General features: G+C 36.6%; 61 protein-coding genes (1 of these 61 only partly in view). 36 read left to right on the forward strand and 25 right to left on the reverse strand.

Annotated elements, in window-relative coordinates:
• The first annotated feature begins 73 nt into the window (after positions 1 to 73).
• Positions 74 to 1,081: a YeiH family protein gene (locus ACLRVU_RS06260; RefSeq protein WP_412891177.1), complete on the forward strand. Its 1,008-nt coding sequence runs from the start codon at positions 74 to 76 to the stop codon at positions 1,079 to 1,081.
• Between the two features lie 8 nt (positions 1,082 to 1,089).
• Here ACLRVU_RS06260 and ACLRVU_RS06265 read toward each other — a convergent pair whose 3' ends face one another.
• The 3 genes from ACLRVU_RS06265 to ACLRVU_RS06275 are packed head-to-tail and all read right to left on the reverse strand — an operon-like array spanning position 1,090 to position 2,721.
• Positions 1,090 to 1,608, reverse strand: coding sequence for a hypothetical protein (locus ACLRVU_RS06265; protein ID WP_412891178.1), 519 nt, complete (start codon positions 1,606 to 1,608; stop codon positions 1,090 to 1,092).
• Complete coding sequence (locus ACLRVU_RS06270; RefSeq protein ID WP_412891179.1) at positions 1,601 to 1,945, reverse strand: hypothetical protein; 345 nt, start codon at positions 1,943 to 1,945, stop codon at positions 1,601 to 1,603. The genes ACLRVU_RS06265 and ACLRVU_RS06270 overlap by 8 nt, the downstream gene beginning before the upstream one ends.
• Complete coding sequence (locus ACLRVU_RS06275; protein WP_412891180.1) at positions 1,945 to 2,721, reverse strand: HAD family hydrolase; 777 nt, start codon at positions 2,719 to 2,721, stop codon at positions 1,945 to 1,947. Before ACLRVU_RS06275 ends, ACLRVU_RS06270 begins: the two co-directional genes overlap by 1 nt.
• 136 nt (positions 2,722 to 2,857) lie before the next feature.
• Here ACLRVU_RS06275 and ACLRVU_RS06280 point away from each other — a divergent pair, with 136 nt between their 5' ends.
• From ACLRVU_RS06280 to ACLRVU_RS06295, 4 genes are read left to right on the forward strand one after another with little or no spacing between them, the layout of a single operon-like run.
• On the forward strand, positions 2,858 to 3,682 hold the full coding sequence (locus ACLRVU_RS06280; RefSeq protein WP_412891181.1) for a tRNA lysidine(34) synthetase: 825 nt from the start codon (positions 2,858 to 2,860) through the stop codon (positions 3,680 to 3,682).
• 23 nt (positions 3,683 to 3,705) lie between these two features.
• Entirely contained in the window at positions 3,706 to 4,626 is a 921-nt protein-coding gene (locus ACLRVU_RS06285; RefSeq protein WP_412891182.1) for an NAD(P)-dependent oxidoreductase, read from the forward strand.
• On the forward strand, positions 4,623 to 5,396 hold the full coding sequence (locus ACLRVU_RS06290) for a threonine/serine exporter family protein (RefSeq protein ID WP_147550701.1): 774 nt from the start codon (positions 4,623 to 4,625) through the stop codon (positions 5,394 to 5,396). Before ACLRVU_RS06285 ends, ACLRVU_RS06290 begins: the two co-directional genes overlap by 4 nt.
• On the forward strand, positions 5,393 to 5,818 hold the full coding sequence (locus ACLRVU_RS06295) for a threonine/serine exporter family protein (protein WP_412891183.1): 426 nt from the start codon (positions 5,393 to 5,395) through the stop codon (positions 5,816 to 5,818). The genes ACLRVU_RS06290 and ACLRVU_RS06295 overlap by 4 nt, the downstream gene beginning before the upstream one ends.
• A gap of 57 nt (positions 5,819 to 5,875) precedes the next feature.
• Here the strand turns inward: ACLRVU_RS06295 and ACLRVU_RS06300 are convergent, their stop codons facing one another.
• On the reverse strand, positions 5,876 to 6,484 hold the full coding sequence (locus ACLRVU_RS06300; RefSeq protein ID WP_412891184.1) for a hypothetical protein: 609 nt from the start codon (positions 6,482 to 6,484) through the stop codon (positions 5,876 to 5,878).
• A 196-nt stretch (positions 6,485 to 6,680) separates the two neighbouring features.
• Between ACLRVU_RS06300 and ACLRVU_RS06305 the strand changes: the two genes are divergently transcribed.
• From ACLRVU_RS06305 to ACLRVU_RS06345, 9 genes are all read left to right on the forward strand, one after another.
• A complete protein-coding gene (locus ACLRVU_RS06305; RefSeq protein ID WP_412891185.1) occupies positions 6,681 to 8,093 on the forward strand; it encodes a glycoside hydrolase family 1 protein in 1,413 nt (470 codons plus the stop codon).
• A gap of 138 nt (positions 8,094 to 8,231) precedes the next feature.
• Positions 8,232 to 8,846, forward strand: a complete 615-nt coding sequence (locus tag ACLRVU_RS06310) for a non-canonical purine NTP pyrophosphatase (RefSeq protein ID WP_412891186.1) — start codon at positions 8,232 to 8,234, stop codon at positions 8,844 to 8,846.
• Positions 8,846 to 9,376 (forward strand): GNAT family N-acetyltransferase, encoded by a 531-nt coding sequence (locus ACLRVU_RS06315; RefSeq protein ID WP_412891187.1) that lies wholly within the window; start codon positions 8,846 to 8,848, stop codon positions 9,374 to 9,376. Before ACLRVU_RS06310 ends, ACLRVU_RS06315 begins: the two co-directional genes overlap by 1 nt.
• A 32-nt stretch (positions 9,377 to 9,408) precedes the next feature.
• The gene (locus ACLRVU_RS06320; RefSeq protein WP_412891188.1) at positions 9,409 to 10,407 is read left to right on the forward strand and encodes a serine hydrolase domain-containing protein; all 999 of its coding nucleotides are present in this window, start codon (positions 9,409 to 9,411) and stop codon (positions 10,405 to 10,407) included.
• Between the two features lie 199 nt (positions 10,408 to 10,606).
• Positions 10,607 to 12,079 carry a Mur ligase family protein gene (locus ACLRVU_RS06325; RefSeq protein WP_412891189.1) on the forward strand — a complete coding sequence of 491 codons (1,473 nt, stop codon included), beginning with the start codon at positions 10,607 to 10,609 and terminating at the stop codon, positions 12,077 to 12,079.
• A 486-nt stretch (positions 12,080 to 12,565) separates the two neighbouring features.
• Entirely contained in the window at positions 12,566 to 16,372 is a 3,807-nt protein-coding gene (locus ACLRVU_RS06330; protein WP_412891190.1) for an Ig-like domain-containing protein, read from the forward strand.
• 240 nt (positions 16,373 to 16,612) lie between these two features.
• Entirely contained in the window at positions 16,613 to 17,425 is an 813-nt protein-coding gene (locus tag ACLRVU_RS06335; RefSeq protein ID WP_412891191.1) for an alkaline phosphatase family protein, read from the forward strand.
• 93 nt (positions 17,426 to 17,518) lie between these two features.
• Positions 17,519 to 18,460: a cysteine synthase A gene (cysK, locus tag ACLRVU_RS06340; RefSeq protein ID WP_412891192.1), complete on the forward strand. Its 942-nt coding sequence runs from the start codon at positions 17,519 to 17,521 to the stop codon at positions 18,458 to 18,460.
• Positions 18,447 to 19,310, forward strand: a complete 864-nt coding sequence (locus tag ACLRVU_RS06345; RefSeq protein ID WP_412891193.1) for a DMT family transporter — start codon at positions 18,447 to 18,449, stop codon at positions 19,308 to 19,310. Before cysK ends, ACLRVU_RS06345 begins: the two co-directional genes overlap by 14 nt.
• Positions 19,311 to 19,329: 19 nt before the next feature.
• On the opposite strand, the gene ACLRVU_RS06350 is transcribed toward ACLRVU_RS06345, so the two are convergent.
• Genes ACLRVU_RS06350 through ACLRVU_RS06360 form a run of 3 tightly spaced genes read right to left on the reverse strand, consistent with a single transcriptional unit; the run spans position 19,330 to position 21,405 of the window.
• On the reverse strand, positions 19,330 to 19,959 hold the full coding sequence (locus ACLRVU_RS06350; RefSeq protein ID WP_412891194.1) for a GNAT family N-acetyltransferase: 630 nt from the start codon (positions 19,957 to 19,959) through the stop codon (positions 19,330 to 19,332).
• Positions 19,959 to 20,333 (reverse strand): GNAT family N-acetyltransferase, encoded by a 375-nt coding sequence (locus ACLRVU_RS06355; RefSeq protein ID WP_412891195.1) that lies wholly within the window; start codon positions 20,331 to 20,333, stop codon positions 19,959 to 19,961. The genes ACLRVU_RS06350 and ACLRVU_RS06355 overlap by 1 nt, the downstream gene beginning before the upstream one ends.
• Positions 20,334 to 20,361: 28 nt before the next feature.
• Positions 20,362 to 21,405 carry a hypothetical protein gene (locus tag ACLRVU_RS06360; RefSeq protein ID WP_412891196.1) on the reverse strand — a complete coding sequence of 348 codons (1,044 nt, stop codon included), beginning with the start codon at positions 21,403 to 21,405 and terminating at the stop codon, positions 20,362 to 20,364.
• A 123-nt stretch (positions 21,406 to 21,528) separates the two neighbouring features.
• On the opposite strand from ACLRVU_RS06360, the gene ACLRVU_RS06365 reads away from it, so the two are divergent.
• The 6 genes from ACLRVU_RS06365 (at position 21,529) to ACLRVU_RS06390 (ending at position 28,175) form a co-directional block, all read left to right on the forward strand.
• The gene (locus ACLRVU_RS06365) at positions 21,529 to 22,353 is read left to right on the forward strand and encodes an undecaprenyl-diphosphate phosphatase (protein ID WP_412891197.1); all 825 of its coding nucleotides are present in this window, start codon (positions 21,529 to 21,531) and stop codon (positions 22,351 to 22,353) included.
• Positions 22,354 to 22,391: 38 nt separating this feature from the next.
• On the forward strand, positions 22,392 to 22,841 hold the full coding sequence (locus tag ACLRVU_RS06370) for a zinc-ribbon domain-containing protein (RefSeq protein WP_412891198.1): 450 nt from the start codon (positions 22,392 to 22,394) through the stop codon (positions 22,839 to 22,841).
• Between the two features lie 83 nt (positions 22,842 to 22,924).
• Positions 22,925 to 23,995 (forward strand): GGDEF domain-containing protein, encoded by a 1,071-nt coding sequence (locus ACLRVU_RS06375; protein ID WP_412891199.1) that lies wholly within the window; start codon positions 22,925 to 22,927, stop codon positions 23,993 to 23,995.
• Positions 23,996 to 24,107: 112 nt separating this feature from the next.
• Positions 24,108 to 25,478: an MATE family efflux transporter gene (locus ACLRVU_RS06380; RefSeq protein ID WP_412891200.1), complete on the forward strand. Its 1,371-nt coding sequence runs from the start codon at positions 24,108 to 24,110 to the stop codon at positions 25,476 to 25,478.
• Between the two features lie 195 nt (positions 25,479 to 25,673).
• A complete protein-coding gene (locus ACLRVU_RS06385) occupies positions 25,674 to 26,183 on the forward strand; it encodes a GNAT family N-acetyltransferase (protein WP_412891201.1) in 510 nt (169 codons plus the stop codon).
• 219 nt (positions 26,184 to 26,402) lie between these two features.
• Positions 26,403 to 28,175 carry a peptide ABC transporter substrate-binding protein gene (locus ACLRVU_RS06390; protein WP_412891202.1) on the forward strand — a complete coding sequence of 591 codons (1,773 nt, stop codon included), beginning with the start codon at positions 26,403 to 26,405 and terminating at the stop codon, positions 28,173 to 28,175.
• Between the two features lie 137 nt (positions 28,176 to 28,312).
• Here ACLRVU_RS06390 and ACLRVU_RS06395 read toward each other — a convergent pair whose 3' ends face one another.
• The gene (locus tag ACLRVU_RS06395) at positions 28,313 to 29,104 is read right to left on the reverse strand and encodes a MurR/RpiR family transcriptional regulator (protein WP_412891203.1); all 792 of its coding nucleotides are present in this window, start codon (positions 29,102 to 29,104) and stop codon (positions 28,313 to 28,315) included.
• 77 nt (positions 29,105 to 29,181) lie between these two features.
• Here ACLRVU_RS06395 and ACLRVU_RS06400 point away from each other — a divergent pair, with 77 nt between their 5' ends.
• On the forward strand, positions 29,182 to 30,636 hold the full coding sequence (locus ACLRVU_RS06400; RefSeq protein WP_412891204.1) for a glycoside hydrolase family 1 protein: 1,455 nt from the start codon (positions 29,182 to 29,184) through the stop codon (positions 30,634 to 30,636).
• Positions 30,637 to 30,672: 36 nt separating this feature from the next.
• On the opposite strand, the gene ACLRVU_RS06405 is transcribed toward ACLRVU_RS06400, so the two are convergent.
• Positions 30,673 to 31,599, reverse strand: coding sequence for an alpha/beta hydrolase (locus ACLRVU_RS06405; RefSeq protein WP_412891205.1), 927 nt, complete (start codon positions 31,597 to 31,599; stop codon positions 30,673 to 30,675).
• A 180-nt stretch (positions 31,600 to 31,779) separates the two neighbouring features.
• On the opposite strand from ACLRVU_RS06405, the gene ACLRVU_RS06410 reads away from it, so the two are divergent.
• Complete coding sequence (locus ACLRVU_RS06410) at positions 31,780 to 32,919, forward strand: O-antigen ligase family protein (protein ID WP_412891206.1); 1,140 nt, start codon at positions 31,780 to 31,782, stop codon at positions 32,917 to 32,919.
• Between the two features lie 4 nt (positions 32,920 to 32,923).
• On the opposite strand, the gene bilS is transcribed toward ACLRVU_RS06410, so the two are convergent.
• Both bilS and ACLRVU_RS06420 read right to left on the reverse strand, forming a co-directional pair.
• Positions 32,924 to 33,442 (reverse strand): flavodoxin family protein BilS, encoded by a 519-nt coding sequence (gene bilS, locus ACLRVU_RS06415; RefSeq protein WP_412891207.1) that lies wholly within the window; start codon positions 33,440 to 33,442, stop codon positions 32,924 to 32,926.
• Between the two features lies 1 nt (position 33,443).
• On the reverse strand, positions 33,444 to 33,836 hold the full coding sequence (locus ACLRVU_RS06420; protein WP_412891208.1) for a cupin domain-containing protein: 393 nt from the start codon (positions 33,834 to 33,836) through the stop codon (positions 33,444 to 33,446).
• A gap of 500 nt (positions 33,837 to 34,336) precedes the next feature.
• On the opposite strand from ACLRVU_RS06420, the gene ACLRVU_RS06425 reads away from it, so the two are divergent.
• Positions 34,337 to 35,110: a MurR/RpiR family transcriptional regulator gene (locus tag ACLRVU_RS06425; protein ID WP_412891209.1), complete on the forward strand. Its 774-nt coding sequence runs from the start codon at positions 34,337 to 34,339 to the stop codon at positions 35,108 to 35,110.
• 64 nt (positions 35,111 to 35,174) lie between these two features.
• A complete protein-coding gene (locus ACLRVU_RS06430; protein WP_412891210.1) occupies positions 35,175 to 36,584 on the forward strand; it encodes a glycoside hydrolase family 1 protein in 1,410 nt (469 codons plus the stop codon).
• A gap of 19 nt (positions 36,585 to 36,603) precedes the next feature.
• Here ACLRVU_RS06430 and ACLRVU_RS06435 read toward each other — a convergent pair whose 3' ends face one another.
• Positions 36,604 to 38,346 carry a glycoside hydrolase family 35 protein gene (locus ACLRVU_RS06435; protein ID WP_412891211.1) on the reverse strand — a complete coding sequence of 581 codons (1,743 nt, stop codon included), beginning with the start codon at positions 38,344 to 38,346 and terminating at the stop codon, positions 36,604 to 36,606.
• Positions 38,347 to 38,487: 141 nt separating this feature from the next.
• On the opposite strand from ACLRVU_RS06435, the gene ACLRVU_RS06440 reads away from it, so the two are divergent.
• From ACLRVU_RS06440 to ACLRVU_RS06460, 5 genes are all read left to right on the forward strand, one after another.
• Positions 38,488 to 39,336, forward strand: coding sequence for an MBL fold metallo-hydrolase (locus ACLRVU_RS06440; RefSeq protein ID WP_412891212.1), 849 nt, complete (start codon positions 38,488 to 38,490; stop codon positions 39,334 to 39,336).
• Between the two features lie 108 nt (positions 39,337 to 39,444).
• Positions 39,445 to 40,689, forward strand: a complete 1,245-nt coding sequence (locus tag ACLRVU_RS06445) for an MFS transporter (RefSeq protein WP_412891213.1) — start codon at positions 39,445 to 39,447, stop codon at positions 40,687 to 40,689.
• A 43-nt stretch (positions 40,690 to 40,732) separates the two neighbouring features.
• Positions 40,733 to 41,257, forward strand: a complete 525-nt coding sequence (locus tag ACLRVU_RS06450) for a nitroreductase family protein (RefSeq protein ID WP_412891214.1) — start codon at positions 40,733 to 40,735, stop codon at positions 41,255 to 41,257.
• A 67-nt stretch (positions 41,258 to 41,324) separates the two neighbouring features.
• The gene (locus ACLRVU_RS06455; protein ID WP_412891215.1) at positions 41,325 to 42,680 is read left to right on the forward strand and encodes a M1 family metallopeptidase; all 1,356 of its coding nucleotides are present in this window, start codon (positions 41,325 to 41,327) and stop codon (positions 42,678 to 42,680) included.
• Positions 42,681 to 42,720: 40 nt separating this feature from the next.
• A complete protein-coding gene (locus ACLRVU_RS06460; protein WP_412891216.1) occupies positions 42,721 to 42,849 on the forward strand; it encodes a hypothetical protein in 129 nt (42 codons plus the stop codon).
• 6 nt (positions 42,850 to 42,855) lie between these two features.
• On the opposite strand, the gene ACLRVU_RS06465 is transcribed toward ACLRVU_RS06460, so the two are convergent.
• The 4 genes from ACLRVU_RS06465 to ACLRVU_RS06480 all read right to left on the reverse strand — a co-directional run bounded on the left by ACLRVU_RS06465 (position 42,856) and on the right by ACLRVU_RS06480 (position 44,569).
• Positions 42,856 to 43,320, reverse strand: a complete 465-nt coding sequence (locus tag ACLRVU_RS06465) for an N-acetyltransferase family protein (RefSeq protein ID WP_412891217.1) — start codon at positions 43,318 to 43,320, stop codon at positions 42,856 to 42,858.
• A 41-nt stretch (positions 43,321 to 43,361) separates the two neighbouring features.
• Positions 43,362 to 43,820, reverse strand: a complete 459-nt coding sequence (locus tag ACLRVU_RS06470) for a TspO/MBR family protein (protein WP_412891218.1) — start codon at positions 43,818 to 43,820, stop codon at positions 43,362 to 43,364.
• 69 nt (positions 43,821 to 43,889) lie between these two features.
• Complete coding sequence (locus ACLRVU_RS06475; RefSeq protein ID WP_412891219.1) at positions 43,890 to 44,357, reverse strand: dUTP diphosphatase; 468 nt, start codon at positions 44,355 to 44,357, stop codon at positions 43,890 to 43,892.
• Between the two features lie 74 nt (positions 44,358 to 44,431).
• On the reverse strand, positions 44,432 to 44,569 hold the full coding sequence (locus tag ACLRVU_RS06480) for a hypothetical protein (RefSeq protein ID WP_412096857.1): 138 nt from the start codon (positions 44,567 to 44,569) through the stop codon (positions 44,432 to 44,434).
• Positions 44,570 to 44,657: 88 nt separating this feature from the next.
• Between ACLRVU_RS06480 and ACLRVU_RS06485 the strand changes: the two genes are divergently transcribed.
• Positions 44,658 to 45,500 (forward strand): hypothetical protein, encoded by an 843-nt coding sequence (locus tag ACLRVU_RS06485; protein ID WP_412891220.1) that lies wholly within the window; start codon positions 44,658 to 44,660, stop codon positions 45,498 to 45,500.
• On the opposite strand, the gene ACLRVU_RS06490 is transcribed toward ACLRVU_RS06485, so the two are convergent.
• From ACLRVU_RS06490 to ACLRVU_RS06510, 5 genes are all read right to left on the reverse strand, one after another.
• The gene (locus tag ACLRVU_RS06490; RefSeq protein ID WP_412891221.1) at positions 45,490 to 45,942 is read right to left on the reverse strand and encodes an Rrf2 family transcriptional regulator; all 453 of its coding nucleotides are present in this window, start codon (positions 45,940 to 45,942) and stop codon (positions 45,490 to 45,492) included. The genes ACLRVU_RS06485 and ACLRVU_RS06490 overlap by 11 nt on opposite strands.
• Complete coding sequence (locus ACLRVU_RS06495; RefSeq protein ID WP_412891222.1) at positions 45,939 to 46,691, reverse strand: amino acid ABC transporter ATP-binding protein; 753 nt, start codon at positions 46,689 to 46,691, stop codon at positions 45,939 to 45,941. Before ACLRVU_RS06495 ends, ACLRVU_RS06490 begins: the two co-directional genes overlap by 4 nt.
• Positions 46,657 to 48,261 carry an ABC transporter substrate-binding protein/permease gene (locus ACLRVU_RS06500; protein ID WP_412891223.1) on the reverse strand — a complete coding sequence of 535 codons (1,605 nt, stop codon included), beginning with the start codon at positions 48,259 to 48,261 and terminating at the stop codon, positions 46,657 to 46,659. Before ACLRVU_RS06500 ends, ACLRVU_RS06495 begins: the two co-directional genes overlap by 35 nt.
• Before the next feature lie 88 nt (positions 48,262 to 48,349).
• The gene (locus ACLRVU_RS06505) at positions 48,350 to 49,012 is read right to left on the reverse strand and encodes a DUF5680 domain-containing protein (protein WP_412891224.1); all 663 of its coding nucleotides are present in this window, start codon (positions 49,010 to 49,012) and stop codon (positions 48,350 to 48,352) included.
• Positions 49,013 to 49,120: 108 nt separating this feature from the next.
• The gene (locus tag ACLRVU_RS06510) at positions 49,121 to 49,885 is read right to left on the reverse strand and encodes a ChbG/HpnK family deacetylase (protein WP_412891225.1); all 765 of its coding nucleotides are present in this window, start codon (positions 49,883 to 49,885) and stop codon (positions 49,121 to 49,123) included.
• Between the two features lie 253 nt (positions 49,886 to 50,138).
• Here ACLRVU_RS06510 and ACLRVU_RS06515 point away from each other — a divergent pair, with 253 nt between their 5' ends.
• From ACLRVU_RS06515 to ACLRVU_RS06540, 6 genes are all read left to right on the forward strand, one after another.
• Complete coding sequence (locus ACLRVU_RS06515) at positions 50,139 to 51,131, forward strand: MerR family transcriptional regulator (RefSeq protein ID WP_412891226.1); 993 nt, start codon at positions 50,139 to 50,141, stop codon at positions 51,129 to 51,131.
• A gap of 3 nt (positions 51,132 to 51,134) precedes the next feature.
• Positions 51,135 to 51,632 carry a hypothetical protein gene (locus ACLRVU_RS06520; protein WP_147550618.1) on the forward strand — a complete coding sequence of 166 codons (498 nt, stop codon included), beginning with the start codon at positions 51,135 to 51,137 and terminating at the stop codon, positions 51,630 to 51,632.
• A 189-nt stretch (positions 51,633 to 51,821) separates the two neighbouring features.
• Positions 51,822 to 52,208 carry a hypothetical protein gene (locus ACLRVU_RS06525; protein WP_412891227.1) on the forward strand — a complete coding sequence of 129 codons (387 nt, stop codon included), beginning with the start codon at positions 51,822 to 51,824 and terminating at the stop codon, positions 52,206 to 52,208.
• An 11-nt stretch (positions 52,209 to 52,219) separates the two neighbouring features.
• Positions 52,220 to 52,669 carry a DUF1284 domain-containing protein gene (locus ACLRVU_RS06530; protein WP_412891228.1) on the forward strand — a complete coding sequence of 150 codons (450 nt, stop codon included), beginning with the start codon at positions 52,220 to 52,222 and terminating at the stop codon, positions 52,667 to 52,669.
• A gap of 1 nt (position 52,670) precedes the next feature.
• Positions 52,671 to 53,582: a helix-turn-helix transcriptional regulator gene (locus ACLRVU_RS06535; protein ID WP_412891229.1), complete on the forward strand. Its 912-nt coding sequence runs from the start codon at positions 52,671 to 52,673 to the stop codon at positions 53,580 to 53,582.
• Positions 53,583 to 53,634: 52 nt separating this feature from the next.
• Entirely contained in the window at positions 53,635 to 54,012 is a 378-nt protein-coding gene (locus tag ACLRVU_RS06540) for a DUF3795 domain-containing protein (RefSeq protein ID WP_412891230.1), read from the forward strand.
• A 199-nt stretch (positions 54,013 to 54,211) separates the two neighbouring features.
• Here the strand turns inward: ACLRVU_RS06540 and ACLRVU_RS06545 are convergent, their stop codons facing one another.
• From ACLRVU_RS06545 to ACLRVU_RS06560, 4 genes are all read right to left on the reverse strand, one after another.
• Entirely contained in the window at positions 54,212 to 55,432 is a 1,221-nt protein-coding gene (locus ACLRVU_RS06545; protein WP_412891231.1) for a hypothetical protein, read from the reverse strand.
• A gap of 123 nt (positions 55,433 to 55,555) precedes the next feature.
• The gene (locus ACLRVU_RS06550) at positions 55,556 to 56,026 is read right to left on the reverse strand and encodes an NUDIX hydrolase (RefSeq protein ID WP_412891232.1); all 471 of its coding nucleotides are present in this window, start codon (positions 56,024 to 56,026) and stop codon (positions 55,556 to 55,558) included.
• Positions 56,019 to 56,297, reverse strand: a complete 279-nt coding sequence (locus ACLRVU_RS06555) for a CD3324 family protein (protein WP_412891233.1) — start codon at positions 56,295 to 56,297, stop codon at positions 56,019 to 56,021. The genes ACLRVU_RS06550 and ACLRVU_RS06555 overlap by 8 nt, the downstream gene beginning before the upstream one ends.
• 144 nt (positions 56,298 to 56,441) lie before the next feature.
• Positions 56,442 to 56,817, reverse strand: partial view of an AAA family ATPase gene (locus ACLRVU_RS06560; RefSeq protein ID WP_412891234.1) — the 3' portion only. It continues 110 nt past the right edge of the window; only the last 376 of its 486 coding nucleotides appear in the window; its start codon lies beyond the right edge, outside the window — the gene reads right to left on this strand; the stop codon is at positions 56,442 to 56,444.

Here is a 56,817-nt window from a genome sequence, read left to right on the forward strand (position 1 = left end):
TAAATAAAATATTATAATTTTTATTTATATTAATACTATGATAAACTGCAAACAACAGATAGGGGAGAAGTTTATGAAAAAAATAAAAGCATATGGACCAGGATTTATGGTTTGTCTGATTATCGGGTTGATCGCACAGCAGATCGCAAAAATCGTTCCCGGCGTTGGCGCAGCGCTCTTTGCGATTGGAATAGGAATGCTGGCGGGGAATACTTTTTTAAATAAAGATATATTTAATATCGGAACAAAATTTTCTGAAAGCAGATTATTAGAATATTCGATTGTATTAACCGGCTTAACACTCCAGTTGACAGATATCTTAGGAATTGGATTGCAGGGAGTTGGATTTATCTCCTTGCAGATGACGTGTACGATTATGATCTGTTATTATATCGGAAAGAAACTCGGCTTTACCAAAAAGTTTTCTTTACTGATGTGTGCGGGGAATGCAGTTTGCGGATCATCGGCTATCGGAACAGTGGCACCGATTGTAGATGCAGACAGTAAAGATAAAGGTATTTCAATCACGATTGTCAATGTAACCGGAACAGTTTTGATGGTACTCTTACCGCTTTTAACCGGGTGGCTGTATCATCATGAAACATTGAAAACTTCAGCGATGCTCGGCGGTACTTTACAATCGATCGGTCAGGTCATTGCTTCGGCAGTGATGGTAAACAAAGAAGTGGTTGAATTTGCTACGATCTTTAAAATTGTGCGTATTATCTTTATTGTATTTATTGCATTATCTTATTCAAAGATGAATCTTGAAGAAGGGAAGCCGCTGTTTTCCAAGAACACTCAAATAACATCTAAAATCAAAGCAGGGATTCCTTGGTTTGTGGTGGGATTCTTTATCTTCAGCGTTTTAAACAGTACAGGTATTATTCCAAGTATTGTATCGGCTACAGCTAAATCAATCAGTTCGCAGTTTGAAATTATTGCCTTAGCGGCTATTGGAATGCGTGTGAAATTCAGAGATTTAGTCAAGGAAGGACCTAAAGCCATTCTTTATGGCGGGTTAACCGGAGGAGCGCAGATTGCTTTTGCGATAGTCTTCATTGTCATCTTGTTTGCATAATAAAAGGATCAGTCCCAATTGGACATGATCCTTTTTAAGTTTTCTACAATTTGTGTCTGATTCATTTCATTGATTTCCAGTAAACAGCTTTCTTTATTTGCAAATACTAAGGCACTTAATTCATCACTCATAGTAGAAAGGGCACCAATAATATGTTTGTCACTATAAAGACAGCGATCAAATTCTTCTAAAAAAATCAAAGCTTTATGATTGGATATGTAAAGGGGATCCATCTTGATGATTGATGCAGAGGAATGAAGACTATTTAAAAGAATTTTCGCCCCAAAGTAGTCTAAAACATTGGGAACCGTTACACTTTGCCGAGAGTTGATCTTCACCTCGATTGGCAGATCATTATCATATTCTTCAACCGCAACATAACTATGCAGATAGCGACCTTTTTGCTGTCCGTTGATCTGATAAGGCAGAATAGTAAATCCGCTGAAAGTCTTATCCTCTAACAGCTGATCAATAATCCTTGATTTGAGCTGATCATTATCACCCGTTAGAAATATATGTTTAAACATTATCTTCATCTCCCCAGTTTGGTATGTTGGATTTGTAGTTGAATCGAATATCTTGAACATTGAAGATCCAGCTTGCTTTGCTCGGATCACGTGGAAATAGGAGCGTAAGCTCTTTAGGATTATCTAAATATCCAAGATAAGCATATTCTAAAGCTGCTTTATCAAGTTCAATGGTTTGCTGGACACTTATAATAGAAGCATTTTCAATATAAAACAGATCAATATCCTGATCGTGTAAATATTCATGAAAACTCACAACATGATAGTTCAAGTTTTGAATTTGATTATTTTCATCTAAATACTGATAATTAAAGGTAGTGGTGGGATAGATTCGCATTATGTTTCCTCCTTAAGTAAATGTAACTGCAAACAGGCAGTCATGATGCCATCTTGATCAATGGAATTAGTAACGAGTGTTGCACAACGTTTGACTTCCTCAATGCTTTGCCCCATCACAACGGCAGTTGTGGCATTCTTAAGCATCTTGATATCATTTGGTGAATCGCCAAAAGCAATGTAAGAAGTATGCCCATAGTGTTGAAGTAAATAGTTAATAGAAGAAGCCTTGCTGACGCCTTTAGGACTTACCTCCGCATAGTTTAAGGCACAGGGAATAATATCAATGCCTTCAATCTGAGAAAAATCGTGATAATCCTCTGATTGAGGAGCGTATATGTTCATTGCTTCTACTTCCTGATGTTTCAATGTGCCAACTTTCGGCAGTGGATTATTGAAATGCCGGTGCACCAAAACTGTGTTTTCATCAGCCACTTGAGAAATAAAACGCTCTTTACATTTGACAACGACAGGATAGTTTTTCTTTGCGGCAATCCTTAAAAAAGCGCAGGCTGATTCCCTTGGAATCAAGGCTTTAAACAGAATTCTGCGATCCTTGTCTAGTACTAGTTGTCCGTTGTTGCAGAGAATGCCATCCCATTCTATCATCTCTGTGATATGAGTACGCAATAAAGAATCATAGCTTCTGCCCGTGGCGATGCAAAGCCGATGTCCGTTCTGCTTCAATTGAATCAGCGCCTTTTTAGTAGATTCTGCCATATGAAACTGTGAATCCAGCAATGTTCCATCAACATCAAAAAATAGAATTTCCTGCATTTTATCACCTCATCTTTAAAATTATAGCAAAATCTCTTTATAAGTACATAAATATTATCTTTTTCTCTTTAAATTTGTAGTCAAAAAGATGAAAATATGTTAAAAATTTAGAAGGTAATAGTAGAAAGGAAAAAACATGGAATTTTATCAGGAAGTAGAAAGAAGTATTATAAAAAAATATCGTAAAGAAATATGGCGCCCTTTTATAAAAGCCATTAATGAATATCAGCTGATCAAAGATGGAGACCATATTGGAATCTGTATTTCCGGGGGCAAGGATTCGATGCTGATGGCAAAACTGTTTCAGGAATTAAAGCGTCATGGACAGAATAATTTTGAGATTGAATTTATTGTGATGGATCCGGGATATAAAGAGGAAAATCTGCAATTGATTAAAGATAATGCAGAAAAACTGGATATTCCGATTCAGATTTTTAAGTCCGATATCTTTGAGATTGTCGATTCAGTGGATGAAAATCCATGCTATTTATGTGCCAGAATGCGCCGAGGCTATTTATATCGCTTTGCCCAAAGTTTAGGGTGCAATAAGATTGCTTTAGGTCATCATTTTGATGATGCGATTGAAACGATTCTTATGAGCATGTTTTATGGGTCAGAGATCAAAACAATGATGCCTAAGCTGCATAGTGATAATTTTGAAGGAATGGAATTGATTCGTCCTTTATATTTAGTTAAAGAAGCAGCGATCATACGCTGGCGTGACTATCATCATTTAAAGTTTTTATTATGTGCCTGTCGATTGACAGAGACAATCACTGAAACCAGCGGTGGTTCTAAAAGAAATGAAATGAAACGTTTGATTGCCGCTTATCGCAAAATTTATCCAAATGTGGATATTAATATATTTAGAAGTATTCATAATATTAATTTAGATACGGTGATCGGCTATAAGAAAGATGGTATCGCTCATAGTTTTTTAGATGATTATGATGAAAAATAAACGCTTTTAAAGGAGGCGGACATATGGCTGTATATTTATCGGAACCCATTCATCCTGACAGTTATGCACTTTTAAAAAGTGAGACTGAGATTGTTGAAGACTTTTCTATTCCGAAAAAGATTGAAGGATTGATTACTCGTAATATAAAGGTGGATAAAGGCTTGATGGATCATCTGCCCAATTTGAAAGTCATTGGCATTCATGGAAGTGGCTGCGATGACGTGGATATAGAGGAAGCAAAAAAACGACATATCAAGGTGTTCAATACGCCTAATCAGAACAGTACTTCGGTTGCTGAGATGATCGTCATGTTTATGTTAGCCTTATCAAGACAGCTTATCAAAGCGGAGCATGATTATTCATCGCAGACTCTTTGCAATTTAGCGCCCTCTTATTTAATGGGACAGGAGCTAAGTAGGAAGACAGTAGGATTTATCGGTGTGGGAGCCATTGCCAAACAGGCAATTTGGATTTTAAAAGATGGCTTTAAGATGAATGTGTTAGGGTACTCACATCATTTAGATCAGACAGCAGCAAACGAATTGGGGATCACTAATTGTGCAAGTCTAGTTAGCTTACTTCGTCAAAGTGATTATGTTTGTCTATGTCTGCCATTGAATGAAGAAACCTATCATATGATAGGGAAAGCTGAATTAGAAGTAATGAAACCTACTGCCTTTTTAATCAATACAGCGCGCGGAGCCATCATTGACGAAGAGGCTTTATATCTTGCTTTAAAAGAAAAGAAAATTGCCGGGGCAGCCAGTGACGTACTTACCCATGAACCGCATTTTTCAAAATTGATGTTGTTGGAAAATATGATTATTACTCCCCATTTAGGCGCAAATACGAATGAAGCCTTGAAGCGGGTAGGGGATCTATGTGTCAGTCAAATGATTGATGCTCTGCATCATCGTCCGATTCCCTTTGAGGTGAAAAAATGAAAGAGAATGCGCAGGAAGTTGTTGAACTGTGTGTTCAGATTGGGGAACTGCTTTTAAAAAGCGGGGCAGAAATCTTTCGTGTGCAGGATACACTAGAACGCATTGCGGACAGCTATGGCATTGAACAGTTTCATGTGTATGTGATTGCTAATGGGTTGTTTGTCAGTGTCAACGATGGGGAAAAACTCTATACCACTCAATTACGCTATGTTCCATTAGCACCTGTTCATTTAGGACGAATTTGTGCAGTAAACGAACTTTCTCGCATGATCTGTGACCAACGCCTGCCTCTTAAAGAGGCTTATTTGAAGATTGAGGAGGCTAAACAGATTCCTTTTTCTTCTCCTTGCATGCAGATCTTTGCTTCCGGAATCGGTGCGGCGACTTTTTGTTATTTATTAGGCGGGAGTGTGATGGATAGTGTTGCTTCTTTCATCTCAGGCTTAGCCTTGTATATCTTTTTTCTATATATATTAAAAGGAAAGACCAGTAAAATCATGCAGAATATATTAGGAAGCAGTGTCGTCGGACTGATTGGCTGCTTATCCTATCACTTTGGCTTAGGCAGTTCTTTGGATCATATTATCATGGGCTCAATCATTCCTTTAGTTCCGGGGGTACTGATTACGACTTCGGTTCGAGATATTATCAACAGTGATTATTTATCGGGAATGATCCATCTTTTAGATGCTGTATTGGTTGCAGGATGTATTGCCTGTGGGGTAGGAATCAGTCTTTCTATTTATCAGATGCTGGGGGTGGTGCTATGATTAGTCAGGGATTAGTGGCATTGATCGGAACGATTTCCTTTTCAGTGCTGTTTAGTGTTCCGGTCAGTGAATATCTTTATTGCGGTTTAGCCGGTATGATCGGCTGGCTATGTTATTTAGGTGGGTTAGCTTTGGGAGTGGGATACACGAATTCGATTTTTATCGGAGCGTTGGTATTAACCATTTTTTGTCGCTTTTTAGCCGTAAAAAGAAAACTACCGTTAACTGTTTTTCTCATCTGCGGCATCTTTCCTCTGGTTCCCGGTGCCGGTATTTATTACACCGCTTATTATTTTATAACCAATCAGCATTCGCTTGCCCTTACTAAAGGACTGGAAACCTTTTCTACCGCAGTGATGATTGCTTTAGGCATCGTTTTTGCTTTAGCGATTCCCCATACACTCTTTAAAAGAACAAAATAAAAAGACGGTCATACCCGTCTTGAACCGTTGACATCTATTTGTTTAACGGTTTATTTTTTATTGAGTTACTGTTTTAGCGATATGGTCATCAGAAATAAATACTTCTTTTACCTGACAAACCGCCTTGATGCTTCTGATCGATAATAATGCTTTATATACGACAACAGAAATCGCAAAGTCAACCATTCCATGAACAACAGTACCGCCTCCAACTAAACCAAGTACTGCATAAACGAATCCTTTGTTGTAGTAACCGGCTCCCAAATTATTGCCAAAATAGAAAGGACAAACACTCATCATTTCTAATCCCCCGTGAATCAATGAAATGATAAAGAAGAAGACAATCATTTTAGGCAATGATTTCATCGTTTCAGGTTTTTTCATTAAGTAATAAGCTCCGCCGAATGCCCAAACTACTTGACTGAATGCTCTGACTACGACAACGATCGGAAATCCTGCCATTAAGAAACCTAAAGTCGTTCCTAATGAAACGAAGATAGCTACAGTCGGTGAGACGAACATGGCAATCATAATCGCTACATGACTTGCTAAAGTGAATGAGGCTGGCTCCAATACTAGCTTCACCGGCGAAAACATTGGAATGATAATTCCGATTGCACATAATAATGCAGCAATGACCATTTTATGGATTTTGTTGTTTTTCATAAATTTTCCCCCTAGATATTTATGTTTATATATGTGTCATGACATATGACTAAATTATATGAATGTCAAAGGGAAATGTCAATATATTTGTGAAAAAATTTACATATTTTGAAAGGCTTTTGTCAAGAGTCGTTAAAAGTCTTTTTATCTAAATTCATATCGAGTATAATATACCTATATATAAAGGAGGAAAACTATGATCTATAAAAAATTAAAACCATTCCCACAGGACTTTTTATGGGGAGCATCGACTTCTGCTTATCAGGTAGAAGGGGCAAACTTGGAAGATGGCAAAGGTCCCTCTGTTCAGGACGTTAAGAAGGTACCGGAAGGAACTTCTGATTTAACTGTCTGTGCAGATCATTATCATCATTACAAAGAAGATATTGCTTTAATGGCAGAAATGGGATTCAAAGTGTATCGTTTCTCTATTTCTTGGTCAAGAATCATTCCGGAAGGGGTAGGGGCAGTAAATCCAAAAGGGATTGAATTCTATAATAATATTATTGATGAATGTATCAAACATAATATTATCCCATTAGTAACGATGTTCCATTTTGACTTGCCGGCAGCATTAGACGCTAAAGGCGGATGGTCAAGAAGAGAATCTATTGATGAATTCGTTAACTTTGCCAAAGTGATGTATGAAAACTTCGGAGATCGTGTTAAATACTGGCTGACGATCAATGAACAAAATGTTTTAACGCTGATGGGAGAGGTCATCGGGACATCAAACATCAAATCAAGCAATCCTAAAAAAGAGGCTTACCAGCAAAATCATCATATGTTAGTGGCACAGGCAAAAGCTATGGCATTATGCCATGAAATGATCCCCGGAGCTAAGATTGGACCAGCACCAAATATCTCATTAACTTATGCGGCAAGCTGCAAACCGGAGGATGTGATTGCTTCACAAAACTTTAATGCCATTCGAAACTGGTTATATTTAGATATGGCAGTTTATGGAAAATACAATAATATTGTATGGGCTTATTTAGAAAACTTAGATGCTACTCCGGATATTGAACCAGGCGATATGGAAATTTTGGCTTCCGGTAAACCTGATTTCATCGGATTCAACTATTACTCAACTGCAACAGTAGAGTACAGTGATGGTTCGGAAGTAAATGAAAAAGGCGGCGATCAGCAAAAAGCAATGGGAGAACCTGGTGTGGTAAAAGCGGCAGCGAACCCAAATCTGCAAAAAACTCAGTTTGGCTGGGAAATTGACCCGGTAGGATTCAGAAGTACATTAAGAGAAATATATTCAAGATATCGTCTTCCTTTGATTATCACAGAAAATGGATTAGGTGCTTATGATAAATTAACCGAAGATGGAAAGATTCATGATCCATATCGTATTGAATATTTAAGAAAACATATTGAACAAATTCAGCTTGCCATTACAGATGGTGTAGAAGTCATGGGATATTGCCCATGGTCAGCGATCGACTTGATTTCAACACATGAGGGAATGGTAAAACGCTATGGCTTCATTTATGTCAACCGTGATGAATTTGATTTAAAAGATCTTGCTCGTTATCGTAAAGATTCTTTCTACTGGTATAAGAAAGTAATCGTTTCTAACGGAGAAGATTTGACAGACTAAGAATGCTTTTGCATTCTCAGATTGTTGACAAAGCGATACTCTTTTTGAAGTATCACTTTGTTAACGATCATAAAGTGCTCAGCACTTTTTTATTTTATCTAAAATAATGCTATAATGGGGAAAAGAGGAGGGATGAAGATGCAGCTGCTTTATGCAACCTGGAATAATTCTAAGATTTATAATATGAAAAGGCGTTTAAAAAATCTTCCGATTGACATTGTTACTCCTAAAGGTCTTAATCTTAAACTAGAGATATTGGAAGATGGTCAAAGTCCAAAAGAAAATGCCTTGAAAAAAGCATTAGCTTATTATAAGCAGACACAGATCCCAACGATTGGCGCCGATTCCGGACTTTATATTGATCGTGTACCTAAACAAAAACAACCGGGGTTATTCGTTCGGCGCATTGAGGGAAAAGAATTAAATGATGAAGAAATGATTGCTTACTATACCAAGCTAATCGATAGTGTTGGCGGGAAAAGCATGGCACACTATTTGACAGGATTAGCGATCGTTAGTGAATCAGGCATATATACCACAGAAATTCAGGAGGATCCGTTCATAATGACATCTATTATCGATCGAGAGCATTCACATCGAGGAAATCCTTTAGATGTCATAACAATAGATCCCCATTTAAATAAATATTATTCTGCTATGAGTGATGATGAATTTATAAAGAATGGTTATCTTTTTGAAAAGCAATGTCTCTCTTTCATACAGGAAACCCTTATCCTAAAGGAGAAACTATGATGATTGTATATAAACCTTTGACTACAGAAGAAATAAGGATAGACTTATTTGCTCATTTTTATCGTCGGCAAAAGGTGACTGAATGTTATCGGTTCATCGATGGTATTTGGCAGATTAAAGAATGTCCATTTATTGATGATTGGACAATGGAAGAGTATCAGGAGCTAACTAGCTGTCTGCAACATACTTTAGAGACTGATGGCTATGTTTTAGGTGCTTTTTTAGATCAGCAGTTAAAAGGATTTATATCTGTTGAATCATGTTTGTTTGGAAAAAATCATGACTATCTTGATTTGAGCAGTCTTCATGTTTCCAACGATATGCGTCAGCAGGGGATCGGCAAAAAACTATTTTATTCTGCGAAAAATTGGGCGAAGAAACGTGGCGCAAAGAAACTCTATATATCTTCCCATTCAGCAGTGGAAACACAATCCTTTTATCAGGTAATGGGATGTGTGGATGCAATGGAAATAAATGAGATGCATGCGATCAGTGAACCTTTTGATCGTCAATTGGAATGTGAGCTATAATTTTTTAAGAAGGAAGAAAGGAATTTTAAAATATGAAGATTGATCATTTAATAAACACAGAATTTAGAGGCTGTATATCCGTTACTCAAGAAAATGAACCTTGTTTTTTAAAAGCCTATGGCTATGCCGATCTTCCTAATAAAGTGCCAAATGATATAGAAACGAAGTTTGCGACCGCTTCTGCTGGTAAAGTGTTTGTTGCTGTAGGCATTCTGCATCTTATAGAAACAGGAAAACTTAATTTTAATGATAGAATTGGAGATATTTTAGATTTTGATTTAAGAGCTATTGATAGCGGCATTACCATTGAAGAATTGTTAACTCATACTTCGGGTATGCCGGACTATTTTGATGAAAGCATCATGAACGAATACGAAGAATTATGGATCGACTTTCCTAACTACAAGATTCGTTCTAACCAAGACTTACTGCCGTTATTTATAAATAAGCCAATGATGTATGAACGAAAAAGGAAATTCCAATATAATAATGCCGGCTATGTTTTATTGGCACTGATCATGGAAAAAATTACCGGACAGGCTTTTGACCATTATTTAAAAGAAAAGATATTTCTTCCCTGTAATATGAGAAATACAGGTTACTATGAATTGGATTGTCTGCCAGAAAAATGTGCTTATCACTATATTTATGATGCGAGTAGGAACCGTTACCGAACCAATATTTTCAGTGTAGATGCAAAAGGAACCGGGGCAGGTGGAGCCTTTACAACAATCAAGGATATTCAGCTGTTTTGGCAAGGACTGCTCTCTCACCAATTATTATCTTATCAAATGACAAAAAACATGATGACCAATCACAGTGGTGAAGCTGACTGCTATGGCTATGGTTTATGGCTGAAAAAACAAGGGAATGACTACCTGTCTTATTTTCAGGGAAGTGATCCCGGAGTCAGTTTTATTTCCAGCTATAATAAAGAAAAAAAGACAGTGATCACATTAATAAGCAACTATGGTGACGATGTCTGGAAACTGCATAAGGCGATTGCTTCAGCTTTGAATCAGAATGATTGATATAGTGAAATTTAAGTTGCATATAAAATTAAAAATGCTATGATATAGATTAGTCAATGAACACGCTACTTGAAAGGGGAAGACTATGAAAAATAAGAAATTGTGGTTCCTTTTACCAATCATTGCCGTTTTGTCAGCTATCTTTGGCTGTTTTATTAAACTGAATAAATGGACACATATTAAAAAGGAAAAATAGAGTATGCAATTAAATACAAACTTAATTATAAATATATTATCGAAGCATGGTCTTTTGATTAAAGCTCCGCAAGTGGAAATACAGGTGGAAAGTATCTCTTTTCATTCAAAAAAGTTAGGACATAACTGTTTATTTGTCTGTAAAGGCAATAATTTTAAAAAAGAATATTTAGAAGCAATTCATCATCAGCTAAGTGCGTATATCAGTGAAGTAGATTATGAAGTAGATCTTCCTTTGATTTTAGTAAAAGATGTATTAAAGGCAATGGCACTGCTAGCTGATGCCTTATATGATCATCCTAGCCAAGATTTAAATCTGATAGGGATTACCGGAACAAAAGGAAAAACATCTTCTTTATATTTTTTAAAGAGTATATTAGACGCACATTCTAAAAAAGGAGATACTGCCTATTTAGGTTCAGTGGAAATCTATAACGGAGATCACATTGTCCCTTCTTTATTGACTACGCCGGAATCTTTAACCTTACAGCAGATCTTTCGTGATGTAAAAGAAAATGGTAAAGAAAATGTGATTATGGAAGTATCTTCGCAGGCGTTAAAATATGACCGTGTGTATGGCATAGAATATCATTATGGTATCTTTTTAAATATTTCCAATGATCATATCAGTGATGTGGAACATCCCACTTTCCAAGATTATATTGAATCAAAATTAAAGCTGTTTGATCATTCAAAAGTATGTATTATGAATGCAGACCTAGTTGATTATTTAAGTGATGAACAAAAAAAGCAGGTGTATACGTTCTCGTTGACCCAAGAGGCAACGATCAGAGCGGCAGATATTGAGATGGACACGCATGGATCACATTTCAATATTTTATATAAAGGTGAGAAATACCCGATCTATTTATCAGTTCCCGGATTGTTTAATATTGAAAATGTATTGTCTGTCATTTTAGTGGCATTGGATATGAACATCCCAGTTGAAGCCATTCAATATGGACTGGCTCACACCAGTGTTCCGGGCAGAATGAAACAATTTAATGACGAACATCATCATGTTGCCAGTATTGTTGACTATGCTCATAATGATGCGAGCTTTACTCAGATTTTTAAATATGCCCAGCAATTTTATCCAAACTATCATATTAAAGCTGTTTTTGGCTGTCCGGGGGATAAAGCCTTTAACCGCCGTCATGAACTAGGGCAGGCAGCAAACTGTTTTGCAGATGAAATCTATTTGGTTCCGGACGATTCCGGTCATGAAGATATTGAGCAAATTAATCAGCAGATTGCCGAAGTGATTACCGATAAACCATATTATAGCTTTGATGACAGAGAAGCAGGGATTCAAAAAGCTTTCATGGATATTAAAGAACCGACAATCGTTATGGTACTGGGAAAAGGGAATGAAACTACTCAAAAAATAAATGGCACCACTGTTCCTTATGACGGAGACGAAGAAGTGGTAAAAGCAAGCATGAGACAGTTTGTAAGTAAGCAAGTCTCATTATAAAAGAATACTGAAATCAAATTTTTAGACTGTAGATAAACATTCATTTATCACAGTCTTTTTTATTTATAATGTTTTTAGATTAATGCAATAAATAGGGGCTATATATTGTTTTCTACTATTCTAATTTAGTTTAATGACAAAAATCTATCGTTGTCTAAGGAATGGTTTACTGTAAAATACAGTCAAAAAACCACAACATAATTACACTTATGTTGTGGTTTTTATGCATATAGCTATTTACGTATCCATTATAGGCGAAAATCCCCTAGTTTTCAAGGTATTATCTACGAAAAAGAAAAAGTTAAACTTACCTAAAATGGTAGGAATTACCAAAAAATATTGTCTTTTTAATTATTTATATGACAAAATATAACCTTTTTTCCTTACTTTTTAAACAATACAACATAAGTGTAATTATGTTGTATTGCAATAGCGGAGGTATTAAAAATATTTAGAAAAAAGCTAAGAAATAAGGGAGGAATAACAATGACTTTTAAAAATCAAAGTTTTGGTTTATTAAAAAAATTGTTTATCATAAGTCTAACTATGTTTATGATAGGCAGTTTAGTTCACATTGAAGCCAAAGCAGACACAGGTAATACAGTAGGTGGTTTTAGTGTCACTGGTGGAGTAGAAGGAGTGGACTATGAGTATGGAGATGTGATTTATCAGACACAGGGATATGGGAATGCAGAAAGTACAAGTTCACCGCAACCCTCTAAATATGGAGGAGTTAACAATATTACGGTGAAAGCATTAACGATTAAAACCAATACACCGCTGACGATCTCGACAAATGGGGCAGTTATCTCGGATTGTATTTATATTCAGCCGGGAAACGATGCGGATATTACTTTGGATAATGTAAGGATTACAGGAATTTTACCAATTAATATTCCGACAAATCTTGATAATCCGACTTCTGCTCATATTACGATCGCAGATGGTAGTGAAAATGTCCTAACTACTATTCAATCATCGGCGCGTCATTTTCCGGGGATTCGCTGTGGAGAAGGATCAAGTTTAACGATTGATGATGCTCGTCGTAATGTTGATATAAATGGTATGCCCGTTCTTCCGGAAAATGGACGTGTTTCGAGAGACGCAACTTTACAGGATGGTACAGTAGTATATGCTGGCGATCGTCTGACTTTATTAGATAGTCCAAATGCAGGAACATTAAGAGTTAACGGAGGCTACAGAGCTGCGGCAATTGGCGGAGCAGCCATTGAAAATAGTGGGAATATGATATTCAATGGCGGGAAGATTATTGCAGCTGCCTATGGATCATCTGATAATTCCAATGGTGCAGGAACAGGAATTGGCGGAGGACATGCCGGCGGTGGTACTGTTACAACATTTAATGGCGGAATCATCGAAGCCTATGGCTCTTACCACGGGGCTGGAGTCGGTGGCGGATGTACTTATGTTGGGGGAATGTCTAATTCAACGATTACTTACACTTTAACAGATGTGATTATGTGTCAAACACCAAAATCTACCATTGCCGGAGATATTAACATCAATGGCGGTTTTCTAAAGTCAACAGGATATACGCATAGTAATGCTTTTGGTCAAGGCTGTGGCGGAACAAATACTGATAAAACCATAACCATTACTGGCGGAACTTTACTACCTTCTTCGCAGTCAGGTTGGTATGATATCGGTGGAGCAGGCGGAGACGTTATTGTAACCGGTGGTTCCATTCGCCTTTCCGGTGCTGGTAAATTCCAAAGTAAAGAAGGAGATGGCTCTGCCTGGGGAGATTTAGAAAAAACGACAAAAGTATTTATGACTCAGATAGATCTGAAAGGCTATAATATTCCCGTTACATTAGTGGATGATATGAAAATGACAATTAACGGACTTGAAAGTGATTATGGAATGCCATCTTATACAGATGAACAGGGAGCTTTATATTTTTGGCTGCCAAATCGCAATACACCGACAGAGGTTCGTGTTGACTTGTCAATAAAAGATGATGCCGGGAAAGAGATTCCGATGGATTCATTCTTTGTGACGGATGCAACGCAAGGATCACTTTTAAAGCAGTATGTTTCATTTTCGGTAGATAATACATCAATACCTGATGAAAAACGACTACATAAAACCTACGATGGACTGGCATTTGATGCGACACAGCAGCAGGATTTCTTGAAAATGATTACAGATGGCGGGATTCCTGTTACAATTCCAAGCGGAAAAGTGCTGGACGATGCCAGCAAAATGACCATTCAGTCTCAGCTTTTAGACAATGAAACATTAGAACCTTCTACAGAAGGTGAGATCGTTTCAGGAATGCAGGCAAATGTAGGAAAATATCAGTTGATTATTACTTCTAGTCAATATGCTTCTGATCCGGCTTTCCAGAATAGCTTTTGGGGACATCGTGGATATTATAAATATGCAGAAATTGATCCGGCAGACAGTCAGATTGCAATCACAGCTGAAAGAGCGGAGGATAAAACAGGAGCTGATAATAAAATTACTATTACAGCTAACATTTCTCCAGACAGTGATGAGGCTAAAACATGTAAAGCCCCAACTGGGCTTGTGCAATTTTATATTAATGGAGAGCCTTATGGAGATCCAGTAGCACTCACCGCAGCTGTCGATAAAACGGCGGATAATTACGAATACAGCCAGGCAACGATAGAATGGACACCAAGTGAAGATGGTGGGAAAAATACAGTTGATGGTACTCAAACCATCACCGCTAAATATATTGGTGGGGCAGGGACAAATTATAATGAAAGCACTGCGGCACCTGTCGAGTTAGAAGTAACGCCAGTAGATCAGGGCAATGAAACGATTGGCGGTAATCCCATTATAGTAACTGATAAAACAGACGATACGGTTATTGCACCTGACAGTGAATTAGATAAGATTTATGGAGATGATTTTCAATTAGAACTAGAAGGTGGAGATACAGACGAAGCGCCTATTTATAGTTCATCAGATGAATCGATTGCAGTGGTAGATGAGAACGGAAATGTTACGATTGTTGGAGTAGGGGAAGTGACGATCACAGTGACTCGTCCCGGAAATGGAGCTTATAATGATGCTACTCAGGAAATTTTGGTTAATGCCGGGAAAAGAAAAGTTGAACCAGAGTTTATTGATATTTTAGATAAATATTATGATGGAAACAGAGATGCAGTTGTTGACTTAGATACACTAAAATTAAAAGGTGTACTAGAATCTGATTTAGAGGATTTCCTAAAAGGACTTAAAGTAACGGCATCTTTTCCTCAAGAAAAAGTAGGGAAATATGATGATGCGGAAGCAACCCTGAAATTAAGCAAAGAGTTATTAAAGAAATACTATTTTGAAGATGAAGAAGGGTATCGTACATCTGAATATACCTTACAAGATGAAGCATCGATCTTACCAAAACCATTGGATAGTGAAGATATGCAAGTAACGATCAATGTCGGTGATATTCCAGATCAGTCTTATACCGGTAAGCCGATTGTCCCACCCGTTATTGTCAAGGATGGGGACAAGGTACTTGTTGAAGGGGAAGACTACACAGTTGAATATAAAAACAACGTTGAGGTAGGAAGTGCGACCGCTATCATTAAAGGAAAAGGAAATTATGCTTCCAGCTTAGATACAACTTTTGAAATTACAACAGTTAATATGGATACAGACGGAGATGGTAAGCCTGATGTTAATGTAGATATTGATGGAGATGGCAAACCTGATATTAACATCGACATTGACGGAGACGGCAAACCTGATATTAATATCGATATTGATGGAGACGGCAAACCTGATATTAACATTGACATTGATGGAGATGGAAAACCTGATATTAACGTAGATATCGATGGAGACGGCAAACCCGATATTAATATCGATATTGATGGAGACGGCAAACCTGATATTAACATCGATATTGACGGAGACGGCAAACCTGATATTAACATCGACATAGATGGAGACGGAAAGCCAGATATTAACATCGATATTGACGGAGACGGAAAACCTGATATCAACATTGACATAGATGGAGACGGAAAGCCTGATCTTAATATCGATACAAATGGGGATGGAAAACCCGATCTTAACATTGACGTTGATGGAGATGGAATACCTGATTATAATATTGATACAGATGGAGATGGTATTGCTGATAAGAATTTAATCGATCAAGAAGTTTTAACTATTATTGAAAAAATGGTAGATACGGGAGATCATAATTCATTCATGACTTTAATCATGGGGATGCTCTTGTCATTGGCTGTTATAATTTCTAGCCTTACAAAAAAGAAAACAATAATTGAATAAATAATGAGGAGTAATGACTGCAATAGCATTACTTCTTTTATTATACTAATGATTAAGTGTTTATATTGTTTATGGCAGACAAAGGTAAGATCGGGAAAAGCTATTTATCAGGTAAATTTAAATAAGCATAACCAAATTGTGATTTATACTACCAATTCTTAATTAGCTGAAAAATACAATTTAAAGCTGCGTTGCAATGTGTTTTGAACATGCTATAATGGGAGAAAAGGGGGAATTCAAATGTCCGAACAACAATCTTTAAATTCTTTATGTATTACTCAAGTTGCTTCTACTATCTGTGATGTGTTGGGCGTGCCGGCACCTTCACAAGCTGATAATGCACTGCCAATCGTAAAAACGGTAGCGCAACAATCTTTTCATCAACATGCAGATAGGGTTTTTATGTATAATCCGGATGCTGTTGCCTTGTGGCTCTATCAAAAATATACATCACTGTTTCATGATGTTTTGAAGCATACCCAGCTGGCATTACCACTCTTATCAGTTATGCCGTCAGTTACACCGGTCTGCTTTGGTTCGATGTATACGGGCGTTATGCCAGTCGTTCATGGTATTCAAAGCTATATTAAGCCGGTCATAAAAAACGAAACGGTATTTGACGCATTATTAAAAAACAAGAAGAAACCTTGTATTGTCTCAACAGCCAACGACAGCTTATCGATGATTTTTTTAGAAAGAGAAATGGATTATTTTATCTATGAGACGATCGAAGAATGTAATCAAAAGGCATTAGCACTTATCGAGGAAGATCAATATGACTTTATATTGCTTTATAATGGTAACTTTGATGGCACAATGCACCGCTATGGACCGGAAAGTACAGAAGCCTTAGCTGCGCTTAAAAATAATGTGGCTACTTTTGCAACAGTGGCAGAAACAATCAAGAAGCATTGGGTAAATCATAATACGTTGCTAGGATTTGCACCGGATCATGGATGTCACCGCATTGATGGTAATTTAGGCAGTCATGGGTTAGAGATGCCCGAAGATATGAATATTATTCATTTTTACGGCTTTATTCCACATCAATAGTTGTTTTTCGCTAATATTTCCCAGGCAATTTCCTGGGCTTTTTGTTTGACATTTTCTTATTCCTTACATAACATAGAAAAAGGAGGGAAAAATATGCTGTATCATTATATGGAAGACATGATTGGGCATACCCCATTACTTGCCGCAAAACGTTATCAGCAAGGCATTACAAGTAAGGCAAACCTGTTTACAAAATTGGAGATGTTTAATCCCTGTGGCAGTGCCAAAGACCGTATAGCGTTGAAGATGATTGAAGAAGCGTTGCACAATGGCACCATTAATTCGGAAACACTGTTGGTAGAACCTACGAGTGGAAATACCGGGATTGCTTTAGCTGCCATCGCTTTAGCGAAGCATATGAAAATTGTGATTGTGATGCCGGAAACGATGAGTGACGAAAGAAAACAGCTTTTAATTGCATATGGTGCGGATCTCGTTTTAACAAAAGGTGAATTAGGGATGCAGGGAGCGATCGACGAAGCCAATCGTATCGTTGCTTCTCAATCCAATGCTTTTCTAGTTGGACAGTTTGATAATCCCAACAACTTATTAGCTCATTATTTAACTACAGGTCCGGAAATCTATGAGGATATGAATGGAAAGATCGATATCTTTGTAGCGGGAATTGGAACCGGTGGAACGATCAGCGGTGTTGGCAGATATTTAAAAGAAAAATTACCACAAATTCAGATTGTCGGAGTGGAACCGGAAGATTCACCGCTGCTGACAAAAGGCTACAGTAAAAGTCATGGCTTACAAGGGATTGGTGCTAACTTTGTCCCTTCTATTTTAAATCGAGAGGTCATCGATACGATCATGACAGCAACAACGCAGGACGCGTATTACCATTGCCGTATGTTTAGAAAGACAGAAGGATTATTAGTCGGAATCTCTTCTGGAGCAGCATTATCGGCTGCCGCAAAGTTAAGTCAAAAAGAAGAAAATAAAGGGAAGCGGATTGTCGTCTTACTGCCTGATGGCGGTGAACGATATCTGACAACTTCTCTGTTTAGGAGTAAAGATGAAGAAAAATAAAGGAATCATGTATATTGTCATGTCAGCATTTTGTTTTGCTGTAATGAATGTGTTTGTTAAATTATCGGGAGATATTCCCTCAATGCAGAAGAGCTTTTTTAGAAACCTAGTCGCATTGGTATTTGCTTATTTTATTATTAGGAAGTCAATGGAAGGTTTTCATTTTAAAAAAGAAAACCTCCCCTTTCTGCTTATTCGTTCTGCCTGCGGAACTGTAGGCATACTGTGCAACTTTTATGCTGTTGATCATTTAATGCTGTCAGATGCTTCCATGCTGAGCAAGCTGTCACCGTTTTTTGCGATTATCTTTTCTCTTTTCTTTTTAAAAGAAAAAGCCAGCCTGTTTCAATGGCTAGCTATCATTATTGCATTTTTAGGAAGTTTATTTATTATTAAACCAAGTTTTGCGAATCCTTCCCTGATTCCATCCCTGATCGGTGTTGCCGGAGCGATGGGGGCCGGGGCGGCTTATACAACGGTGCGTTATTTAGGAACCAAAGGCGAACGAGGACCATTAATTGTTTTCTTTTTTTCCACATTTTCATGTTTAGCCGTAGCCCCATTTGTTTTATTTAATTTCCACCCAATGACCGGGCTGCAGTTAACTTATTTATTGTTAGCTGGACTGGCAGCGGCAGGTGGACAATTTGCGATAACGGCTGCTTATACATATGCACCCGCTAAAGAATTATCAGTTTATGATTATTCACAGATCCTGTTTTCGGCGATCTTTGGGTTCATTTTATTTAACCAAATTCCGGATCAATACAGCTTTATCGGCTATTTCATTATCTTTAGCATATCATTGATCATGTTTATTCGTCAAAATAAGAATAAGCAGCTTGCTTAGACCCTCGGGGTCTTTTTTATTAGAATTCATCATGTGGATAATGCGAAAGATGATTAAGAAAATCTACGGGAGCCGATACAAACTGAAGCTGTTCAAAGGCTTCTTTTGTCATTAACTTTTGTAATTCAGGCAAAACAGTATCTAAATCATTGTGCCTTGTGCCCACTTGTTCATCTGTAATGAATTTAAATCCAAAGTCACTGTAAAGCTTAATTGCACGGTAGCTTCCCGGCTGGGTATGCAGATAAATTGGAAAATCTTCTTTTGAAAGGGAACCGAGGATCACTGACAGCATTGCTCTTCCTAATTTTTTATCTTCATAGTCTTTTTTAACTTTTACCCAGTGAAGTGTTGTGATCTTGTCATAGGCAGGCCAAATAAAAGCAGTGCCGATCGGCTGGTCGTTTGCATCACATAAAAACAGACAGCGTTTAAAAAATAAGTCACTTTTATCCTGATAGACCAATTCAAAATAAGACTGCATATAAGGTTCATAAGCAAGTGCGGTCTTTGCATCATCAAACGGCATAGCTTTCCAAACTGAAAGTTCTTCTTTGCGACAAGGGCGTAATGTATAACCCTCTGGCATTCTCGTCAACGCTTCTTTATTTAATTGAGTACACATCATAAAAAGATTGGGATCAGCCATTATTCTACCTCCTTTCTCATCATGATATGTGGGATATCGGCTTCTATAAATTCATTCCCATAAGAAATAAAACCGAGCTGTTCATAAAACGCTAATGCATGCAGCTGGGCGCCTAAACGAAATTCACCTTTGATTAACTGCGTGACATAACGAACCAGCTTTTCACCGATTCCTTGATGACGGTATTCTTTTAAGACACAGATGCGCCCTAATTTTGTATAATCCTCATGCTCGATTGCACGCATGGCAGCAACCGGCAAATCATCTATAATAACTAGAAAATGACGACATGTTTGATCAAATTCATCAATTTCAATCTCACTTTTCACGTGCTGCTCATCAACAAAAACTTGTCCCCGTACTTTCATACACATAAAGAAGTCTTTTTAATTTTTAGCTTCTTTAATGGTCATTGCGAAAGTCCTCCAAATCAATGTAAGCATATGGGGTTCTTTGTTCAAAACAAATCTCATCGATCCATTGTTTTGCTTTCGTTGAAATCTGACTGATACGCTGATTGTTTACAAGAGGATCCACATATCTTTTTTTAACGTCAATATTGACACAGTATTTTCCAATCATTTCTTTATCACTGCCTTTTACTTTGGTTAATTCTTGAAAACAGCGATAAATAGGTTGATAAGGACTGTTCTCAATTATGTTGATCATTTCAGCTTCGGTTAACTGATAGAAATCTTCCATCGTTACATAGTGATCCTGCATCATTCTTTTCATAATATCGGCTAACAGCTGTAAAGCCAGTTTGTCTTCATTAGATAAATATATTTTTGCGACAAGGCAGGCATTATGCGTGAAAAGTTCAGCTGTTTTGAGTGTTTGAAAACCGATTTCACTCTGATCCTGTTCATCTGTCAGTAAAGTGAGGTCTTGATAGATTGTCTTTATTTCCCCTAAAGTTAAATGACGTCCTAGAATATAACCTGATGACAGCATGTATTCTAAACGATCCGCAGACAGCTGTGGCTTTTCATTATCCGCAACAGGATATTTTTTATAGTCGATAACGTCTTCTAACAGAATCTGGTCTCGTTTTAATAAAACCAGCAGTTCCTGAGCATTGGCAAGGATTTCCTGATTGCTTTTTTCAGTTGATTCCTGAGTGAGATGATCGTTATTCAAAAAGTCAACAACATGTGAGAAAACCGGTGATGAAACATCATGAAGCAATCCTGCTATCGTCTGTTTTTTATCATGGGTAAAGTGCCAGATAATCAGGGCAACACCTAAGCTATGATCAAAACGTGAATAAAAGAATCGGCAGTTAAATAATTTAGTATAATCGCAGCCGCAAAATAAGCCAATACCTTTTAAACGCTTCATTTCTTTGATCTCTAAATAGTCATGGAGAAATTCTGGAATTTCTTCTTCAAAAATAGATAAATATGTTAAAATCGGGGTATCGATATTTGTCGTAAGTTGTTTCATTTTTCTGCCTCCAGTGATAAAATTATAGCATAGAATCCCTAATTCGCCCATTATTTTTACTTTGATACACTAGGGGAATGTGGTATACTTTAAATCGTATAAATCGAGGAGGAAATAATAAATATGTTAATAGAGATATTAAAATCGATTCTCTTTGGAATTGTCGAAGGAATTACGGAATGGCTTCCGATCAGTAGTACCGGACACATGATTCTATTAGATGAATTCGTTAAGTTAAATATGTCCGATGCTTTTATTGAAATGTTTTTGGTCGTGATCCAATTAGGAGCAATTTTAGCTGTTGTTTTGATTTTCTGGAAAAGAATATGGCCTTTTTCAAAAAATGCACCTTATTATATAAAACCAGATAAATTATCGATGTGGTTAAAGATTTTTGTTGCCTGCGTGCCTGCAGCTGTAGTAGGGATTTTATTTGATGATTATTTAAATGCATTATTTTATAACTATCAGACAGTGGCGGTCATGCTGATTGTGTTTGGGGTATTATTTATTATTATTGAAAACAGAAATAAGCATCGTCGTCCGCAGATCACTTCAATCGCTGAGATTACTTATCCGGCTGCCATTGCAATCGGTGTCTTTCAGTTAATCGCAGCGGTATTTCCTGGTACTTCTCGTTCAGGAGCAACGATCGTGGGGGGAATTTTAATTGGAATGTCAAGAACTGTAGCCGCTGAATTCACTTTCTTTCTGGCAATTCCGGTAATGGCAGGAGCCAGCTTATTAAAGATCGCAAAATTCGGGTTAGCCTTTACAGGTGTGGAAATAGCAGTATTATTAGTAGGAATGCTTGTAGCATTCATCACATCAGTATTTGTCATCAAATTATTAATGGATTATATTAAGCGTCATGATTTCAAAATATTTGGTTGGTACCGTATTGTATTAGGGATTGCTGTACTTGCCTATTTTATGATTTTAGCCTAGAAGTGAATCTCTGGGCTTTTTTTAAGGAGGAAAAAATTATGTTTGTTATTTGGGGTTGGGGAAGAAAAAGTAAACCGACACTTTATTTAGGATTAAAACGTTGTGAACGTGAAGGTACCTATCAGCACTTTTATGTGTATCGTTCATATCAGCACTTTAGTTTGTTTTTTATCCCTTTTATTCAATGGTCAGTAAAATATTACATTGGCTGTTCGCATTGTGGTTTAGGAATGGAAATAGAAAAAGACCAGCTGCCTAAATGCGAAGCTTTGTCCCGTCGTTTGATAGGACAGAAAAAAGCAGATGAAATGCTGAACTATTTACGAAATCAGTATTGCATGATGGGACATGATGAGCATACGAAAGAAGATCTCATGGAACGCATTACTTTAACTTATGATATTCGTGATCATGAAAAAGAGGTAGAGCATATGATTGAAGCTGTCATGGAAGAAGATCGCCCGCAGAAATTTACACAAATTGTCTAAAAAGCACGAGTTTTAGGAGTGTTTGTTGAATCAATCGACAGCCTGCATCATTGGTGATATGATGAAGAAAAGGTGCGATCAGAGTGGAAAAGAAAAAGTGGGAAAATCGAATAATTCAGGCAGCGATTATCTTGTTTATTGCTGTCTTTACTTTTCAAATCATATTACATGTCAATAAAGTGCAAAAAATCACGCATATTGCCAATGATTGCAATGAGCTTGCAACAAAGGTACAGCGGATTGTGAAATTGACAGTTGCTCAGCAGGATGTAACTATATTGCATGAAGATATTGACGGGCTATGGAGAAAATTGCTGAATAGTGAAGATAACTATGGAAGTGAACGCATTTCCTCACCGGAATATTGGAACTGTCTTCAGGAAACTAATCAGAATTGGCAAAAATTAAGCAGTGATTTATCCTACTATGTTTCCGGACAATATAATTTGAATACTTTGATTGAAAGCAGTGAATCTTTTTATAAGTATGGAGATCGTCTAAATGATACGATCAATCATTATTCACTTTCTTTGATTGAAAAACTAAAGATTTATGAACTCCTTTTAATTACCTTTGTAATTGGACTGATTGCCGTCTATTTTAAACAGCTGATTACCAAGATGAAATTGGCTAATCATAATGGTGAACTTAGAATTATGTCTTACTTTGATGAATCAACACAGTTGCCAAACCGTCGTCGCTGCCGAGAAATTTTAAGTGAAACTCTCGATTTTGATAAAAATGAGTGTTATGCCTGCATTATGTTTGACTTAAATAATTTAAAATCGGTCAATGACACTTATGGACATAAATTCGGTGATGTTCTGATTGCCAGTTTTTCTTCCATTCTTCGTAAATATATTAATGATGAAGTGTTTATCGGACGCTATGGCGGAGATGAATTTGTAGCAATTATCACAAACCATGATGAAAGAAAAGTTCTGCAGATGCTTGAAAGTATACAAGCGAGTGTGGATAAGTTTAATGATGAACATCATGAGATTCCGATTCGCTTTGCCTATGGTTATGATATTGCTTATAAAGGTAAGAAGATTAAAATGGAAGAAGTTGCCGAACGTGCTGATATTAATATGTATAAATGCAAAAAACAGATGAAGGATTGTGATGAACAGTCTTCAGACCCCTTTTTATAAGGGGAATTTTTATTATATATAAAATTATCTTTATTTATGTATAAATTTTAAAAAACTACTATCTTTTCATAGACAATATTATATAATAAGAAGGTATGTGAGGTGGAGGGAAATGAGATTTAAAAAATATATATGCGATAAGGCATTTCTAAAAATGGTATGTACCATTGCTGCCCCCATTATTTTACAACAGATCGTAGAAACATTGGTGGGATTAGCCGATTCCATGATGGTATCAGGATATAGTGAATTTGGGGTAAGTGCTGTACAGATTGGTTCTCAGTGGGAGCAGATTGCAACGTTGCTTTCTTTTGGAATTTGTTCAGGTGTCGGTATTTATACAGCACAGTTTTTTGGAAGTCACGATTTTAAAAATTTGAAAAAATCATTTGGAACCATGATTATGCTGTCAGTAGCAATCGCTGTTCCATTTATTTTGGCGGCTGTATTTATACCGAATATTATCTGCGGCTTCTACATCAGTGATCCAACAATTATTCATTACGGATCACAGTATTTGATTGTAACAGGAATCAGCTATGTTTTTGTAATGATATCTTTTTGTTTTAACTATACTTATCGTTGCATGTCTAAAACGAAAGTCACAATGGTGATTAGTTCGATTACGGTATTATTAAACTGTATATTTAACTATTTTCTGATCTTTGGACATTTTGGCTTTCCCGAATTAGGAATCGTGGGAGCGGCATATGGGACATTGATTTCAAGAGGGTTAGGAACATTGATGTATATCATTTATTCGACTAAGACAAGACAAGTCTTCTTAGGAAAATTGTCTGTTATGTTTAAATTGGATACTCAGTTCTTACAGCCGGTCATTCGCCGCATTTTGCCAACAGTAGCAAATGAAGGGTTATTTGGTGTTGGGCAAACGCTGTTCTTTAAAGCTTTTGGAATGATTGGGGTTCATGCAGTGACTTCGGTTGCCATTGCGGATCGTATTTCTAATTTATTCTTTATGGTGATTTGGGCGATCGTGAGTGCAGTACAAGCCATTATCGGAAATACACTGGGTAAAAATGATATGAAGCTAGCCAAGATCTATGCAGATTACTTTATGGGAATGGGATTGATTGTTTCCATTGTTTTAGGACTATTAATGGTAGTTACGGCACCTTATTTAATTGAAATTTTATATGCTAATGAATCCGGTGTGGTTCAGCAGGCAGCAACCTTTATTCTTTATGCTTATGCGATTAAGATCGGTCTGCGTTTATTTAATGCCGTGATCTTTGGTTTCCTGCGAGCCGGTGGAGATACCAAGGTATTGGCACTGTTGGATTCGATGATTCTCTATACAGTCGGACTACCGCTCGCTTTCTTATGTGTTACGGTTTTCCATTTTGATATTGTTCCAACGATCATCTTGATCCAGTTAGAACAAGTCATTCGTATTGTCTTAGCCTTTAAACGTTATCGTTCCGGGGCTTGGATGCAAAATGTAACAGCTGATGTCAATTAGTTTGACATAGGCTGTTATTTTTGTTATTGTCTAAAAAGAGACGAGGTGTTAGTTTGGCTATTGATCTATAAGCATTTTTTAATCAATCAAAGACATGTTTTTTTAATGTCCTGAAATGCTTTATAGATGAATAGCGAATCCTTTTTTGTTTGCCTTTTTTCTGTAAAGCCATAACTAAAAAAGGAGGATTTAATCATGATCACAATTAGACAAGAAGAAAAGAATGATTATAAAGAAGTGTTTGAAGTGGTAGAAAAATCATTTGCTGCACTGCATACCGATGGAACCGAACAGTTTTTAGTAGAGAAACTTAGGAAGAGTGATGCTTTTATCCCGGAATTATCATTGGTTGCATTAGTAGGTGAAAAGATTGTCGGACATATCTTATTTACGAAAGTAAAAGTAGGGGAGACAACACAGTTAGGACTAGCCCCTTTAGCAGTCCTGCCCGAATATCAAAATCAAGGTGTAGGCAGTGCCTTAATTAAAGAAGGACATCGCATTGCCAAAGAGCTGGGATACGATTATTCAATATTAATTGGACATGAGACCTATTATCCACGATTTGGCTATGTACCAGCAAAAGCATTTGGAATTACAGTATCATTCGAGGTTAATGATGAAAACTTTATGGCATATAGTTTAAGTGGAACAGATAAAATGCTAAATGGGATGCTTGTTTATCCAAAAGAATTTGGAATCTAATCCTAAGTAGAAACGGATAGGAGAATTTCCTAATCCGTTTTTGTTTTCTTTTTAGAAATAGTGATTGTATATACATTTTTTTAAAAAACATAAATATTTTATTTGAAAATTACTGATAAAACAAACCAATATTAACAAATTACAAAATAAGTGATAAAATGTAATTATAATTATTGTATTCGTGTATACAATCGTTCGTAATAGAAAGGAGAATGAATTGTGAAAAAATTATTATCCGTGCTTTTAGTTTGTGCTTTATTGCTGGTGGGGTGTAACAATAAGCAAAACAGTTCTCAAAAATTAACTGAGTATCGGGATTATGATACTCAAAATCAAGAAATTACCACATTAAACTATCTGACAACAAATACCTCTGTGGATATTAGAGTGGTGGCTAATTTTGTGGATGCCCTATTAGAGTATGATGCCGATGGAAAATTGATCGGTGATTTAGCTAAAGATTACAGTCATAATGAGGATGCGACAGAGTGGACATTTAAGCTAAGAGACGGCTTAAAATGGGTAACCCATACAGGAGAAGTATATGGGGATGTCACTGCGGAGGATTTTGTATCCGGAATTAAATATATTTTAACAGCGAGCAATGGTTCTCAGAATGTAAATAATGTAACTTCTTTTTTAAAAGGAGCAAATGAGTACTATGAAGCGAGCAAAGCCGGAACAGCTACAGAAGAATTATTTAAAAATGTCGGGGTTGAAGCAGTGGATAAAAAAACAGTAAAATATACCCTAGCGACACCAAAACCTTATTTTGATTCAGTTGTTACTTATATTACTTGGTTCCCGGTGAATCAAAAATTCGTAGATGAAGTCGGACCAGAAAACTTCGGTACCGATAAAGATAAGATTTTGTATAACGGCTGCTACCGTATGACGGATTATCAAAATGGAGCTTCTAAAGAATATGTGAAAAATGAACATTATTGGGATAAGAAAAATGTTCCGTTTGAAAAGGTAACAGTGACAATGCTGGAATCTTTGAATAAAGCCTACAGCATGTATGAAATTAATGAATTGGATCACGCAAGTCTAACTCAGGATGAGATTAAGATTCAGGCAGGCAATGAACATTTAGTAGAAACACGTGGAGGCGGACGTTCTGCCCAGATCTATTTTAATTATGAACAAGTTGGAAATGAAAATTGGAATCAGGCAGTTTCTAATGTTAACTTTAGAAAAGCATGGTTCTATGGTGTGAATCCTACCCCTTATCATGAAAGAACAAATCCGATCAATCCGGATTCACTGATGAATAATCTTTATACCTGCGGTGTTATTGTTAAAGATTCTAAGGGAACTTACTATAAAGATTTTGAGGAATTAAAGGCATATGCCAATGGATTATACAATGAAGCAAAGTTTAAAGAAGCAAAAGAAAAAGCAATAGAAGAACTGAGTGCGCAGGACGTTACTTTCCCGGTTGAAGTGGGATTGCCTTATAACAGCGGAAATCAAACTGCTGAAGAAACATTCCTTATATTGAAAGACAGCATTGAAAAATGTTTAGGTGATGATTTTGTAACTGTAACAGGTATTCCTTATATTAAAAGCGCAACTTCTGAGATTTATGAAAAAGGATTGCAGTCGATTGCATTAGTAGGCTGGGCTCCGGACTATAATGATCCTTATGATTTTTTACGTCATATGACAGATACAGAGGATGGCTATATGAATAAGAATTATTCTCATATTTCTGATCCAACTTATGATGCGTTGGTTTTAGAGGCCAATAAGATTGTGGATTTAGACGAACGTTACCATGCTTTTGCTAAGGCGGAGGATTATTATCTGCAGCAGGCATATTCCGTACCATTTTATGTTGATGGACATGAAATTCAAGTGACCCGCATCAATGATTATTCAAAACCATACTCATTTACGAGTGTGGGCAGAAAAATTAAATTCTGGGAAACAAAAGCGGATGGCTATACCCAAGAAGAATATGCAAAATTTGCAGAAGAAGCAAAATAGTGTAATAAAAAACAGGATCTTTTCTATATAAGAAAGGTTCCTGTTTTTGTATGTAGAGTTATATTTCAGTTTTGGGAACAAATCCCCAATTATGAAATTTTACTTTATCTTTTTCTAAAATCACTATAATGTAACTGTCACTGATCAAAGTAGTGGCTGCGAACTTTTTCATTATAGCGGCGGGCAATTAAATTGGCAATCAATTCAAGCTGAAATGTGCCGCTGGCATAATCAGAAAGCGTATGCAGGTTAATTGCTTTATCCACATAAGGGAGCTGGTTCAGCTTAGCACTGGCAGTGATAAGATAGATTTTTGGTTTATCTTTCTTAAGTAAGCGCTGGTCACGCACAAATAGACGCTGGAAAAATCTGCCAGTTGATGATAATACGATAATTAATGTTTGAGAATCGGCTTTATCGATGATTTCACGAAGTTCTGTATATTTCACTTTAGCCTGAACTACTTTACCGCTTGAAAAAAGATTAACCTGAAGACTTAGACAAACACTGTTTGCCTGAAGACTTCCGGCAATGATTACTTTTGGATAATAGTAGATATCATCGGTAATTTCATCAATAGCGTCAAAATCTAACATGTATCTGAGATCCTGAATGTGCTGACTGACAGTTTCTATGTATTGAATCATTGAATTTTCATTATCACTGCGGCTGGTAAAGTCAAATTTAGTCAAATTATGCTGATAGTGATGGAGCATATGTTTTAATTCATAGAAATCATTTAACCCAACTCGACGAGTGAAACGGCTGATTGATGACTTTGAAACTTGACAGGTTTGAGCTAAATCGTTTGCCGTAATGTCATTTAAGTCTTGGATATGTTCTAATAAGTAATTTGCGATCTGGCAATCAATTGAATCATTAGGTTCTGACTGAATGATTCCCAAAAGGATGATATAAAGTCGTTCCATAATATCGCCTCCTGTTGCTTATTATAACATAAAATTATAGATTTCAAGAGAAATATATGAAGAGGAGAAAAAAGAAGATGAGTACTAGATTTCCAGATGGTTTTTTATGGGGAGGAGCAACTGCGGACTTCCAATATGAAGGAGGATTTAACGAAGGCAAAAGAGGAACCCTGACAACGGATTACGTGACTGATGGGTCATATGAAAAGCCTCGTCAAATCACGATTAAACTAAGTGATGGGACTTTATCGACCGTTGAAAACAGAACCAGTTTACCGGAAGGTTCTGTCGCATGGTTTCATGAGGGACAGTATTATCCAAGTCACCAAGCAGTAGATTTCTATCATCATTACAAAGAAGATATCGCATTGATGGCAGAAATGGGATTTAAGACATTCCGTTTTTCAATCTGCTGGACAAGAATCTTTCCAACCGGAGATGAAGAAACAGCAAATGAAGAGGGATTAAAATTTTATGAAGAGGTTGTGGATGAATGCAAAAAATACAACATTGAACCTTTAATCACAATCTGTCATGATGAAATTCCATCTTATTTGGCAGACACCTATGATGGATGGTCAAGCCGTCATACTATTGATTGTTATTTGAAATTATGTGAAGCTTTATTTACACGTTTACAATCAAAAGTAAAATATTGGCTGACATTTAATGAATTAAATGCCGTTCGCGGATACTCTATGATGGGAACCCATAGTGCGGATAATCAAACACATTATCAGGCTATGCATCATGTTTTCTTAGCGAGTGCGCTAGCTGTCAAAATGGGACATGAAATGATGCCAAATGCGATGTTTGGAACGATGTATGCTTTAAGTGCTATTTATCCGGCTACCTGCAAGCCTTCTGATGTTCGTACTGCTTATAATGCCCGTCGTCAATCATTATTCTTTTCAGATGTTATGATGAGAGGGTATTATCCAAGCTATGCAAAAAAGATCTTTAAGGATAAAGGGGTCACGATTAAAAAAGAAGTGGGAGACGATGAAATCTTACGCATGTATCCGTTAGATTACTTATCATTCAGTTATTATCGTTCAACAACGGTATCCACAGAAACTAAAATCGATATTATGGGCGGAGATACGAATCCTTATTTGGAAACAACGCCATGGGGATGGCCAATTGATCCAGAGGGACTGCGCTATGTCTTGAATGAACTGTATGATCGTTATCAAAAGCCACTTTTCGTTGTTGAAAACGGTTTGGGAGCCGTTGATGAAATTGGAGAAGATGGTACGATCAATGATGATTACCGCATTGATTACTTGACTGATCATATTATGGAAATGCAAAAAGCAATCTGTGAAGACAAAGTAGAATGCTTAGGATACACAATGTGGGGATGTATTGACCTTGTATCATTAAGTACCGGAGAAATGAAAAAACGTTATGGTTTTGTGTATGTCGATATGGATGACAAAGGAAATGGAACTTTAAAACGTACAAAGAAAAAATCATTTGACTGGTTTAAAAAAGTAATCCGAACAAACGGAGAAGATTTAAGTAAATAATATGAAAAGCTAAGGACAAAAGGTTCTTAGCTTTTGTTAATGATATTGGCTAAAAAAATCAAGCACGGTTTTTAAATATTGCTCAGGATCGGTTTTAAAGCTGCGCCCATGATCGGCACCTTCGATTATTAAAAGCTTTTTTTCACTTGAACATGCCTGATAATTAGTCTTGCTCATCTTTGTCGGAACTAAACGATCCTGACTGCCATGAATGAATAGAATCGGCAGTTTAGAATGCTTCAGCTGTGAAGCAATGTCTAGCTGATGAAGATCGGTATGTGCAAAAATATGAAAGCAGAGATTGGATAAATACAATAATCCGGAAACACGAAAATGAAAAATCTGATGATGCAGCAATTCAAATATATCCCATGCAGAACTGTAGCCACAATCAGCTACAACAGCTCTAACCTGAAAAGGAAGGGGATGTGTGCTGCTTAGTAAAACACTGCTTGCTCCCATCGAAGTACCATGCAGATAAAGTAGATTATCAGGAAAGCGGTTTATGATATAATCAATCCAGCAAGTCACATCCTCCTGTTCCTTGTTGCCAAAAGTAATGTAGCGCCCACCGCTTTTTTGATGAGCGCGCATATCTACTAACACAACATTAAAAGAATGCTCTAAAAGGGATTTAGCTAAAAAAGCATATTCTTTAAAACAATTAAATCGGTATCCATGAAAACAGATGACAGTTTGTTTGCTTTGGTTACTTAAAAATAAATAGCCATGAAGGGAGATCTGATCTTTTGCTTGGATTATTACTTCTTCATGTTGATAACGAAATAATTCTGCTTTGATCTGATCAAGTTCCTCGGTATAGTTTTTATTTTCCCATTTTAATATATGGTTGGACTGATGATCGATCCATGAATAATTGCGAGAGGCAGCTATCCGAAAATCAAGATAGCCAATAAATAAAGCAATGCTTAATAAAATGATGAAAATCCATAATCCTGTCATTAATATCACTTCCTATCTTTAGGATATCACGATTAAATTGAAATTGGTATGTCTAATCTTAGAGAATACATAATATTAAAAAGAATGGTATAAAGAAGTATTTTATGTTAGAATTGAGCAAAGGAAAGGATTTTAACAGGGGGTGCGATTATTAATGTATTAAAAGAAAAATTTACCCACTTGGATAAAAATCAAAAACTGATTTTAATTTCGGTATTATCCTTATTTCTTCCTTTTTACATGTGCATTGCTGTATTGGCAGCAGTAACGGTTTATTTATTGCTTAGAGGAAGGTTAATAGAGATATATAAAACAACACCAAGAAGTTATTTGATTCATCTGTTTACGATTGTCAGTATGCTTGCTTCTCTTTATTATAAGAATTATGTGGGCGCTTTATGCTGCATTGCTTTATGGGTGATGTTTTCGGTGATTCTTTTTTATTCTCAAAATATCACAAAGGATTTTTTTGAGAAGATTATAGATATTATGATCTTTTTAAGTATCTTCTGTGCTTTATATGGTTTATTTGAATACACACAGATTTTATCTCATTTTACGGATGATTTTGAACTGATTATTCTAAACAGTCCGGAAAATCGCTTGAATTCGGTCTTCTTTAATGCCAATTATTATGCAATGATGATTGAGTTCTTTGTTTTAATGTGCTGTTATAAAATACTGAAAGTGGATAATGTTAAACGTATTATTTATTATTTTGCGGTGATTGCCTTAAATTTATTCTTACTCTATTTGACAGGATGCCGCAGTGCTTGGCCTTCATTAGGGTGTGCCATCTTGATTTTGCTGCTGGTTGAAAAACGCTATAAGATCTTTGCTTTGATTTTGTTTGTGGCTTTTGCTGCGTTTATCTTCCTGTTGATTAATCCTCAGTATTTTCCTCGTACCGATAATATTATTGAATATTTTGGTGTGCGTGTGGATATTTGGGAGATTGCGATTCAGGGAATCAGAGACAATCCATTATTTGGTCAGGGACCATTAACCTATATGCATATTTATCAAAACTATGGAAATGGCATCATGTATACGCAGCATGCGCATAGTATTTATTTAGATCCGATCTTAAGTTATGGAATCATCGGAATTCTGATTATTGCGCCTTATGTGCAAAAGAACATTTCTGCTTTGTATCAATGCTTTAAAAGCAGGAAGGATCAAACCTTAATGGCGTTGATTATTTCTGTCATTGCAGTGACGTTGATCCACGGCATCTTAGATTACACTGTCTATTTTATTCAGACCGGATTTGTCTTTATGATGCTGATTAGTTCATTCTATATGTATCGTCAAAAATAGCTATCTAGGATTTCTGGATAGCTTTTATCATACTCTTTAATTGTATCGTCAATGTATCTAAATCTTCTTGATTAGGATGCTTCTTCGCCTGATCAAAATTATTCAGAAGACTTTGAAACTGTTCGTTTTGAGGATCACTGTCATACATTTTTTGATAGCGTTCACGAACACTCATTGGCATTTTTCCCTGACACATGTAGCGTCCTACGACTTCACAAGTAGGATCTGCATATTTCTCCACATTACCTAAAATGCGTTCAAAGTATTCGGGAGAACCGCCAAACCCGGCAGTGCCGAATAAAAATATTTTTTTATTTTTTATCTTTTTTAATAATTCAATGACCGGATCACTGCAGCGTCCTTTATCGGTCCAAAAGCCAACAAAGACTAAATCTGCCTCTTCTATTTTGGGATCAGCATCATTTCCGCTGTAAAGACAATTTTCTTTCATTTGAGAGTGGATATGATCTGCCAGCATTTTTGTATTTCCGGTAACACTATTGTAATAGATTGCATAGTTCATATTATTTGACCTCCACGATGATTTTATCCTGTTTTATAATTTCCTGCTTGTTTTTCCCGTCAGGAACAAAGCGGAAGACAATAAAACGTACGGGTGTATTTGTTTCATTGGCGAATGTATGCAGTGAAGCTTTTACACGAATAACATCATTCACTCCTGCTGTTTCTGTGATGATCTGCTCATTGATTTTATAATGAGCGGTCAGAGTCCCTTCCACAATCACCAATGTTTCCTCAATCTTACTGTGATAATGCCATTCTTGAAAACAATGGGCAGGTAGGGTATTAAAATGAATCTCATATTCATCAAATAGGAAGTAATCAACGATAGTATGATTCTCTTTTTCAACGTGTATGGCATCTTTTAATGTTTTAATTTCTAAATCATTGTCCATGTGTAAACATCTTCTTTCTTTATAAATCCGTATTTTTCATAGAGTTGTATTCCATCAGCAGAGAAACTTAATTGAATCTGATCGCATTTTCCTTTTGTCTCGGCAATCAACGGATCCAAAAGTTTTTTAGCGATTTGCTGTCTTTGAGGGTTAGCATCTGCTCACAGGTGATTGTTCCTGTTGGACAGCGATTAGACGGGATAGAACGGTAGTAGTACCGGTTTCTACAATCTTATCCTGATCATAGGTAAGCAAGAATGTGCATTGCTCAGCAGGGCTATGTTCCATAAAGTATTGTTTTGTTTGCTCTCGGTCAGTCTGATATTCCTCAAAAAGCTAAAGAAATGCAAACCTTAACTTTATGACAAGTTCAATATCTTGAATCGTTGCTTTTCTTATTTCCAATATACCCCTCCTTCGCTTTTTATTATACGCTTTATTATGCACAGACAAAAGACAAGTGATTAAAATCATGTTAAAATAAGGGGGGCGGTGATTCTATGCAGCAAGTCATATATACCTTACTCAACTATATCAATAATTCCATCACTCATGACACTTACTATCATATTGCAATGATGATCTTGGAACAGATTGATCAGATCGAACACTATTCATTGGAGAAAATGGCTATGATGTGCCATGTCTCACCGGCAACGATGAACCGTTTCTGCCGTCAGGTAGGGTATTTAAATTATTCAACCTTTAGAAAAGTGGTCAGTTATAAGGAAACTAAGATTTTTGATGATCAAATATTGGATAATAACTATTTAAATTCTTATTCTCAGGCTATTTTTGAATTTATTGAAACTGTCAATGATTTAAACCTCAATCTATTGGACAAGGTACTTGCCTGTCTTAATTCTCATAAACGTATTTTAGCAATGGGCTATGGAAGCTATCAGAACTATGCTTTGGATTTACAAAAAAACTTTTTTTCCTGTGGAAAGTTTGTTGAAGTGTACATGGACCAGATTCGACAGAATGATGCCTTAGCAACAATGACAAAAGAAGATGTAGTGATTGTCACCAGCCTAAGCGGTCAGTATCTAAAGAACTCCAATTTAAATGTATTAAAGAAAATTAAGCAGACCGGCTGTTCTTCTATATTGATTACATTCATGAGTGATTCGACTTATCTTGAGCCTTTTGATTATGTGATCCAATGCGGTAATATTGAAAAGGCATATGCAGGAAAATATGCGATTATTCGTTTATATGATCTCATGGCATCTCGTTATCAACAACTTTATTGTCCGGTTATTAAGGAGTGAACTGCTCAAATTATGAGCAGTCCTTTTTTTATTTATCCTTTATAATAGAGACGAGGTGAGAGAAATGGGATTTCCAAAAGATTTTTTATGGGGAGCTTCAACATCGGCTTTCCAAATTGAAGGGGCATATAATGAAGATGGAAAAGGACTGACCAGCATGGATGTGCGTTCTTTTAAAACATCGGATACCATTGCCGATACTAAAATAGCAATGGATCATTACCATCGCTATAAAGAAGATGTGCAGTTAATGAAAGAATTAGGAATGACATGTTATCGTATGTCAATTTCTTGGGCAAGGATTATTCCCGATGGCAATGGTGAAATCAATCAAAAAGGGATTGATTTTTATAATGATCTGATCAATGAATTAGTAGCGAATGGGATTACTCCGATTGTTACTCTGTATCATTTTGATTTTCCAATGGCGTTGATCGATCAGTACGGTGGATTTGCCAATCGACAATGCATCGATGACTTTGTACGCTATTGTCGTGTATGTTTTGAAAACTTTGGTGATCGTGTTAAATACTGGCTGACTATCAATGAGCAAATGGTAATTACACGCATGCCATTATTCCAAGGGATCGATGAAAAAGATCCGGTTGAAAGAACTCGTTTAGGCTGGCAGGCATATCATCATATGTGCGTTGCTCATGCGTTAGCGATTAAAGAGTATCGCAAAATGAATCAAAAAGGACAGATCGGACCAGTCTTATCTTATCCGACTTACTATGCTGCCAGCGTTCGTCCGGAAGATGTGCTGACCGCTAAAAAAGTAGAAGATATGATGGTTTATGGTTTAATGGATGTTCATTATTATGGAAAACATCCGCAATATTTGATTAATTCCCTTACTAAAGATGGTGTTATGTTTAAAATGGAGCCGGAAGACGAAGACTTATTATCCAATGCTAAACCTGATTTCATTGCTTTAAACTGGTATACAACAGGTATTATCGGCGCTTATCGTGATGGGGAAGAAATCAATGATGATAATGCCGCATTGATGCCAAGACGTGACCGTAATATTCCCGGACTGGCTCAATTCTACGTCAACCCATTTACAGAGTATAATGAATGGAACTGGAACACCGATCCAATCGGTTTACATTATGCATTGTTACGTATGTATGAGCGCTATCATTTGCCACTGATGGTAGTGGAAAACGGGTTAGGACATCGTGACGTGTTGACAGAAGATGGGCATGTTCATGATGATTACCGTATTGCTTACTTAAAAGGCATGGTCGAAAACATGGGGTATGCCATTGAAGATGGTGTTGAAATGATTGCTTATAGTCCATGGTCATTTATTGATGTATTAAGCAGCAGTAATGGTATCGAAAAACGCTATGGCATTGTTTATATCGACCGTACTGACAGCGATCCAAAAGAATTAAAGAGAATACCAAAAGACAGTTATTACTGGTATCAAGAATGTATTAAAAATAATGGAAACATAAAAGAGTAGCGAATTTCGCTGCTCTTTTTTACCCTAGATCGGGCGTATCTTTAAGTTCAACCGATAAATCATCACATTGATGTATTTCAAAGATTTCTATTTTATTTAAGCCTTGCTTTAACAGTGGCGCAGGAATATAAAGCGATCTTTGCGGTCCCTTTTTCCAGTAGCGTCCTAAGTTAAAGCCATTGATATACACATGCCCTTTATTAAAATGATCTAAATAAATGAAAGTATCTTGGCATTCATCGATTTCAAATGTCCCCTGATAAAAAGCCGGCTCATGATAGCACTGTCCTTCTTTATATGCGATTGCGGTTAACTCTTTCATTGGCAGAGGGTACATTTCCCAATGGTGGAGTTCCTGTAATCCCAGACAGACTGCTTTTGTGATTCCTTTTCGATCATAAAGTTCTGGCCCATAGTTCACACGTCCCATATTTTCAACGAAAATATCCAGCTGGATTGTCTGCCCCTTTTCAACGCCGATCATGATTTTTTCATGGGTCTGATTTCTTTCAACAAGTCCAACATATTTTCCATCAAGATAAACTGTAGCACGATCATGCAATCCATGAATATTCAATTCTCTTGGCTGATAAGGTCCGGTTAAATGTGTACGGTATAAAATATAGCCAAAGTTTTGATCTAGCTTTTCCATTGGCAATACATAAGGAAGAGAGACTTTTTGTGAAAGCTGATCAAGACATTTAAATAAGGGAACTGCTTTATCTAAAGTAATCTTACCATAGGTTTTCTTAGGCTGATCGATGCAATCTAATTCGGGTATTTCAAAACCATGCTGTCGAATCACATCTTGACAGGCATAATATTTTTTTGTACGATCACCATTTTCATTGAGTAAGCAATGATAGTCATAACTGGTTACGGTCGGTGCATAGTCATCGTAGTAATTTGCTCCATTATAAAAATTAAAGTTTGTTCCGCCATGGAACATATAGAAGTTGATGTTGCCGTTTCTATTAAGAATTGCGTCAAATTCTTTTGCAGTATCATCTGCTTCACGCACATGGTGTTCTTCACCCCAGTGATCAAACCAGCCATTCCAGAACTCACCGCACATCAAAGGAGCATCTGGCTGTACTTTTAAGAGATTATTAAAGTTTCTTTCACTGTTGGAACCAAAATTTACTATTTTTAGTAAATGTGGTAAAGTACCACCATTCAGCATAGAATCATCATCTCCGTCACTGGTAAACAGACAGACATTCATCTGTTCATCGTGATACATTTGTTCAATGGCACGCAGATAGTCTTTATCATTGCCATAGCTGCCATATTCATTTTCAACCTGCATCATAATGATATTACCGCCATTTTCTAATAAATGAGGGCGTAGACGAGTCATAACTTCATGAAAGTATTTTCTTACTTTTTCTTCATAAGGGGCATAGTGACAGCGCAACTTCATATCACTGTCCTTTAATAGCCAAGCCGGAAAACCGCCAAACTCCCATTCTGCACAAATATAAGGACCGGGACGGACAATGGCATAAAGACCAAGTTCTTCGGCAATCTTTAAGAAGCGTTCAATATCCAGCATGCCGCTGAAGTTATATTCGTTTTCCTCTTCTTCATGCAGATTCCATGGCATATAGGTTTCCACTGTATTAAATCCGCAGGCTTTTAATTTCTTTAAACGATCTTCCCAATATTCAGGCACGACACGAAAGTAATGAATAGCACCGGATAGAATCGTTATTTTCTTATTGTCTAAATAAAAATTTTCTTGATCATAAGTCAGTTTCATAATGTTTCTCCTTTATTCCATTTTCTATTGTAAAGAAATTTAAAGAAAAGAAAAATAGACTTCCATATCCTGAAAATGAACCTTGAGAAAATTAGTAATTAAGGTATAATAAAAACAATATATCAAGGGGAGGGAAAGAAGATGAAATTTATTATTACCGGATCTGGAGGATGTGTTGCCTTGCCAAGACCATTGTGTCAGTGTGCAGTTTGTAAAGAGGCAAGAGAAAAGGGACTGCCATATGCTCGCCATGGTGCTTCACTTTATTTAGAAGATATACATCTGTTAGTCGATACACCGGAAGATATTATGGTGGCATTAAATGAGCATGATATTCAAGCCATTGATCATATTTTTTATAGCCATTTAGATATCGATCATACCTTTGGTATGCGTGTCATTGAACATTTACGTTTGAATTGGCTGGATCTTTCGATTGGAAAAGGCTGTACGAATCCAATAAATCTTTATGCTTCTCAAGGTGTCATGGCTGACTTAAACGCTATTATGACACGATTAGGATCAGTATTTGATTATTATGAATCTTTGAATCTGATTAAGCGTCAAGTAGTTCCAGGCAGTATCATGATTCAAGATATTAAAGTCACTTTTGTACCTGTTGATGAAAAGGACCAGGTGACTATCTTTATCTTTGAAAAAGCAGGAAAGAAGCTGATCTATGCTCCTTGTGATGTGAAGCCGTGGCCAAATGATTCACGTTTCGATCAGGCAGATTATTTAATTATGGGAAATACCGTGCTAGGTGATGTATTAAAAGATGGAATAGTTTTAGCTGAGGATAATATGTTAAAAAGAGATCTATTCACACTAGAGGAAATCATCAACATAAAGCAGCAGCATCAAATCCGCCAAGTCATCATGACCCATATTGAAGAAGATTGGGGAAAGAGCTATGATGATTATTTAGAACTTGCCAAACATTATGAGCATATCGAATTTGCCTATGACGGCATGGTCATTGAACTGTGAGAGTGAATAATTTTCACTCTTTTTTATTTTCTTCTTTACATTCTGTGTATTACACACTATAATATGTGTATAGCACATATAGTGTTATGCACAGTTAGGAGAGTTAATATGAAAACAAAATTATGGAATAAGGATTTTATACTATTGATGCAAGGAAAGTTTGTCTCAAATATTGGCGATGTACTTTACAGTGTAGCACTTAGCTTTTGGATCTTACAAACCACCCAATCAAAATCTTTGATGGGAATTTTACTTGCCTGTCAGACCTTGGTAAAGGTTATTTTATCCCCATTTGGCGGGGTATTATGTGACCGTCTTAACCGCAAGCACATTATCGTTTACAGTGATGCCGTATGTGGGGCAACCATGCTGGCAATCTCAATATTTGGATTTATGAATTGTTTGGAAGTGTGGATGATTTTTGCTGCCGGGATTATGATGGCATTATGTTCAGCCATTTTTGAACCGACGATGTCTTCTGTCTTTCCGGATCTGATTCCGCAGGATCAATTATCAAGAGGATTGTCATTTAAGCAATCGATTGTCACGATCGTACAGATTATCGGACAGAGTGTCAGCGGTGTGCTGCTAAGTATCTTTGGACCACTCTTCATCTTTTTAGGAAATGGAATTTCATTCTTTGTCTCATCTTTTACAGAATCATTTATTGCTGTGCCTAAGAAAGTAGAAATAGGAGAAAAATTAACATTTTTTGAAGATTTTAAAAGCGGATTACATTTTATGAATCATCAAAAAGGACTGAAGGCCACTATATTGACATGCTGTTTACTTAATTTCTTTGGAAATGGATTGATGGTACTGCTGCTTCCTTATTTTATGGAAACACCGACATTACTTGCCGAAACAGGGTACGGAATCTGTATGGCATTGTTAACTGTAGGAACCTTAATTGGGGTAATCGGCTATGGTCTGTTGAAGACGGATGGGGCAAAACGCTGGCGAGTGTTTACTATTTCTGTCATCATTGAATGTATTAGTTTGACACTGCTTCCAATCGCTAAAGGATTTTACTTGTTTATTGCAGTAGCTATGATCTTTGGCTTTGGCAATGCTATCTTGAATGTTGTCTTAAATGAAGTACAGTATGAAATTATCCCCCAAGAAATGCGGGGAAAAGTATTTGGCATGATTGGGACAATGACTATGGGACTGACTCCTATCGCAATGGCTTCTTTTTCTATCTTAGCGGATTACTTTGGAACTGCTCAAGTCGTGATGTTTGGCTCTGTAACCAGTGCCTTATCTATTATCGCTCTTATCGTTCAAAAGGAAATTCGCCATATGATTAAAAACAAGCCGGTGCAGGGAAATTTGGAAATGAGTGCAGATTGACAAATATAAAGATGTGTGTTACGTTCTAACTAGAGGTGATACTATGGAAAATATTGTATTAGAATCATTAAAAGGTCGTCGCAGTATTCGCAAATATAAACAAGAACCGATAAAAAAAGAAGAGCTTGAAGCAATCTTAGAGGCTGGGACATATGCGCCAACTGGAATGGGAAAGCAAGCTCCCTTAATGGTGGCAGTGACAAATCCGGATACAGTTACATTGCTTTCAAAATTAAATGCACAGGTTATGAACGGAACGCAGGATCCTTTCTATGGGGCGCCTGTCGTTATCGTTGTCTTTGGCAATGGTGAAAGCAATAACTGCGTACAAGATGCCAGCTGTGTGATGAGTAATCTGCTGAATGCGGCTCATGCTTTGAATATTGGCTCTTGCTGGATTAACCGTGCTAAAGAAGTATTTGAAAGCGATGAAGGAAAAGCTCTAAAAAAACAATGGGGAATACCGGAGCATTATATCGGTGTTGCGAATTGTATTTTAGGATACATTGACGGTCCTTATCCAAAAGCAAAAGAAAGAAAAGAAGATTATATTCGTATCATTGAATAGCCCTCAGCGGCTATTTTTATTTATTTCATTGCCTAGATTCGTTATAATGGAAAAAAGGTGGGATAGAATGAAGAAATATTTATTTTTAGTGCTGGTATTATGTTTAGTCACGGGATGTCAGAATAATTCATATAAAATAATAATGTTCCCGTTTTCTAATGAATGGCGCAATCATTATCAAGTGAATGTTCAGTTAGATCCACTGCAGCGTACTTATCATTCTCAGATTGAAATCACACTTAAAAATACATCTCAGGACGTATGGAACAAGATTGTATTTCGAGATTATCCCAGCCAGTTCAAAGATGAAAAAGAGGGGAGTATGAGTCTCATTCAAAATCTGATGACTAGTACCGGCGAACCTCTTGACTATCGGCGTCTTGATGATCCAACGGCAGTTGAAGTTATCTTAAATACACCTTTAGCTCCTAATGAAATTTTTACTTTTTCAATGGAATATCAGGCTTATGTTCCTAATCTGACTGCTCGCTTTGGCTATGTGGAAAATAAAGCAGAGATTATCGATTTTTATTTAGGCAACAGTCTGCCGATTTTAGCTGTTTATGAAGATGGACAGTGGGTGAGTGAACCTTATTTTAGTGATGGAGAATGTTTTTACAGCGAGGTGGCAGATTATTCCGTAGCCATCACGGCACCTGATGATTTTACTATTATCGGAACCGGGGATAAATTAAGTACCTCAAGAAACGGGAATCAAAAAACTGTCACCTATGAAGCTTCATCAGTGCGCGACTATGCCTTAGTTATCGGCAATAATTATCAATGTGTGAGTCAAATTGAAGATAACATTCTTTATAACAGTTATTATCACTCAGCCAATCAGACTATTGGAATCGGCTCATTGATTACTTTAATCAATGAAACGAAAGATCTGAATAGACAGCTTGGCAGATATCCTTATCAAACTTTGAACACTGTGGAAACCTATATGGAAATGCAGGGCATGGAATATCCGCAGCTGATAATGATCTCACAAAGCATGCATGGAAATGAAAGTACGATCCGCCATGAATTAGTCCATCAGTGGTTCTATAATATAGTAGGAAATAATGGTTATCAGGAAGCATGGCTGGATGAAAGTATTGCCACTTATTTGGCAGAGAATGGTTTAAGTGAACAAATCGGAAGAATCGATCAAAGCTATGGGGAATATCCTGATGAAAACAGTTATGTGCATGCCATGTATTTTTGCGGCGGATCAATGTATACCCGTTTAGCCAATCGTTTTGGAAAAGATAAATTGATGATGATTCTTCAAGAATATCTCTCTGCTTATGCCTATTCAGAGACGAAAACCAAAGATCTTTTAGAAATGTTAATCAAGGGCTTAGGAGAAGAAAGTTTGGATATATTCAAAGATTATTTTGACGAAGATACACTGACAGAAGCCTCAGTTCAGTAATTTTTAAACAAGTCTGCTAGAATAGCGATGAGGTGAGAGGATGAGTCAGAGCGAATTCAATGAGTATGTGGAGACATTTTGTCAGCGTTATCAAAAAGAAAAGGAAGAAGCACTCGCTTTAGCGATCGTTAAAGAAGTGCAAAAAGAGATTATCGAGGCATATCGATAATCTCTTTTACTTTAATAACTCTTCAATCTGCGGCAGTTCTAAACGGAAGAACTCATGGTCATCACGTATCGAAGCACCGATTGCACGATACATTTCCATGCTTCCTTGATTCCATTTTAAACAATCCCAATCAATGCGGCAGCAATCCTCTTGTTTAGCTAATGACGCTAAAGCAATAAATAATTTTTTCCCTAACCCCAATCCACGGGCACTTTCTCTTACATATAAATCTAGCAGGTAAATCCCTTTTTTACCGGTCATTGTAGAAAAAGTATAATAATATAAGGCATAGCCACAAGGCTTTTGATTGTGAAAAACAATGAATGAATGGCAGCTGTGATCAGTGAAGATCGCCTTTTCTAAAGATGCTTCATCCATTTCTATCTCATCACCTAAATAATCTCCTAATTCCTTAATTAAAGTATAAAGAAGTGAAATTTCTGTTTGTTTTACGTGTCTGGTCTCGATCATGACGTCTCTCCTTTGCTTTAAATTATTATCAGTATAGCATATTAATTCATGTAGTAGATACAAATATTTAAAATGCTGGCAAAGGTAATCCAAAGCAGGTAGGGAACAAGCAGGTAAGAAGCTGTTTCATCAATATCGTAAGTAATGAAAATAAGATAAAAAACAAGAAGCCATAATAAGATGATCCAAAAGAATGAAAAAAGATAAACATGCAGCGTAAAAAAGAAAAATGGCCATAAGAAATTCACTAGCAGCTGAACAAAATACAGCTTGATCGCTTTGTCTTTGTTTGGATTATCGCTGACCATGATCAGATATCCTGAAACACCAATCAATAGATACAGAATGGTCCAAACAATTGGAAAGATGTAGCCGGCAGGCGCAAAAACCGGTAAATTCAAAGCAGCGTAAGTAGCAGCGGTATCAGGAATCAATAAGCTGACTAAGGCACCTCCGCCTAAGCTTAATGCGATATTAAAGATCAATAACTTAATTTTCATATTATCACCATTACATTATATGACAAATTAGGAGGAGTTATCCCATAAAAAAAGATAATAGCTCAGCTATTATCTAAATGTATGTTGATATTGGGCTAAAATATCTTCAAAACTAAATCCTAATTTAGCGCCTAAAGAAAAATAATCTTCAATGCTGTTTTGATAATCTTCAAAATTAAAGGTTGTTTTAATCTTTAGTACACTTTCATAAACTTTAAGAAACTGTTGGGGTAAAGATAAATTATTTTCCAGTTCGATCTGATTTTTTAAGGCATCGACATGTAGCTCAAAGCCTACCGAAAGCAGCATCTGCAAACCATTGATATATGCTTCTTTTAATTCGTTTGAATCGACCTTGGCATATTTATCCCAAAAGCTGAAACATTGTGACTGGTCGGCAACATTTCCCAAATCAGACAGAAACGCTAAAATCTTGATTTCCACTTTATCTTTATGAAGCAATGCGTTTTCCTTTGTCTGTGACAATGTCAATTCGTGTTCGACATGTTTTTGATATAATTGATTAATTTCATTCATATACAATTCACCTCTATCTCTATTATAATCCTTTTTTTAAAAGAGGTTAAATAAAAAAGCGAAATCTCTTTCGCTTAGTTTCCGCCTGGTCCGTCACGGCGTTCACGATCATCTGGATAATTATCTAATGAAGTGCTGACCCATTGATTATTGTAGGCTGTTTTCTTAGCTTCTTCATTATTCTTTTTAGGTATGTCATTTTTACGATCCATGCTTCTGCCTCCTTTATCTTAGTATTCTTACGATTTCATAGATTCATACTCGAATCTTTTATGTTACAATGAAAAAGAGGTGGCTATAATGGAAAAAACAATGCATAATATTTCTGAAATTTTACAATATACAAATGATAAAGCAATGCATCATCAAGCCTATCATCATTATACGGATATGGAAAGTTTGATTAAGATCATTGAATCTCGTTCTTTTTTAGCGTCAACAGGGTTTAATATGAATGATCAGCTGGAGTTAAGCAGTGGGATGGAATCAAGATGGGAAAATCTTTATTTCACAAGTTTTTCTTATGGCAATGAAAGTATTGCCATGTGGGGACTTTACTGTTTTCCACGAGAAAGTGCGGTGCGCATCTCTTTGCCAAATAAAGTAATGAACAACTGGATAGAGACACTAAATTTAAATTCAGATATTCACTATGGTCTATTAGGGCAGAAGACGAAAAATCTTGCGCCGGAGAAAATAAAATCGATTTTATTAACGGATATCCTTTACACCGATGAACGGCACCGCCATTTAAGCCGCGGCAATTACGATAAATTAAAATTAGATATGCCGATTGAAAAAATTATTCAGCTTCCGGAAATGACCGGACATATCAAAGATGGTGCCTGGATTGCCGAAAATGAAGTGCGGCTGCTGATTGAAACGAGAGAACATTATGAGAGTGACGTTAAATTGTTCAGCCATTTTGAGAATTCTTTAATTCAAGCGTTAAGGATTACGATCGGTCCATGGTGTGATGATCAAACTTATGCACTCTATGTGAGTAAATTAGTTGAATTAGGTGTCTCGGAAAAGAACATTACTCGCAGTAAATTTACTGGGTTATTAAAAATGAAATCGCCTTGTGATAAATGTGTCTACAAAACAAGAGCGCTAAAGCAAAAACAGTCCCTTAATCATTAGGGACTGTTTCCTCTTCTACACGTTCTTTTAAGTCATAAATAAGTTCTGATAAGGTTGTGCGCTGCAGGCTTTCTTCCATCGTATGCTGTGCTTTTTGTAAAGCCGGCGATAATACCGCAGAAATATTTCTTCCGACCGGACATCTTGGTTCGGTATTTTCGTGCATCGAAAAGAGAAGCTGGTCTTCTGGCAAGGCAACGGCTTGATAGATATCCAGCAAGGTAAGCTCATCTGATGGAATTTTCAAATGAATCCCGCCGGTTCCGCTGGCAACCTCAATTAAACCATGATTTTTAAGCATTCCCATAATTTTACGAATGACCACCGGATTTGTACGCACACTCTTAGATAAGAAATCACTCGTAATTTTATACTGTTCGGAAAAATATTCTACGCAGATCAGCATATGGGTGGCAACGGTAAAGCGTGATGAGATTTTCATTCATTTGCCTCCTTTTGAATAGTGACACGAGATAAGAACTGGCGTGTTCTTTCTTCTTTTGGAGATAAGAAGATTTCCTGCGGTGTTCCTTGTTCTTTGATATAGCCGCTGTCTAAAAATAATACCTGATCTGCGATTTCATAAACAAAATTCATTTCATGAGAGACAATAATCATCGTATAACCATTTTCTCTGGCTTTACGAATAACATCTAATACTTCACCGACCATTTCCGGATCTAAGGCACTGGTGGGTTCGTCTAATAAAATGATTTCCGGCTGCAAGGCTAAAGCACGGGCAATACCGACACGCTGCTTTTGTCCGCCGGAGAGCTGACGGGGATAAAAATGATACTTATTTTGCATACCGACTCTTTCAAGATAAAGCTCAGCAATTTCTTTTGCCTCTGCTTTTTTCTTTTTTTGAACCACGGTTAAGCCTTCCATCACATTTTCTAATACAGTCTTATAGCGGAAGAGATTGAACTGTTGGAAGACCATAGCACTGTGCTGACGAATAAAAGCAATGTCTTCTTTTTTTGCACTCTTTACATCTATTTTACGATCCATGAACTCTAAAGTTCCGTCATTAGGCGTTTCTAAGAAATTGAGACAGCGCAGCAGAGTAGATTTTCCGCTTCCGCTAGGACCGATGATCGCAATAACCTGACCTTTGTGAATCTCAAAATTAATATCTTTTAAAACATCAGCCTGATTATATTTCTTTTTCAAGTGACATACTTTCAGCATCTTCTTTTACCTCCTGTTCATCCGCTTTCAATTTCTTTTCTAATTTCTTTAACAGCCATGAGATAATAATCGTCATTGCCCAATAGATCAAGGCAACAGAAATATACCCTTCAAAGTAACGATAGTTTCGTGACGCCATAATCTTGCCGGCAGCTGTAATATCCACGACGGCACATGTAAAGGCGAGTGAGGTTCCTTTAATCAAACCGACTAATGAATTGCCTAAAGCCGGCAGAGCGATAACCAACGCTTCTGGCAGAGTAATCCTAAAGAAGGTCTGCATTGGACTCATTCCCATTGATAAAGCAGCTTCCTGTTCACCTTTATCGACGGCTTCTAATCCGGCACGAATGCTTTCAGAGCTATAGGCAGCTTCATTGAAAGCAAAAGCAATAATAACGAATAGAACCGGTGGTATAGAAGTTGTGGAATAAGTCGTTCCCTGATAATAGTTAATATATTGAAGCAGAATCGGAATCCCATAGAAGGTTAGATACAGCTGAACTAAGATCGGGGTACCACGCATAAACGAAACATAGAAATTAAAGAATTGTGTTAAGACCGGAATCTTTTTATGTTTCACGACAGCAATGATAAATCCTAAAATAAAACTGATAGCAGCTGATACAACGGTAATCAGCAGTGTGGTAGGCAGATAGGCTAAAATCTTTGGAATCTGTGTAAAGACTAATTTTAAATCAAAGAGATTTGCCATGCCATTGTCAGTAGTCTGTTCTGTAGCTGACGTATCAATATTAGCCACATAGTCTCTGCCTAAATATTCTTTTGAAAGTTCAGACAAAGTGCCGTTATCAATCAATGTTAAAATGGCTTGATCCACTTCACTTTTTAATTTTTCTCCTTCACTTGTTTTAGGAAAGATAAAATAGCCTTCAGGTTTCATAACCTGAATCGTTTCTTCATGTTCCAAAGGGATGATCTGCAAGTCTAAGTTATATTCATCCATCATGGTATCAATAATAATTTCTTCACTAAGCAAAAAATCAACCGATCCATTCATAATATCCTGATAAGTTTTCAAGTTATCCTGATCGGAATAGAAGTAAGCGATTTGTCCATCCGGATGTGCTTCATTGTAAGTTTCCATGAATGCCTGCATGAATGATCCTGATGGTTTAACTGGGGTTGTCTTTCCGGCTAAATCTTGTAACGAATGAATGTCTGTGCGATTTTTATTGGTAACAATCACAGCATTATTGTATAGATAATACTGATCACCATATAAATATTTACGTTCACGTTCTTCATTTTTAGAAATGTTGTTGGCTCCCATTTGATAACGTCCAGAATCAATTCCGGCAAAAATGCTGGAAAATTCAGTGACTTCAAATTCAAACTGATACTGCGGCAATAAATCATCCAATGCCTTTACCACAGCAATATCATAGCCGGTGAGCTGTTTATTTTCATCATAATAGGTGTAGGGACGAGTATCTCCATCAGTTCCTACTAATACTTTAGTGATTTCATTATTTTTCTGAGCAGAGCAGCCGCCTAGCAGCAGCGCAATAACACCAATCACTAAAAATATGCGATGTCGTTTTTTCATGATTTCCCTCCTTAATAGATGTAACCATTATAGTTACATCTTAAATGATTTGTCAAGCAGGAAAATAAAAAAAGGAAAAAATTCCTTTTTAATAAAGATCTCCGCCATGAAAATAAAGCTCGTAAACTAATTTATCTTTAAAGAAAATCTCTTCTTTCCCATAAAAGCAATGGGGATCCCCATCCGCATGGCAATGGTAGGTATAATCGCCTAATTGATACAGCTGAGGTCCGCGGAAAGGCTGATCGTAGGGGACACGCATTAAACTTTCTTTAAGAAAATCTCCGGAAAAGCCTGCACCGAGTACATATCCATAGTAATTCATTGACCAGAGTGGCTGTTCCTGAAACCAGATCGCTTCTGTTCCGGAAAACTTTTCTGATCCTAGAAAACTGTCTAGGTACATATAATCCCCTTCATTAAACTGGTAATCCGAAGATGCGATGCGGGAGGAAGCGACCTTACCCATTTTCGCTGCATAGGTATGCTGTTTGGCTTTGATTAAAAAATCTATCCAGTCATTTTTAACTAGGGGCTGTTTTTCTTGCTTGATACAGTCATCTTCTCTAACTAAATGATCCAATGTAATGCCAAATAAATCACTGAGCTGAATCAAATAATCTATTTGAGGGATCGTGCCTGCTTCCCATTTGGTAACGGTTTGTCGTGATACATTCATTTTCTGTGCCAGTGTTTCTTGTGAATAGCCAGCTTGTTCGCGATATTTTTTTATTTTCTCATTAACTGTCATATTTCTCACCTCGCTTACAGTTTAGCAGAATAATCATCATTAAAAAAGCAACCGCACTTTACAATTCCGGCTACTTTAACAAAAAAAGAACGCCTCGGCGTTCCTTTGTTACTTCTTAGGAATATCACGATAATCAATTAGTTCAATGTGATTATCTTCTACCCATTGTTTCGCTTCCTCACATAAGAAGACATGGGCATCATATGCTCTGCCAACCGTTAAGCTGGAAATCTGAAAAATCTCATAATCCACATACCCCGGATGCAAAGCAAATTCAAAGATATCCTCGCTTTCAATTTCTTCTTTTGTATAGAGTTCGGTCAATGATTTTGGTGTTGATAATTCACCTAATGAGCCACCGCCAAATTTCATCAATGGAATTTTATAATCCACATCTGGATGATCGCCTTTAGGCAAAGTAAAGAAACGGCGAACTGGCAAATCGTATTTCTTTGATAACTCACATACGATTGCTTCTGCTCCCTTAATCATTTCAATTCCATGATGACTGTTTAAATGATCCGGTACTTTTCCGGTTAACGCAATGTATTTTTCGACCTGTGCATAAAGTTCTGCCCGAATTTCTTCAACATCAACATGCTCACTATCCTTCAGCATCCCTTTATTAAAGGTACCGTCTTCTTTGAGTAAAGTCTTATGTGTTTTTAACAAAGGTTTTCCAACTGTTAAATTTAAATGAATTCCCACACTAAAATCAGGATATTCTTTCATCAACTGGGCTGCATGTTCAGCACCGGGCATATTGACCATCATACTGCATGATTTTAATATCCCATCTTTATAGCAGTCAATAATACCAAAGTTAGCGGCACGGGTAATGCCAAAATCATCTCCATTAGTTATTAACTTCATTTTATCCCTTCTTTCTTAGCTCTATTATACTCAATTTTGTATTTCCTCTGCTTTCATTTTCCAAAAACTAAAATACAATAATCTGCCGCAAAAGCTGGCATAGCTTTAATAATGAAAAATATCTATAAGTGAAGGAGTGATTTGCTTACTTTTTATAAGGAATATTACATAATGTTAAAGTGGATAATAAGAATGCTTGACTTTGACACCGTGTCGCAGTCTATACTGAGAGTATAAGGAGGATTATAATAGGATGCAGACATTAACAATCAGCCAAGTATCTAAAAATTTGGGCATATCGACGAGAATGATTCGTTATTATGAAAAGCTTGGTTTAATCAAAAGCAATCGAACAGAGGGATATGCTTATCGTATTTATGATGAGGATGCTGTTTTAAAAATGGAACAGATCTTACTGCTAAGAAAATTGCGAATTCCGGTGCGTCAGATACAAGTGATCTTAGAAAATAAAAATGCCGTTACAGCAATTAATATTTTTCGTCAGAACCTTAATGAGCTTCATGAAGAAATGGCAGCTTTATCCACCATTAAGATCATATTATCTAGTTTTATAAAAGAATTAGTAAAGGCAACAGATTTGCCTCTGGAGCATCTGTTTTTAAAAAATGACTCGCTTTATGAAAGTATAGAATCACTTGATATTGTAAGTATCAATTTTAAAGAAGAACAGACATTGAATAAGCTGAATCAGGCGGAAAAAGAATTGTCAAAAGTTAAAGATGTGCGTATTCTTTATTTACCGCCGGTGACCATTGCCGCTGCTCATTACATAGGAAATGAGCCGGAAGCGCATGTCAATGCCCTTATTGAGGAGTTTGTAAAGACAAACCAACTGACGAAGGTAAAACCGGATTTACGCCGTTACGGATTTAATCACCCTAATCCGGTTGACGAAACTCTCTTTCATGGTTACGAAGCTTGGGTAACAATTCCTGAGGATATGGCTGTCCCGGCTCCACTAATAAAAAAACAGTTTTCGGGAGGGTTATATGCTGCTCATATGATAACCTTTGGGAATTTCGATGAATGGGACGCATTCCTGACTTGGATTGGAAACAGTGAACAGTATGAATTTGCCGGGAATCTGGAAGATCAGGAGCATATGTGTGGTCTTTTAGAAGAACATCTGAACTATTACTCTTTTATTGAATCTCAAAACAGTGAAGAAAAAGATATTCAATTGGATCTATTGATGCCAGTCAGACAAAAAACAACAGGAGTATAAAATATGATCGAACAAGCAATGAAAGAAACTCGTTTTAATTTTATCAGTGAAAGCAACAAGCAGTTTATTATTGATTTTACTCAGGCTTTGAATGCCTTAGGGTATACATATGGAGATGAGATTGGCAGCGGCTTTTGTTGGGGAAAATATATGCTGATCTATCGAAAGGCAATGGTCAAATCAAAAAATGTGGTTGCTCGTATCTACATAAAAGAAGATACCATTGTATTAAGACTATTTCTCAACAATGTAACAAAGCATAGTCACTATATACACAACGCTCCAGCTAGAATCAAGCAAGCCTTTATCAGTGACCATGGAACCTGCAAACACTGCAAGGGGGATCATTGTAAGTTTCGCAAAGACTATGAAATTAACGGGATCAGCTATGAAAAATGCAATGGGACAACCTTTGAATTTTTTGAACCTAAATCAGAATATATCCCCGACTATATCGCCTTATTTAAAGAATTTTATCCACAAAAAAGAAAGACAATATAAACTTCTACAGCAAGCCTTCAATCATAGTGAGGGCTGCTTTTTTTATTAATTATTCATAAATCGGTTAACTATTTTCATAAATTTAGGAAATATGAAAGAAGTATAATAAAGAATATGATATAATAAAAACAAGAAAATTTGTATCTAATAATGATGTCGAGAAATAATTTCAAGGAGGGAGAGGTTAATATGGGGATTATCATTTTATTGTTGTTGTTTGGTGGAGGTGCTTACGTTTTTGCGAGTGGGATGCTCACTAAAGAGAAAGAAACGACTCAAAACAGTGTTTCAAATCATTCACAAGCAGAGACTACACAAATGACTTCATCAAGCGGTTCATCCATAAATACCCCGTACTATATCTATTTTAAGAAAGGGAGCTATGTTGATTTAAGTCAGGATGAGCGCTTTAAAGATATGGGGAAATGGACAATTTTTAAACATGAGACATTTAAGTTAGAAACGAATTGTAAGCGAGAAGAAGTTCATAGGAGAATAAAAGAGACTTTGAATCTGACAGACGATGATTTCAAAGTGGTTGGAAAAATGGACCTGTGGGTACCAATAAGATTTTAGGAGATACAATTATGATTATCAAACCCCATCATTTTTTAGATATTATTAAACTTTATGGAGCTGGAATCGATATTTTTGTTCCAGATCAACAAATGAATCATAATTTTTATAAGGTGGCAAACAAAATTATTGCTTACCCGGAAGCAGAGCTTTGTTTAACAAAAGAGGCTGACGATATTTGTCAGCCTTGTATTAAGTTGGAAAAGGGAATCTGTATTGATCCACTAATAAAATATCAAGGCTTTTTTGAAAAGGATACTTATAATAAAACATTGGATCAGCGAATGCTTGAAGTATTTGCATTAGATGAAATGAGAACGTATTCCGCAAAATTATTATGTGAGATTCTTTATAAGAATGCGGAAAAAATATTTTTAGTGTGGCAGGAAGAAGAAGCGGATGCGGTACAAAAACGCTATAATCTGTTTTGTACTGGCGCTAAAAAATATTTAGGATTATAATATGAAAATTGAAAGAATGTTTGCTTTGCTTTTATATCTATTAGGTCATGAGAGAGTCACTAAATCTGCGTTAGCCGAGTATTTTGAGGTTTCTGCCAAAACGATTCAACGGGATATTGAATCGTTGACTGCTGTCGGTATTCCCATTGAAACTTATTTAGGTGTTAGTGGCGGTTATGCGATTAAAGCAGAGTTCAAGATGAAGAATCAGATTGCGGATTTTAGGGATTATCAATCGATTAGTATGGCTTTAAAAGCACTCAATTCAGCTTTGCCGGAGCCACTGTCTAAAGATACTTTGACAAAAATACAGTCGCTGTATAATGCAGGCAATACGCATCTGGCTCTTGATTTTAGTGTACTGAAAGAAAATGAGAAAATGATGGGGTATTATCAGTTTTTAGATGATGCCATCTCAAAGGGGAGAGTCATTTCATTTTCTTATAGGAATGCCAAACAGATAGAAACGATGAAGACGGTTGATCCAATAGGGCTAGTTTACAAGTGGTATGCTTGGTATCTAGTCGGCTATGACCGTCATAAGAAAAGCTATCGCTACTATAAGCTTGTACGAATGAAAGCATTAAAATCAGAAAACGGCTTTATCAATGAACACCCCTCATTAGAAACTCTCTTGTCTACTTATTTAGATAAAGATGATCGTGTTTATTATGATATTTTATTATTATGCAAAGCAGAAACAAACCTTGAGCAGATGGATTGTTTGAATGGGGTAAAAGAAACCGTCTATCCTAATGGTGATTATCTTTTCTCCATGCATTTGCCTAAAGATGAAATGATGTGGAAAGGGGCACTTATTTTATTAGGCAGTCAAATTCAGGTCTTAGAGCCCTTAGAATTAAAAAAGGAGTTAATAGATCTTAGTCAAAACTTTATCCATCATCATCAATAGGGACAGACAGCTGTCCTTATTTTTTTGTTATGATAGGGGTAGGAGGAAAGATATGAAAAGAGAATTAGGAATAGGTTATTGCGGTCTGATCTGTGCATTATGTTCGAGTAACAAAAATTGTTTAGGCTGTAAAAGTGGAGCATGCAAGGAGAAAGACACTTGTAAATGCTTTAAATGCTGTCAGGAGAAAGGTTTTTCTTTTTGCCATGAATGTGATCAGTTTCCATGCAGAGACAGCATTTTAATAAAAAAACGCATACGTGTCTTCAATCTTTTAGTAAAAGAGTACAGAGAAGAACATATTTTGAATTGCTTGGAACGCAATGAGCAGTTAGGAGTACAGTATCACTATCCTGACCAGGAAATCGGAGATTATGATTTAACCGATGAAAATAAAATAAGGAGGCTAGTTCTCCAGGGGGAAGAGTAGGCACTGCTTATTCTTTTTTATTTTGGCAATAATGAGAGGTTCATTTTTTTTAAGAATATACTGTATGACTGTTTGTTCACTGCTTGAAAAGTCACATCTTTCCAATCGTTCTCTGAGTGGCATATGAACCTTCCTTTTTTATTAATTTACTATAATCTAATTGTAAATTCTATGAAGGAACATAACTGGAGCACGAGCATTATTTATCTTGGCGATAGGCAAGCACGGCTCTTATTAGTTGATCGGCACTGTCTCGATTAAGCGGCATCAGGGTTTTATGATAGATATAGTAGATGAGATAGGAATGCAAAACCTCATAACCACCTTTATCATATTCTTTGGCAGTCGGAAGATAACCGGTACAGCCATTTGTATAACCGCCAAAATAAATTTGCGGGCATACTTTGGCTATCTCTAAAGCTAGTTCACACATTACTTCGTTAGGAACTCCGCATAAAGCATAATCATTAATATAGAAATACTGGATTTCAATCGTTTGATACTGCTGTGTAATATGAAGAGAATGCACACGTTCTACTTCTGTCAGCCATTGAGTGCCATCGATATGATTCACTTCCATGGCTTCATTGGCAATTTGCTGTGCACGCAAAAGAGAGGGAACATCAGCAGCAAAACAAACAGATTCAGAATACATTTTCAACTGATCGATTGGCTGTGTCACCATTTCATCAAGGGGGGGAGCGATTGCCTCCATTATTCTGTGTGCCATTGCTTTTAATGAATCGACTGAAGACTCCTGATCGATGGCTTCCACATTACCGGATGCTCCCTGAGTAATCATGACAGGACAATGATATTTGTCCTCTAAATATTTTCTTGTCATTCCAAAATAATCTGCTGAAATTAAATAGTTATCATCATATAATATGTTGGCATGAGCGGTTACTCTTAAAAGAATCAATTGCAGTGCATCTGTAATGGCATTGGTTATTTTAATAATGCCGATACGATCATCTAATGCGCCTTGAGGATCACGGCGATTGATTCCGATTTCTGCATGAATATTTTTAGCGGCGGCTTTAATCGGCTGACCGTTTTTTTCAGCCTCCTGTACGCCTTTTAAGACCTGCCTGCAAACCCAATCAAAATATTTTGGCTCCATACTGATATTGACAGAACTGTGCGTATGACTAAAGCAAAGCATTACATGATCTTGAAGAATTTCAAGATATTGTGCAATCTGATTACGCAGCATGTTGGCGTCTTCAAGCATATAGCCAATGTGATCCAAAGTTATGAAACAATATTTTTCCTGATGGATTGTCCAAAGGGAAATTTCTGCATATAGGGGGTCTAAAATCCCTCTTGATTTATTATCCTGCCGATAAAACCCAACCATTTCAACACTTGTTTTTGGGGTAATATCCATTTTTGAAAATCCTAATGTAGCTTGATTCATTTTTATATCCGACATAGCAAAGCTATGCTTTTCCTTTCTTTATATATTTATATTAATGGATCAGTCTCACATCAGCAACGGAAACAAACTAACCGAAATATTCTGTATAAAAAAGTCAAACCCTTAAAGGTTTGACAACTGTGTTTTATAAGTAATGTATTTTTGCAAAGGCATCGCTACAGGCGGAGAAATAGGCTCAGGCAGTGTATCTAAATCAAAAAAAGACAGTGCTTCTACTTCACTTGGATCAGCCTTGAGTTCTCCATGATATTTCTTGCATATAAAGACAATATCAATATTGTAAACTTCGTCCTGATTGGGATATTGATAATAGAAATCCTGACCGGAAAAAACAGAAAACAGCTCCAGCTCATCGGCAATAATCCCTGTTTCCTCGTATAATTCTCTTTTGGCAGCTTCTTCAACGGTTTCTTTAAGTTCGATGGCACCACCGGCATAGCACCAGCAGTGATTGTCCGTGCGCTGCTGTAAAAGGATTTGTCCTGCCTCGTTTTCTACAATGACACTGGCGGCACACTGCAGTAGCGGCTGATGACCGACATACTGCCTTAAAAACTGAATATAGTTACTCATCTTTTTTCTCCTTTTTATAAATAACCTTTTGAATCGCAGAGATCGACAAGGCATATTGATCGGCTAACTGATGAATAGACTTTCCATTTCTGAATGCTTCTTTTATACAACGATTGCGTTCATCGATTTCCTGACGATAGCCGGAACATTCTCCCCAGCGGCGATGTTTTTCTTTTTTTGCAGGGATATAGATGTATCCTCCGTCAAAATAAGTTTGCAATTCCTCAACTAAATATTTAGGAAATACTTTATCTGCATTTTTATATAGCATATGGCTCACTCCTTGTTTTAATTTCGCAAGTTGCAAAGCCAGATGTTGCACATTATTACTCCATGCATGTGTGCAATAATACTGGCTATGCATGGAGTAAAGTTTCATTTTTTCTTTTCTTATTGATACACATCATTTAACCTCCTATAAAGTAAAGTCTCTTAATTCATGTTCATTTAAACTGATAAATTGGTTAGAATGAGATTTAAGCTGTTCGATAAATAATTCTCGTTTATCAATATCTTTTTGACACCATTCAAACATTTGTTTTAGCATCACTAAAGTAGGGGCGTAGTTAGCTTTTTCTAATCCACATTTCTGCAATAGATAGCGTTTAATAATTCTTCGTTTTAAAATGCGAGGTGAAATATTGAGATAAATGACTTTATCTGCCTGCTTTAATCCATCTTGAAAGCAAGGTCTGCCGACATCCTCAATCACCCAATCCTTTTGAATAAGAATTTCATTAAAAAGCTGATCTCTTTCGATTTCTGTTCGTTTGCGGTTTCCGTCATAGACA

This window comes from Beduini sp. (assembly GCF_047239305.1).
Lineage (GTDB): Bacteria > Bacillota_I > Bacilli_A > Erysipelotrichales > Coprobacillaceae > Beduini.

Bases quoted from the DNA above. Each gene is read 5' to 3' on its own strand.
- ACLRVU_RS06260 (WP_412891177.1), top strand. From the start codon at position 74: ATGAAAAAAATAAAAGCATATGGACCAGGATTTATGGTTTGTCTGATT.
- ACLRVU_RS06265 (WP_412891178.1), bottom strand. From the start codon at position 1,608: ATGTTTAAACATATATTTCTAACGGGTGATAATGATCAGCTCAAATCA.
- ACLRVU_RS06270 (WP_412891179.1), bottom strand. From the start codon at position 1,945: ATGCGAATCTATCCCACCACTACCTTTAATTATCAGTATTTAGATGAA.
- ACLRVU_RS06275 (WP_412891180.1), bottom strand. From the start codon at position 2,721: ATGCAGGAAATTCTATTTTTTGATGTTGATGGAACATTGCTGGATTCA.
- ACLRVU_RS06280 (WP_412891181.1), top strand. From the start codon at position 2,858: ATGGAATTTTATCAGGAAGTAGAAAGAAGTATTATAAAAAAATATCGT.
- ACLRVU_RS06285 (WP_412891182.1), top strand. From the start codon at position 3,706: ATGGCTGTATATTTATCGGAACCCATTCATCCTGACAGTTATGCACTT.
- ACLRVU_RS06290 (WP_147550701.1), top strand. From the start codon at position 4,623: ATGAAAGAGAATGCGCAGGAAGTTGTTGAACTGTGTGTTCAGATTGGG.
- ACLRVU_RS06295 (WP_412891183.1), top strand. From the start codon at position 5,393: ATGATTAGTCAGGGATTAGTGGCATTGATCGGAACGATTTCCTTTTCA.
- ACLRVU_RS06300 (WP_412891184.1), bottom strand. From the start codon at position 6,484: ATGAAAAACAACAAAATCCATAAAATGGTCATTGCTGCATTATTATGT.
- ACLRVU_RS06305 (WP_412891185.1), top strand. From the start codon at position 6,681: ATGATCTATAAAAAATTAAAACCATTCCCACAGGACTTTTTATGGGGA.
- ACLRVU_RS06310 (WP_412891186.1), top strand. From the start codon at position 8,232: ATGCAGCTGCTTTATGCAACCTGGAATAATTCTAAGATTTATAATATG.
- ACLRVU_RS06315 (WP_412891187.1), top strand. From the start codon at position 8,846: ATGATTGTATATAAACCTTTGACTACAGAAGAAATAAGGATAGACTTA.
- ACLRVU_RS06320 (WP_412891188.1), top strand. From the start codon at position 9,409: ATGAAGATTGATCATTTAATAAACACAGAATTTAGAGGCTGTATATCC.
- ACLRVU_RS06325 (WP_412891189.1), top strand. From the start codon at position 10,607: ATGCAATTAAATACAAACTTAATTATAAATATATTATCGAAGCATGGT.
- ACLRVU_RS06330 (WP_412891190.1), top strand. From the start codon at position 12,566: ATGACTTTTAAAAATCAAAGTTTTGGTTTATTAAAAAAATTGTTTATC.
- ACLRVU_RS06335 (WP_412891191.1), top strand. From the start codon at position 16,613: ATGTCCGAACAACAATCTTTAAATTCTTTATGTATTACTCAAGTTGCT.
- cysK (WP_412891192.1), top strand. From the start codon at position 17,519: ATGCTGTATCATTATATGGAAGACATGATTGGGCATACCCCATTACTT.
- ACLRVU_RS06345 (WP_412891193.1), top strand. From the start codon at position 18,447: ATGAAGAAAAATAAAGGAATCATGTATATTGTCATGTCAGCATTTTGT.
- ACLRVU_RS06350 (WP_412891194.1), bottom strand. From the start codon at position 19,959: ATGGCTGATCCCAATCTTTTTATGATGTGTACTCAATTAAATAAAGAA.
- ACLRVU_RS06355 (WP_412891195.1), bottom strand. From the start codon at position 20,333: ATGTGTATGAAAGTACGGGGACAAGTTTTTGTTGATGAGCAGCACGTG.
- ACLRVU_RS06360 (WP_412891196.1), bottom strand. From the start codon at position 21,405: ATGAAACAACTTACGACAAATATCGATACCCCGATTTTAACATATTTA.
- ACLRVU_RS06365 (WP_412891197.1), top strand. From the start codon at position 21,529: ATGTTAATAGAGATATTAAAATCGATTCTCTTTGGAATTGTCGAAGGA.
- ACLRVU_RS06370 (WP_412891198.1), top strand. From the start codon at position 22,392: ATGTTTGTTATTTGGGGTTGGGGAAGAAAAAGTAAACCGACACTTTAT.
- ACLRVU_RS06380 (WP_412891200.1), top strand. From the start codon at position 24,108: ATGAGATTTAAAAAATATATATGCGATAAGGCATTTCTAAAAATGGTA.
- ACLRVU_RS06385 (WP_412891201.1), top strand. From the start codon at position 25,674: ATGATCACAATTAGACAAGAAGAAAAGAATGATTATAAAGAAGTGTTT.
- ACLRVU_RS06395 (WP_412891203.1), bottom strand. From the start codon at position 29,104: ATGGAACGACTTTATATCATCCTTTTGGGAATCATTCAGTCAGAACCT.
- ACLRVU_RS06400 (WP_412891204.1), top strand. From the start codon at position 29,182: ATGAGTACTAGATTTCCAGATGGTTTTTTATGGGGAGGAGCAACTGCG.
- ACLRVU_RS06405 (WP_412891205.1), bottom strand. From the start codon at position 31,599: ATGACAGGATTATGGATTTTCATCATTTTATTAAGCATTGCTTTATTT.
- bilS (WP_412891207.1), bottom strand. From the start codon at position 33,442: ATGAACTATGCAATCTATTACAATAGTGTTACCGGAAATACAAAAATG.
- ACLRVU_RS06420 (WP_412891208.1), bottom strand. From the start codon at position 33,836: ATGGACAATGATTTAGAAATTAAAACATTAAAAGATGCCATACACGTT.
- ACLRVU_RS06425 (WP_412891209.1), top strand. From the start codon at position 34,337: ATGCAGCAAGTCATATATACCTTACTCAACTATATCAATAATTCCATC.
- ACLRVU_RS06430 (WP_412891210.1), top strand. From the start codon at position 35,175: ATGGGATTTCCAAAAGATTTTTTATGGGGAGCTTCAACATCGGCTTTC.
- ACLRVU_RS06435 (WP_412891211.1), bottom strand. From the start codon at position 38,346: ATGAAACTGACTTATGATCAAGAAAATTTTTATTTAGACAATAAGAAA.
- ACLRVU_RS06440 (WP_412891212.1), top strand. From the start codon at position 38,488: ATGAAATTTATTATTACCGGATCTGGAGGATGTGTTGCCTTGCCAAGA.
- ACLRVU_RS06445 (WP_412891213.1), top strand. From the start codon at position 39,445: ATGAAAACAAAATTATGGAATAAGGATTTTATACTATTGATGCAAGGA.
- ACLRVU_RS06450 (WP_412891214.1), top strand. From the start codon at position 40,733: ATGGAAAATATTGTATTAGAATCATTAAAAGGTCGTCGCAGTATTCGC.
- ACLRVU_RS06455 (WP_412891215.1), top strand. From the start codon at position 41,325: ATGAAGAAATATTTATTTTTAGTGCTGGTATTATGTTTAGTCACGGGA.
- ACLRVU_RS06460 (WP_412891216.1), top strand. From the start codon at position 42,721: ATGAGTCAGAGCGAATTCAATGAGTATGTGGAGACATTTTGTCAGCGT.
- ACLRVU_RS06465 (WP_412891217.1), bottom strand. From the start codon at position 43,320: ATGATCGAGACCAGACACGTAAAACAAACAGAAATTTCACTTCTTTAT.
- ACLRVU_RS06470 (WP_412891218.1), bottom strand. From the start codon at position 43,820: ATGAAAATTAAGTTATTGATCTTTAATATCGCATTAAGCTTAGGCGGA.
- ACLRVU_RS06475 (WP_412891219.1), bottom strand. From the start codon at position 44,357: ATGAATGAAATTAATCAATTATATCAAAAACATGTCGAACACGAATTG.
- ACLRVU_RS06480 (WP_412096857.1), bottom strand. From the start codon at position 44,569: ATGGATCGTAAAAATGACATACCTAAAAAGAATAATGAAGAAGCTAAG.
- ACLRVU_RS06485 (WP_412891220.1), top strand. From the start codon at position 44,658: ATGGAAAAAACAATGCATAATATTTCTGAAATTTTACAATATACAAAT.
- ACLRVU_RS06490 (WP_412891221.1), bottom strand. From the start codon at position 45,942: ATGAAAATCTCATCACGCTTTACCGTTGCCACCCATATGCTGATCTGC.
- ACLRVU_RS06495 (WP_412891222.1), bottom strand. From the start codon at position 46,691: ATGCTGAAAGTATGTCACTTGAAAAAGAAATATAATCAGGCTGATGTT.
- ACLRVU_RS06500 (WP_412891223.1), bottom strand. From the start codon at position 48,261: ATGAAAAAACGACATCGCATATTTTTAGTGATTGGTGTTATTGCGCTG.
- ACLRVU_RS06505 (WP_412891224.1), bottom strand. From the start codon at position 49,012: ATGACAGTTAATGAGAAAATAAAAAAATATCGCGAACAAGCTGGCTAT.
- ACLRVU_RS06510 (WP_412891225.1), bottom strand. From the start codon at position 49,885: ATGAAGTTAATAACTAATGGAGATGATTTTGGCATTACCCGTGCCGCT.
- ACLRVU_RS06515 (WP_412891226.1), top strand. From the start codon at position 50,139: ATGCAGACATTAACAATCAGCCAAGTATCTAAAAATTTGGGCATATCG.
- ACLRVU_RS06520 (WP_147550618.1), top strand. From the start codon at position 51,135: ATGATCGAACAAGCAATGAAAGAAACTCGTTTTAATTTTATCAGTGAA.
- ACLRVU_RS06525 (WP_412891227.1), top strand. From the start codon at position 51,822: ATGGGGATTATCATTTTATTGTTGTTGTTTGGTGGAGGTGCTTACGTT.
- ACLRVU_RS06530 (WP_412891228.1), top strand. From the start codon at position 52,220: ATGATTATCAAACCCCATCATTTTTTAGATATTATTAAACTTTATGGA.
- ACLRVU_RS06535 (WP_412891229.1), top strand. From the start codon at position 52,671: ATGAAAATTGAAAGAATGTTTGCTTTGCTTTTATATCTATTAGGTCAT.
- ACLRVU_RS06540 (WP_412891230.1), top strand. From the start codon at position 53,635: ATGAAAAGAGAATTAGGAATAGGTTATTGCGGTCTGATCTGTGCATTA.
- ACLRVU_RS06545 (WP_412891231.1), bottom strand. From the start codon at position 55,432: ATGAATCAAGCTACATTAGGATTTTCAAAAATGGATATTACCCCAAAA.
- ACLRVU_RS06550 (WP_412891232.1), bottom strand. From the start codon at position 56,026: ATGAGTAACTATATTCAGTTTTTAAGGCAGTATGTCGGTCATCAGCCG.
- ACLRVU_RS06555 (WP_412891233.1), bottom strand. From the start codon at position 56,297: ATGCTATATAAAAATGCAGATAAAGTATTTCCTAAATATTTAGTTGAG.